The organism is Stenotrophomonas sp. YJH_SMC_69 (assembly GCF_059370495.1).
Genome location: NZ_JCAFTS010000001.1, coordinates 449,793 through 505,729 on the forward strand (window position 1 = coordinate 449,793; position 55,937 = coordinate 505,729).

The 55,937-nt window shown below is 67.8% G+C and carries 48 protein-coding genes and 3 tRNA genes (2 of these 51 cut by a window edge); 21 read left to right on the plus strand and 30 right to left on the minus strand.

The features are described 5' to 3' along the window. On the plus strand, nt 1–299 hold the 3' portion of the coding sequence (gene dapE / locus AC5P8F_RS02115; RefSeq protein WP_049403828.1) for a succinyl-diaminopimelate desuccinylase. 829 nt of this gene lie to the left of the window's left edge; 299 of the gene's 1,128 nt are visible here — the last part of the coding sequence; its start codon lies beyond the left edge, outside the window; its stop codon occupies nt 297–299. A gap of 120 nt (nt 300–419) precedes the next feature. On the opposite strand, the gene AC5P8F_RS02120 is transcribed toward dapE, so the two are convergent. Then, nucleotides 420–1,298 (minus strand): tetratricopeptide repeat protein, encoded by an 879-nt coding sequence (locus tag AC5P8F_RS02120; protein ID WP_495227580.1) that lies wholly within the window; start codon nt 1,296–1,298, stop codon nt 420–422. A 338-nt stretch (nt 1,299–1,636) separates the two neighbouring features. Here AC5P8F_RS02120 and asnB point away from each other — a divergent pair, with 338 nt between their 5' ends. Both asnB and AC5P8F_RS02130 read left to right on the plus strand, forming a co-directional pair. Further along, complete coding sequence (gene asnB / locus AC5P8F_RS02125) at nt 1,637–3,328, plus strand: asparagine synthase B (protein ID WP_049441563.1); 1,692 nt, start codon at nt 1,637–1,639, stop codon at nt 3,326–3,328. Between the two features lie 100 nt (nt 3,329–3,428). Beyond that, a complete protein-coding gene (locus AC5P8F_RS02130; RefSeq protein WP_014646517.1) occupies nt 3,429–4,817 on the plus strand; it encodes a cation:proton antiporter domain-containing protein in 1,389 nt (462 codons plus the stop codon). 82 nt (nt 4,818–4,899) lie between these two features. On the opposite strand, the gene AC5P8F_RS02135 is transcribed toward AC5P8F_RS02130, so the two are convergent. Then, a complete protein-coding gene (locus tag AC5P8F_RS02135; RefSeq protein WP_046429734.1) occupies nt 4,900–7,227 on the minus strand; it encodes a penicillin acylase family protein in 2,328 nt (775 codons plus the stop codon). 124 nt (nt 7,228–7,351) lie between these two features. Between AC5P8F_RS02135 and bfr the strand changes: the two genes are divergently transcribed. Next, entirely contained in the window at nt 7,352–7,840 is a 489-nt protein-coding gene (gene bfr / locus AC5P8F_RS02140) for a bacterioferritin (protein ID WP_005408763.1), read from the plus strand. A gap of 318 nt (nt 7,841–8,158) precedes the next feature. Here bfr and parC read toward each other — a convergent pair whose 3' ends face one another. Together parC and AC5P8F_RS02150 are read right to left on the minus strand one after the other, a co-directional pair. Then, nucleotides 8,159–10,402 (minus strand): DNA topoisomerase IV subunit A, encoded by a 2,244-nt coding sequence (gene parC, locus AC5P8F_RS02145; RefSeq protein ID WP_288494573.1) that lies wholly within the window; start codon nt 10,400–10,402, stop codon nt 8,159–8,161. A 60-nt stretch (nt 10,403–10,462) separates the two neighbouring features. Continuing rightward, the gene (locus tag AC5P8F_RS02150) at nt 10,463–11,344 is read right to left on the minus strand and encodes a helix-turn-helix domain-containing protein (protein WP_046429737.1); all 882 of its coding nucleotides are present in this window, start codon (nt 11,342–11,344) and stop codon (nt 10,463–10,465) included. A 172-nt stretch (nt 11,345–11,516) separates the two neighbouring features. On the opposite strand from AC5P8F_RS02150, the gene emrR reads away from it, so the two are divergent. The 4 genes from emrR to emrB are packed head-to-tail and all read left to right on the plus strand — an operon-like array spanning nt 11,517 to nt 16,237. Next, nucleotides 11,517–11,960 carry a multidrug efflux system transcriptional regulator EmrR gene (gene emrR / locus AC5P8F_RS02155; protein ID WP_014646521.1) on the plus strand — a complete coding sequence of 148 codons (444 nt, stop codon included), beginning with the start codon at nt 11,517–11,519 and terminating at the stop codon, nt 11,958–11,960. Beyond that, complete coding sequence (emrC, locus tag AC5P8F_RS02160) at nt 11,957–13,450, plus strand: multidrug efflux transporter outer membrane subunit EmrC (protein ID WP_329768034.1); 1,494 nt, start codon at nt 11,957–11,959, stop codon at nt 13,448–13,450. Before emrR ends, emrC begins: the two co-directional genes overlap by 4 nt. Nucleotides 13,451–13,461: 11 nt before the next feature. Then, nucleotides 13,462–14,643: a multidrug efflux MFS transporter periplasmic adaptor subunit EmrA gene (emrA, locus tag AC5P8F_RS02165; RefSeq protein ID WP_032956867.1), complete on the plus strand. Its 1,182-nt coding sequence runs from the start codon at nt 13,462–13,464 to the stop codon at nt 14,641–14,643. Nucleotides 14,644–14,650: 7 nt separating this feature from the next. Then, complete coding sequence (gene emrB / locus AC5P8F_RS02170) at nt 14,651–16,237, plus strand: multidrug efflux MFS transporter permease subunit EmrB (RefSeq protein WP_005408769.1); 1,587 nt, start codon at nt 14,651–14,653, stop codon at nt 16,235–16,237. 153 nt (nt 16,238–16,390) lie between these two features. On the opposite strand, the gene AC5P8F_RS02175 is transcribed toward emrB, so the two are convergent. Together AC5P8F_RS02175 and AC5P8F_RS02180 are read right to left on the minus strand one after the other, a co-directional pair. Beyond that, nucleotides 16,391–16,475, minus strand: a tRNA-Leu gene (locus tag AC5P8F_RS02175). A gap of 50 nt (nt 16,476–16,525) precedes the next feature. Then, on the minus strand, nt 16,526–17,425 hold the full coding sequence (locus AC5P8F_RS02180) for a LysR family transcriptional regulator (RefSeq protein ID WP_329768070.1): 900 nt from the start codon (nt 17,423–17,425) through the stop codon (nt 16,526–16,528). A gap of 98 nt (nt 17,426–17,523) precedes the next feature. On the opposite strand from AC5P8F_RS02180, the gene AC5P8F_RS02185 reads away from it, so the two are divergent. Then, a complete protein-coding gene (locus tag AC5P8F_RS02185) occupies nt 17,524–18,270 on the plus strand; it encodes a sulfite exporter TauE/SafE family protein (protein WP_014646526.1) in 747 nt (248 codons plus the stop codon). Between the two features lie 56 nt (nt 18,271–18,326). Here the strand turns inward: AC5P8F_RS02185 and AC5P8F_RS02190 are convergent. Beyond that, nucleotides 18,327–18,411, minus strand: a tRNA-Leu gene (locus AC5P8F_RS02190). 207 nt (nt 18,412–18,618) lie between these two features. Then, nucleotides 18,619–18,703, minus strand: a tRNA-Leu gene (locus AC5P8F_RS02195). 128 nt (nt 18,704–18,831) lie between these two features. Between AC5P8F_RS02195 and rnr the strand changes: the two genes are divergently transcribed. From rnr to rlmB, 3 genes are all read left to right on the plus strand, one after another. Continuing rightward, a complete protein-coding gene (rnr, locus tag AC5P8F_RS02200; protein WP_049442198.1) occupies nt 18,832–21,291 on the plus strand; it encodes a ribonuclease R in 2,460 nt (819 codons plus the stop codon). Between the two features lie 84 nt (nt 21,292–21,375). After that, nucleotides 21,376–21,858 (plus strand): GFA family protein, encoded by a 483-nt coding sequence (locus AC5P8F_RS02205; RefSeq protein WP_049442199.1) that lies wholly within the window; start codon nt 21,376–21,378, stop codon nt 21,856–21,858. Between the two features lie 77 nt (nt 21,859–21,935). After that, nucleotides 21,936–22,679, plus strand: a complete 744-nt coding sequence (gene rlmB, locus AC5P8F_RS02210) for a 23S rRNA (guanosine(2251)-2'-O)-methyltransferase RlmB (RefSeq protein WP_005408775.1) — start codon at nt 21,936–21,938, stop codon at nt 22,677–22,679. 77 nt (nt 22,680–22,756) lie between these two features. Here rlmB and AC5P8F_RS02215 read toward each other — a convergent pair whose 3' ends face one another. The 3 genes from AC5P8F_RS02215 to AC5P8F_RS02225 are packed head-to-tail and all read right to left on the minus strand — an operon-like array spanning nt 22,757 to nt 27,389. After that, complete coding sequence (locus AC5P8F_RS02215; protein ID WP_495227581.1) at nt 22,757–24,196, minus strand: efflux transporter outer membrane subunit; 1,440 nt, start codon at nt 24,194–24,196, stop codon at nt 22,757–22,759. Further along, the gene (locus tag AC5P8F_RS02220; protein WP_014646530.1) at nt 24,193–26,151 is read right to left on the minus strand and encodes a MacB family efflux pump subunit; all 1,959 of its coding nucleotides are present in this window, start codon (nt 26,149–26,151) and stop codon (nt 24,193–24,195) included. Before AC5P8F_RS02220 ends, AC5P8F_RS02215 begins: the two co-directional genes overlap by 4 nt. Next, complete coding sequence (locus AC5P8F_RS02225; protein WP_445391481.1) at nt 26,148–27,389, minus strand: efflux RND transporter periplasmic adaptor subunit; 1,242 nt, start codon at nt 27,387–27,389, stop codon at nt 26,148–26,150. The genes AC5P8F_RS02220 and AC5P8F_RS02225 overlap by 4 nt, the downstream gene beginning before the upstream one ends. Before the next feature lie 204 nt (nt 27,390–27,593). Here AC5P8F_RS02225 and AC5P8F_RS02230 point away from each other — a divergent pair, with 204 nt between their 5' ends. The 3 genes from AC5P8F_RS02230 (at nt 27,594) to AC5P8F_RS02240 (ending at nt 32,941) form a co-directional block, all read left to right on the plus strand. Then, nucleotides 27,594–28,322 carry a response regulator gene (locus AC5P8F_RS02230; RefSeq protein ID WP_041863210.1) on the plus strand — a complete coding sequence of 243 codons (729 nt, stop codon included), beginning with the start codon at nt 27,594–27,596 and terminating at the stop codon, nt 28,320–28,322. 6 nt (nt 28,323–28,328) lie between these two features. Next, on the plus strand, nt 28,329–29,738 hold the full coding sequence (locus AC5P8F_RS02235) for an ATP-binding protein (protein ID WP_032956880.1): 1,410 nt from the start codon (nt 28,329–28,331) through the stop codon (nt 29,736–29,738). 176 nt (nt 29,739–29,914) lie between these two features. After that, nucleotides 29,915–32,941: a ligand-binding sensor domain-containing diguanylate cyclase gene (locus tag AC5P8F_RS02240; protein ID WP_053495256.1), complete on the plus strand. Its 3,027-nt coding sequence runs from the start codon at nt 29,915–29,917 to the stop codon at nt 32,939–32,941. Between the two features lie 162 nt (nt 32,942–33,103). Here AC5P8F_RS02240 and rnt read toward each other — a convergent pair whose 3' ends face one another. The 11 genes from rnt to pstS (AC5P8F_RS02295) all read right to left on the minus strand — a co-directional run bounded on the left by rnt (nt 33,104) and on the right by pstS (AC5P8F_RS02295) (nt 42,699). Then, nucleotides 33,104–33,754, minus strand: a complete 651-nt coding sequence (gene rnt, locus AC5P8F_RS02245) for a ribonuclease T (RefSeq protein ID WP_032956522.1) — start codon at nt 33,752–33,754, stop codon at nt 33,104–33,106. 131 nt (nt 33,755–33,885) lie between these two features. After that, complete coding sequence (locus AC5P8F_RS02250) at nt 33,886–34,407, minus strand: HvfX family Cu-binding RiPP maturation protein (RefSeq protein WP_032956524.1); 522 nt, start codon at nt 34,405–34,407, stop codon at nt 33,886–33,888. 24 nt (nt 34,408–34,431) lie between these two features. Further along, entirely contained in the window at nt 34,432–35,187 is a 756-nt protein-coding gene (locus AC5P8F_RS02255) for an HvfC family RiPP maturation protein (protein WP_014646535.1), read from the minus strand. Then, the gene (locus AC5P8F_RS02260) at nt 35,180–36,055 is read right to left on the minus strand and encodes an HvfB family MNIO-type RiPP peptide maturase (protein ID WP_445391482.1); all 876 of its coding nucleotides are present in this window, start codon (nt 36,053–36,055) and stop codon (nt 35,180–35,182) included. Before AC5P8F_RS02260 ends, AC5P8F_RS02255 begins: the two co-directional genes overlap by 8 nt. Next, nucleotides 36,042–36,395, minus strand: coding sequence for an HvfA family oxazolone/thioamide-modified RiPP metallophore (locus AC5P8F_RS02265; protein ID WP_014646537.1), 354 nt, complete (start codon nt 36,393–36,395; stop codon nt 36,042–36,044). The genes AC5P8F_RS02260 and AC5P8F_RS02265 overlap by 14 nt, the downstream gene beginning before the upstream one ends. Before the next feature lie 237 nt (nt 36,396–36,632). Then, entirely contained in the window at nt 36,633–37,340 is a 708-nt protein-coding gene (phoU, locus tag AC5P8F_RS02270; RefSeq protein WP_005408787.1) for a phosphate signaling complex protein PhoU, read from the minus strand. A 76-nt stretch (nt 37,341–37,416) separates the two neighbouring features. After that, a complete protein-coding gene (gene pstB / locus AC5P8F_RS02275) occupies nt 37,417–38,247 on the minus strand; it encodes a phosphate ABC transporter ATP-binding protein PstB (RefSeq protein ID WP_005408788.1) in 831 nt (276 codons plus the stop codon). 19 nt (nt 38,248–38,266) lie between these two features. Then, nucleotides 38,267–39,130, minus strand: coding sequence for a phosphate ABC transporter permease PstA (gene pstA, locus AC5P8F_RS02280; protein WP_014646538.1), 864 nt, complete (start codon nt 39,128–39,130; stop codon nt 38,267–38,269). Beyond that, on the minus strand, nt 39,130–40,098 hold the full coding sequence (pstC, locus tag AC5P8F_RS02285; protein ID WP_005412771.1) for a phosphate ABC transporter permease subunit PstC: 969 nt from the start codon (nt 40,096–40,098) through the stop codon (nt 39,130–39,132). The genes pstA and pstC overlap by 1 nt, the downstream gene beginning before the upstream one ends. Nucleotides 40,099–40,177: 79 nt before the next feature. Continuing rightward, nucleotides 40,178–41,266, minus strand: a complete 1,089-nt coding sequence (gene pstS, locus AC5P8F_RS02290; RefSeq protein WP_049405775.1) for a phosphate ABC transporter substrate-binding protein PstS — start codon at nt 41,264–41,266, stop codon at nt 40,178–40,180. Nucleotides 41,267–41,682: 416 nt separating this feature from the next. Next, entirely contained in the window at nt 41,683–42,699 is a 1,017-nt protein-coding gene (gene pstS / locus AC5P8F_RS02295; RefSeq protein ID WP_241886645.1) for a phosphate ABC transporter substrate-binding protein PstS, read from the minus strand. 554 nt (nt 42,700–43,253) lie between these two features. Here pstS (AC5P8F_RS02295) and AC5P8F_RS02300 point away from each other — a divergent pair. Next, on the plus strand, nt 43,254–44,486 hold the full coding sequence (locus AC5P8F_RS02300) for a porin (protein ID WP_014646541.1): 1,233 nt from the start codon (nt 43,254–43,256) through the stop codon (nt 44,484–44,486). A gap of 81 nt (nt 44,487–44,567) precedes the next feature. Here the strand turns inward: AC5P8F_RS02300 and nth are convergent, their stop codons facing one another. From nth to AC5P8F_RS02315, 3 genes are read right to left on the minus strand one after another with little or no spacing between them, the layout of a single operon-like run. Next, nucleotides 44,568–45,260 carry an endonuclease III gene (nth, locus tag AC5P8F_RS02305; protein ID WP_014646542.1) on the minus strand — a complete coding sequence of 231 codons (693 nt, stop codon included), beginning with the start codon at nt 45,258–45,260 and terminating at the stop codon, nt 44,568–44,570. Then, nucleotides 45,260–45,613, minus strand: coding sequence for a hypothetical protein (locus AC5P8F_RS02310; protein WP_049442206.1), 354 nt, complete (start codon nt 45,611–45,613; stop codon nt 45,260–45,262). Before AC5P8F_RS02310 ends, nth begins: the two co-directional genes overlap by 1 nt. Before the next feature lie 4 nt (nt 45,614–45,617). After that, complete coding sequence (locus AC5P8F_RS02315; protein ID WP_049407492.1) at nt 45,618–46,400, minus strand: enoyl-CoA hydratase/isomerase family protein; 783 nt, start codon at nt 46,398–46,400, stop codon at nt 45,618–45,620. Nucleotides 46,401–46,567: 167 nt separating this feature from the next. Between AC5P8F_RS02315 and AC5P8F_RS02320 the strand changes: the two genes are divergently transcribed. The 3 genes from AC5P8F_RS02320 to AC5P8F_RS02330 all read left to right on the plus strand — a co-directional run bounded on the left by AC5P8F_RS02320 (nt 46,568) and on the right by AC5P8F_RS02330 (nt 49,149). Further along, nucleotides 46,568–47,269: an FKBP-type peptidyl-prolyl cis-trans isomerase gene (locus tag AC5P8F_RS02320; protein WP_014646545.1), complete on the plus strand. Its 702-nt coding sequence runs from the start codon at nt 46,568–46,570 to the stop codon at nt 47,267–47,269. Between the two features lie 177 nt (nt 47,270–47,446). Continuing rightward, on the plus strand, nt 47,447–48,250 hold the full coding sequence (locus AC5P8F_RS02325) for a CoA pyrophosphatase (RefSeq protein ID WP_032960242.1): 804 nt from the start codon (nt 47,447–47,449) through the stop codon (nt 48,248–48,250). Next, nucleotides 48,247–49,149 carry a sulfurtransferase gene (locus tag AC5P8F_RS02330; RefSeq protein ID WP_032960239.1) on the plus strand — a complete coding sequence of 301 codons (903 nt, stop codon included), beginning with the start codon at nt 48,247–48,249 and terminating at the stop codon, nt 49,147–49,149. Before AC5P8F_RS02325 ends, AC5P8F_RS02330 begins: the two co-directional genes overlap by 4 nt. Nucleotides 49,150–49,410: 261 nt before the next feature. Here the strand turns inward: AC5P8F_RS02330 and AC5P8F_RS02335 are convergent, their stop codons facing one another. Beyond that, nucleotides 49,411–49,977, minus strand: a complete 567-nt coding sequence (locus AC5P8F_RS02335) for an N-acetylmuramoyl-L-alanine amidase (RefSeq protein ID WP_142234470.1) — start codon at nt 49,975–49,977, stop codon at nt 49,411–49,413. A 72-nt stretch (nt 49,978–50,049) separates the two neighbouring features. Here AC5P8F_RS02335 and AC5P8F_RS02340 point away from each other — a divergent pair, with 72 nt between their 5' ends. After that, complete coding sequence (locus AC5P8F_RS02340; protein WP_032961606.1) at nt 50,050–50,577, plus strand: alpha/beta hydrolase; 528 nt, start codon at nt 50,050–50,052, stop codon at nt 50,575–50,577. Between the two features lie 145 nt (nt 50,578–50,722). Continuing rightward, the gene (gene rlmKL, locus AC5P8F_RS02345) at nt 50,723–52,861 is read left to right on the plus strand and encodes a bifunctional 23S rRNA (guanine(2069)-N(7))-methyltransferase RlmK/23S rRNA (guanine(2445)-N(2))-methyltransferase RlmL (RefSeq protein ID WP_481453857.1); all 2,139 of its coding nucleotides are present in this window, start codon (nt 50,723–50,725) and stop codon (nt 52,859–52,861) included. Nucleotides 52,862–52,981: 120 nt separating this feature from the next. On the opposite strand, the gene AC5P8F_RS02350 is transcribed toward rlmKL, so the two are convergent. The 4 genes from AC5P8F_RS02350 to AC5P8F_RS02365 form a co-directional block, all read right to left on the minus strand. Then, entirely contained in the window at nt 52,982–53,311 is a 330-nt protein-coding gene (locus tag AC5P8F_RS02350; RefSeq protein ID WP_046429772.1) for a DUF3325 domain-containing protein, read from the minus strand. Further along, a complete protein-coding gene (locus tag AC5P8F_RS02355; protein WP_227863808.1) occupies nt 53,308–54,945 on the minus strand; it encodes a PepSY-associated TM helix domain-containing protein in 1,638 nt (545 codons plus the stop codon). The genes AC5P8F_RS02350 and AC5P8F_RS02355 overlap by 4 nt, the downstream gene beginning before the upstream one ends. Further along, complete coding sequence (locus AC5P8F_RS02360) at nt 54,942–55,256, minus strand: DUF3649 domain-containing protein (protein WP_046429774.1); 315 nt, start codon at nt 55,254–55,256, stop codon at nt 54,942–54,944. Before AC5P8F_RS02360 ends, AC5P8F_RS02355 begins: the two co-directional genes overlap by 4 nt. A gap of 243 nt (nt 55,257–55,499) precedes the next feature. After that, on the minus strand, nt 55,500–55,937 hold the final stretch of the coding sequence (locus AC5P8F_RS02365; protein WP_049405926.1) for a DUF445 domain-containing protein. It continues 849 nt past the right edge of the window; only the last 438 of its 1,287 coding nucleotides appear in the window; its start codon lies off the right edge, out of view; the stop codon is at nt 55,500–55,502.

Sequence of the window (55,937 nt, forward strand, 5' to 3'; positions counted from 1 at the left end):
GGCATGGCCTGCAGTACACGCTGAAGTGGCACCGCAGCGGCGAGCCGTTCTACACCCCGGAGGGCACGCTGCGCGCCACCGCGCGTGCGGTGCTGGCCGAGCACATCGGCCGTGCACCGGAAGAAAGCACCGGCGGCGGCACCTCCGATGCACGCTTCATCGCGCCCTTGGGCGCGCAGTGCATCGAAGTGGGGCCGGTCAACGCCAGCATCCACCAGGTGGACGAGAACGTGCGCGTGGCCGATCTGGAGGCATTGCCGGGGCTGTACCAGCGGCTGGTGGAGCGGCTGCTGGCGTGAACCTGCGACGCTGGGTGCCGACCGTTGGTCGGCACGCCTTTCGCCGGCATTGCTTTCCTGTAGAGCCGAGCCATGCTCGGCTGCTTCTGCAGGGAATGCCCAGCCGAGCGTGGCTCGGCTCTACTCAGAAAAAATGAAGAACGGCGGCTCGACCGCTTTTTCCCAGTAGCTCGGCGCCGCCATGTAGAAGTGCTGCGCCTCGGCCCGGGCGAACCAGCGTGCGGCTGCGTCGGTGTCCTTCTCCACGCCCGGTGCACTGCGGCCCAGCAGCAGTCCGGCGAAGTACTGGCCGAACACATTGCCCTTCTCGCCGGCACGCTGGTACAGCTGCAGCGCACGTGCGGGATCGCGCGGTAGTCCCATGCCCTTTTCCAGCAGCGCGCCCAGGTCTACCTGCGCTTCGGCATCGCCACGCTCGGCGCGGCGCTGGATCTGCGCAACCAGTGGATGCACGGTGCCATCCTGTGCGGCCACCGCATCCGGTAGCCGTGACGATGAACTCGGGTAGCGCTCGTAGATCATTCCGCGCAGGTCCCAGCGCAGCGCCTGTTGCGCGTCGCCTGGCTGACGATAGGCCTTGGCGAGTTCGTAGAACGCATAGGGATTGCCGTGGTAGGCCGCCGCCAGGTAGGCGCGTTCTCCGCGTCGCCAGGACGCACGCAGCACCGGCGCCGGATTGATGTGGGGGCTGTCGGCATGCCGCAGCGTGCCGGAGATCCAGATCCTGCCCAGTGCTTCTTCCGCCTTGGTGTTGTGGAAGGTCCAGGGTGTGACCGCGGCGGCACGCTCGTAGTAGGCGATGGCGCGCGGATCGTTGAAGCGTTCGAAGGTTTGCGCGGTATCGAAGGCACCCTCGAAGCTGCCGTCGGTGCCGCGTTGTTCCAGGCCCTGCAGCTGGGCCGGCGGCAGGGGCGAGGGTGGGGCCAGGGTCTGGCAGGCGGCCAGGCCCAGGCAGAACAGGGCGGCCAGCGCCGCGTTGCGTCCAGTGCGGTGTTGCATTTCCATTACACGTTTCACGGCCGGCCATTATGCGCGCCTGGGAGTGGTTGCCAACGCAACGGTTGCACCATGCCGGAAACCGGGGTAGGGTCAATGCCATGTCGATCCGCCTGGCCACCGCCGTCAATAACAACAACCGCAATAATCTGCGCGCGAATAATCGTGCGCGGCCGATGCGGGACTGCGCCCTGGGTAGATAGACAGCAACACACGCCCGGACACCAGAAAACCCGCATCGGTCGATGCGGGTTTTTTTGTGCCCGGGCGTAGTCCCACCCGGGCCTGGATGGCCGGTCGAACACCCTCCCACCCGTGAAATCCCCAACAGGAGCTCCCCCATGTGTTCGATCTTCGGAATCTTCGGCCTGCAGGCCGGTGACGATCTTCCCGCCCTGCGCCGGCACGCGCTGGAACTGTCGCAACGCCAGCGCCACCGTGGCCCGGACTGGAGCGGCGTGTACCTCGACGAAGGTGCGCTGCTGGTCCATGAACGGCTGGCCATCGTCGATCCGGCCGGTGGTTCGCAGCCGCTGCTGTCGGCCGATGGCCAGCTGGCGCTGGCGGTGAACGGCGAGATCTACAACCACCAGGCGTTGAAGGCGGCGCTGACCACCACCTACGACTTCCAGACTGGCTCGGACTGCGAGGTGATCAACGCGCTCTACCGCCAGGGCGGCGCGCCGGCGCAGTGGCTGGAACAGCTCAACGGCATCTTCGCCTTCGCGCTGTGGGACCGTGACAGTGGACGCGTGCTGGTGGCGCGCGACCCGGTGGGCGTGGTGCCGCTGTACTGGGGCCACGATGCCCAGGGGCGCTTGCGCGTGGCCTCGGAAATGAAGGCGCTGGTCGATACCTGTGCCGATGTCGCGCAGTTCCCGCCGGGCCACTATTTCGACAGTGCCAGCGGTGAGCTGGTGCGCTACTACCAGCAACCGTGGCGCGACTACGCCGACGTGCAGGGCCGCCGGGCCGATCTGGCTGAACTGCGCCAGGCGTTCGAGCATGCGGTGGAGCGCCAGCTGATGAGCGATGTGCCTTATGGCGTGCTGCTGTCCGGTGGCCTGGACTCGTCGCTGGTGGCGGCGGTGGCCGCGCGCTATGCACGTCGTCGCATCGAGGATGGGGGACAGACCGAAGCCTGGTGGCCGCGCCTGCACTCGTTCGCGATCGGCTTGAAGGGCTCGCCCGATCTGGCCGCCGCAGCGATCGCCGCCGAAGCGCTGGGCACCGTGCATCACGGTTTCGAGTACACGTTCGAGGAAGGCCTCGATGCGCTGCCGGAGGTGATCCGCCACATCGAGACCTACGACGTCACCACCATCCGCGCATCGACGCCGATGTTCCTGCTGGCGCGGCGGATCAAGGCGATGGGCGTGAAAATGGTGCTCTCCGGCGAGGGCAGCGACGAGATCTTCGGTGGCTACCTGTACTTCCACAAGGCACCGGATGCGCGTGAATTCCACGACGAGCTGGTACGCAAGCTCGACGCCCTGCACAACTACGACTGCCTGCGCGCCAACAAGTCGATGATGGCCTGGGGCGTGGAGCCGCGCGTGCCGTTCCTCGACCGTGAGTTCCTCGATGTGGCGATGCGCTTCGATGCCGCACACAAGATGGTCGGTGCCGGTTTTGGCGGCCGCCGCATTGAGAAGGCCGTGTTGCGCGAGGCGTTCGACGGCTACCTGCCGGACAGCATCCTGTGGCGGCAGAAGGAACAGTTCAGCGATGGCGTGGGCTATGGCTGGATCGATGGGCTGAAGGCACATGCCGAGGCGCAGGTGAGCGACCGTGTACTGGCGGCCGCCGACAAGCGCTTCCCGCACAACCCGCCGCAGACCAAGGAGGCGTACTACTACCGCCACCTGTTCGAGCAGTTCTTCCCGAGCCGGGCAGCGGCCGAGACCGTGCCGGGAGGCAAGTCGATCGCCTGTTCGTCGCCCGCGGCCATCGCCTGGGACGCCAGCTTCGCCGCGGCGGCAGATCCCTCCGGTCGCGCGATCGCCGGCGTGCACGAGCAGGCACTGGCCTGAGCACCCCCAAAAGGGGACGGAGGGGATTAAGTCGTTTGTGGCACAAACGACTTAATCCCCTCCGTCCCCTTTTGTATGATCGCCCCCTGCGCATTGGGGAATGTTCATGGACGTACAGGCAGGCGGCAACGCGCCGCCCACGAAATGGGGATGGCGCTACCTGGCGTGGGCCGGGGTTCCGTTGCTGGCTGGCGTGCTGCTGGCGCGGTATGCCGGGCCGGCGGCGCCCGAGGCGGTTGCCCGTGCCTCCGTCGCCGCCGAAGGCGGCTGGGTGCAGCATCTGGCGTCTCCGCTGGGCCTGTTCCTGCTGCAGCTGCTGGTACTGCTGCTGGTGGCCAAGGGCGCGGGGGCGCTGCTCAAGCGCATGGGACAGCCGGCGGTGATCGGCGAAATGGCCGCTGGCCTGATGATGGGGCCGCTGGTGCTTGGCAGCCTGCTGCCGCAGCTGCATGGTGCGCTGTTCCCGGCCAGTTCGCTGGGCCCGCTGGGCATGCTCAGCCAGCTGGGCGTGCTGATGTTCCTGCTGGTGGCCGGTGCCGAACTGGACCTGGCGGCGCTGCGTGGCCGCCGGCGTTTCGCCTTTACCGTCAGCCATGCCGGCATTGCAGTGCCGTTCGTGCTCGGCGTCGCCTTGGCGATCTGGCTGTATCCGCAGCACGGCCCACAGGGTGTGGGCTTCACCGCATTCGCACTTTTCGTAGGCATCTCGATGAGCATCACGGCCTTCCCCGTGCTGCTGCGCATCCTGGCCGACCGCGGGATCACACAGACGCCGCTGGGGCAGACCGCGATCGCCTGCGCTGCCTTGGGCGATGCCACCGCGTGGTGCCTGCTGGCGCTGATCGTGGCTGCCGCCCAGGCCAGCGGCTGGTTGCCGGCCAGCCTCAACCTGGTGTGCGTGGTCGCGTTCGTGGCGCTGATGCTGGGGCTGGTGAAGCCGTGGTTCGCGCGCCGGCAGATTGCGCCGGGCCGTGAGGGGCGCTGGCTGCTCGGCATCCTGCTGCTGTCGCTGGGCAGTGCGCTGGTCACCGAGATGCTGGGCATCCACGCGCTGTTCGGCGCGTTCGCTGCGGGTGTCGCGGTATCGTCCAACGCGCAGCTGCGTGACCTGCTGATGGCACGTGTCGAGCCGTTCGCGGTCACGCTGCTGCTGCCGTTGTTCTTCGCCATGACCGGGCTGCGCATGCGCGCCGATGCGCTGCAGGCCAGCGACATCGTGCTGTGCGTGGTGGTGATCGCGGTGGCCACGACGGGCAAGCTGCTGGGCACCTTCAGTGCCGCGCGCAGTGCCGGCATGCCCACGCGCGAAGCGTGGCGGCTGGGCGCGCTGATGAACACCCGCGGCCTGATGGAGCTGATCGTGCTCAACCTGGGGTATGAGCTGGGCCTGCTCGGTGACCGCCTGTTCGCGGTGCTGGTGATCATGGCACTGGTGACCACGGCGATGACCGGGCCGCTGCTGAACCTGATCGAACGGCGCAGGGCCTGAGCGTTGAACGGTAGTGCCGGCCGCTGGCCGGCAACCTGATGATGCTGGACACACCTGCATGGATGCCGGCCAGCGGCCGGCACTACCGCGCTGGCACCAGTGTCATCACGTGCTGCGTCTTGCCCGGCAGGAACGGTGTCGGGCGCCCATGCACCCAGTCCTCGTGGCCGGCACCCCAGTACGGTGACAGCGGATGGCCGCTCTGGCCGCCGGGCATGTGCACGATGCCGTCGGCCTCGTGGCCGGGCGAGACCACCATGCGCTCGGAGGCGCCGAAGTTCGGCGTCTGCACGCGCGGCATGTCCCGGTCGCCGGGCAGGCGGTCGGCGGGCATGCACAGCCAGCGCTTGGCGATGTCCGGCAGCGCCCGTGCAATGGGGTGGCAGATCGCCGCGGTATTGCGTTCACCCCAGCTGCGCTTGGCCAGCGGCCCCTGCTTGGCCAGCTCACCCTCGGTACGGCGGGCGGCGTCGATCAGCAGCGCATCCCAGCTGTCGAAGGCCGGTGGCAGCAGGTTGGCCGGGCGCTGTTCCAGCATCGGCCAGGCCACGCCTTCCAGCTGTGCCAGGCGTGGGTCCAGGTAGGCATCGCCCAGCTGCGCGTTGGCCGGGGCCAGCAGTGCATCGGACAGCGTGGCCATGACCTGCGTGCGGAATTCACGCACCACCCGGTAGCTGACCGAACTGGCCGAGGCGCGCCCGCCCCATTGATGGCTGGCCTCCTTCAAACGCTTCAGCGCAGGGTCGTCACTGCGTTCGATGACGTCGTGCAGCAGAGCCCACCAGCGCTGCAGGAACACCGCGCGGTCGTCGAGCTGGATCGCCAGCAGGTCGTGCTCGTCGAAGCGCTCCTGGATTGCCAGCAGGTCGCGGATCTGCCGCGCCCGCGCACCCAGGTCATAGCCGCCGTTGCCGACGCTGGCGAGTGCCTCGCCGTCGAGTACGCGTCCATTGGCGGTCCACAGGCGATGGTTGGGGGGATCGATCAATGCCGGCGAGGCATCGCTGCGGATCGGCCACGGCGCGCAGCCCTGGTTGCTGGCGGCATTGAAGCCGGCCGGTGCACAGCCGGGGCCGCGGTCCGGGCGAGCGCCGATCAGGCGCCAGGCAATGCGCCCGCTGCGATCACCGACCACCAGGTTCTGTGCGGGGATGCCGGCACGGTCGGCGAAGTGCAGTGCACCGTCGAGGTCACCGGCGCGGGCCAGGTCAGCGAAATCCAGGCGTACGGCACCGGGCAGGTGTGCGACCCAGCGCAGGGCGTCGCCACTGCCATCGGCATGGGTATGCAGGATCGGCCCCCAGTCGGTTTCGCGCACCGCGAACAGCACGTCGGCCTGGCCGGCCACGGCGATGCGCTCTTCGTGCACGGTCACGGCGGCGTTGGCCGGTTCCGTGCGATAGTCCGCCGTGTCGATGTAGCTGTTGGTGAAGCCCCAGGCGACGTGCCCGTTGCTGCCGACGATCACCGCCGGCAGGCCCGGCAGGGAGAAGCCGGTGACATCGACCTGGCCGCCGGCGGCCTGTGGGTCGGGGTAGCGCAGGCGCACGCGGAACCACAGGCCGGGTGCACGCAGGCCCAGGTGCATGTCGTCGGCAACGATGGCGCGGCCGTCGGCGGTAAGCGCCCCGGCCACCGCGAAGTTGTTGCTGCCGATGACGTCGCCCTCTTCCTGCTCAGTGCCCGTTTTTCCCTTCAATGTGCGCAGGTCCAGCTGGCTGGCATCGGGCAGGGCGGCGTTGCCGGTGGGTTCGCCAAACAGCGGCGCATCCCATTCGGTGCCGTCGTGGGCGATCAGCGCGTACAGCGCCGGCGGCACCACTGCGCGGATGCGGCTGAGCGCAAGCTCGGTCTGGTTGCCGGGGTCCTGCAGGTCGGCATACATGGCCAGCCCGGTCAGCACGCTGTCGCTGGCCTGCCACGGTTGTGGTGATTGCCGCAGCAGCAGGTAGGCCCATGGGCGCACGGAGAGATCGGCCAGGCCTTCGTTGACGCCATCCACGTAGGCGCGCACGGCCGTGCCGTTGTCGCCCAGTGCGGCCTGCAGATTCGCCTCGGTGCGTGCACGCAGCCGGTGCACGCGCATGCGCTTGTCGGCGTCGATGGCCTTCGGCCCGAACAGCGCCGACAGCTCGCCAGCGGCACTGCGGCGCATCAGGTCCATCTCGAAGTAACGTTCCTGCGCGTGTACGCGGCCGAGCGCACGCATCGCGTCGGCCTGGCTGCCGGCAGTGATGGTGACCACGCCCAGCCCATCGCGCTCGATGGTGACCGGCTTGGCCAGCCCCGGCAGCGCATGCTCGCCGTCCAGGTCGGCCAGGCTGCCGCGCAGCAGCAGCCACAGCACCAGTGCGGTGACCAGCACGATGGCGATCAACACGCCCAGCACCCAACGCCATGTACGTCGCATCGCACGTCCTTTCCGAACTCGTGGGCCGATTGTAGCCGCAGGCGCAACTGCGACTGATTCCGATTAGATCACCGTATTTTGAAATGCGGCACCCTATGCCGCATCGATTCACAGGAGCCCCCCCATGAAAGGCAACCCGGACGTCATCGCCTGCCTGAAGGAACTGCTGCGCGGCGAGCTTGCTGCGCGCGACCAGTACTTCATCCATTCCCGCCGCTACGAGGACCAGGGCCTGTTCGCGCTGTACGAGCGCCTGAACCACGAGATGGAAGAGGAAACCCAGCATGCCGATGCGCTGCTCCGCCGGATCCTGTTCCTGGGTGGCGACCCGGACATGCGCCCGCATGCCACCGAGCCGGGCAAGACCGTGGAGGAGATGCTGCAGAAGGATCTCGATACTGAATACGCCGTTCGGAACAATCTCGCCGCCGGCATGAAGCTGTGCGAGGAGAAGGGCGATTACGTGAGCCGCGACATCCTGCTGGCGCAGCTGAAGGACACCGAGGAAGACCACGCCTGGTGGCTGGAGCAGCAGCTGGGCCTGATCAAGCGCATCGGCCTGGAGCTGTACCAGCTGAGCAAGATCGACGGCAACGGCGCCCCGGCGCACTGAGCGGGCATCGTTTTTGTAGAGCCGAGCCAATGCTCGGCTGCCTTCCGGTAGAGCCGACCGCTGGTCGGCTGCTCTGCAGAAAGCAGCCGACCAGCGGTCGGCTCTACCAGGAGCCAAAAGCAGCCGACCAGCGGTCGGCTCCACCAGCAGCACAGCGTTCTGTCGCCCGCCAGCACCGGAGCACCGCCAGCCAGCCTTCGCCCGCCAGCCGCTCCACCGCCCGCCAGCCGACAACGAAAAAGCCGGGGAATGCCCCGGCTTTTTCGTGCCTGGGGTCAGAGCCCTTTCCCATGGAAAGGGATCCGACCCCCGTACCTCTTATTCCACCGACAGCCCTTCCACCTTCTGCCAGCCGCGCGGCAGCAGGTGGCCGCGGGTGGCACGGGCGCCGAGGTAGGCGTCGAGCTCGTTGAACTTCAGGCCCATGGTGCGCTGGCCGCTGCGCACCTGCAGGGTCTGCCCCGGGCTGATCGCCACGATGGCGACCACGCGTTCAGTGGCGAGCTTGGCCTTCGGGATCTCGATGATCTTGTTGCCCTTGCCCTTGTCCAGTTCCGGCAGGTCGTTGGCGGCGATCGCCAGCAGGTTGCCGGAACTGGTCACCGCCACGATGCGGTCGGTGGCCACGTTGGCGACCATCGACGGGGTGAGCACCGACGAGCCGGACGACAGGTTCAGCATCGCCTTGCCGGCCTTGTTGCGACCGATCAGGTTCTCGAAGCGGGTGACGAAGCCGTAGCCGTGGCTGGAGGCCAGCACGAAGCGGGCATCCGGCTCGGCACTGGCCAGGGTCACGAAGCTGGTACCCGCTGCCGGCGAGAAGCGGCCGGTCAGCGGCTCACCATTGCCACGCGCGGAGGGCAGGGTGTGCACCGGCGTCGAGTAGGCGCGGCCCTCGCTGTCGAGGAACGCGACCTGCTGGGTGCTGCGCGCACGCACTGCGCCCTGCAGGGCGTCGCCATCGCGGTAGGACAGGGCGGACGCATCGACGTCGTGGCCCTTGGCCGCTCGGATCCAGCCCTTCTCCGACAGCACCACGGTCATCGGCTCGCTCGGCACCAGCTCGGTCTCGTCGATGGCCTGCGCGGCCTGGCGCTGCACCAGCGGCGAGCGGCGTGCGTCGCCGAACTTCCTGGCGTCGGCGGTCAGTTCGTCGCGGATCAGCTTCTTCAGCTTGGCCTTGCTGTCGAGGATGCCGAGGATCTTCTCGCGCTCCTTGGCCAGCTCGTCCTGCTCGCCGCGGATCTTCATCTCTTCCAGGCGGGCCAGCTGCTTCAGCTTGGTTTCCAGGATGTACTCGGCCTGTTCCTCGGACAGGCCGAAGCGCGCGATCAGCGCCGCCTTCGGTTCGTCCTCGGTACGGATGATGTGGATCACCTCGTCCAGGTTGAGGAAGGCGACCAGCAGGCCTTCCAGCAGGTGCAGGCGGCGCTCGACCTTCTGCAGGCGGTGCTGCAGGCGGCGGGTGACGGTGTTGCTGCGGAAGGTCAGCCATTCGCTGAGCAGCATCTTCAGGTTCTTCACCTGCGGACGGCCGTCCAGCCCGATCACGTTGAGGTTGACGCGGTAGCTGCGCTCCAGGTCCGTGGTCGCGAACAGGTGGCCCATCAGCTGGTCCGCGTCGACGCGGTTGGAACGCGGCACCAGCACCACGCGCACCGGGTTGGCGTGGTCGGATTCGTCGCGGATGTCCTCCAGCCACGGCAGCTTCTTGGCGCGCATCTGCGCGGCGATCTGCTCGATCACCTTCGACGGCGACACCTGGAACGGCAGCGCCGTCACCACGATGTTGCTGGCCTCCTTGGTGAAGGTCGCACGTGCACGCACGCTGCCGTTGCCGGTCTCGTAGATGTTCCGCAGGTCGTTGGCCGATGTGATGATCTCGGCGCTGGACGGATAGTCCGGGCCCTGCACGTGCTCGCACAGGTCGCGCACGCTGGCATCGGGGTTGTCCAGCAGGTGCAGCAGTGCGCTGACGATCTCGTTGAGATTATGCGGCGGCACGTCGGTGGCCATGCCCACGGCGATGCCGGTGGTGCCGTTGAGCAGCAGGTGCGGCAGCCGTGCCGGCATCCAGGTCGGCTCCTGCAGGGTGCCGTCGAAGTTCGGTGCCCAGTCGGTGGTGCCCTGGCCCAGTTCGCCCAGCAGCACTTCGGCGATCGGGGTCAGCTTGGATTCGGTGTAACGCATCGCCGCGAACGACTTCGGGTCGTCGCTGGAGCCGAAGTTGCCCTGGCCCTCGATCAGCGGGTAGCGGTACGAGAACGGCTGCGCCATCAGCACCAGCGCTTCGTAGCACGCGCTGTCGCCGTGCGGGTGGTACTTGCCGATGACGTCGCCGACGGTGCGCGCGGACTTCTTCGGCTTGGACGCGGCATTCAGGCCCAGCTCGCTCATCGAATAGATGATGCGGCGCTGCACCGGCTTCAGGCCGTCGCCGATGAACGGCAGGGCGCGGTCCAGGACCACATACATCGAGTAGTCGAGGTAGGCGCGTTCGGCGTACTCGCGCAGCGGCAGTTGTTCGAATCCGTGGAACACGGGGCGGGCAAGTTCGGTCATGCGGCGTTGTTACCTGTTGTCGGGAGGCGGCGACGGCGGTCGCCGCTCGCAATCCTGTGATTATCCGGATGCGGCGGGGGATGCCAAGCCGCGCGCAGGGTCCAGCCCGGTTTCCAGGCCGTGCCCGGCCCGTGCCAGGTAGCGCCCGGGCGGCAGCCCGAAGTGGCGGCGGAACACGGTAACGAACGCGCTGGCGCTGCTGAAGCCCAGCGCGTGGGCGATGTCGGCCACGCTGCGGCCGTCGGTCAGCTGGCGCAGGGCCTCTGACAGGCGCGCCTGCTGCCGCCACTGGGCGAAGCTGAGCGTGGTCTCGTCGCGGAAGTGACGGGTCAGGCTGCGCGGTGACAGGCCGGCCCAATGCGCCCATTCGGCCAGGCTGCGTTCGTCGGAGGGGTCGGCCAGCAACTGCGAGGCGATCTTCAGCAGGCGCCGGTCGTGCGGCATCGGCAGGTGCATGCGCTGGCGCGGCGCGGTGCGGATCTCGTCCAGCAGCACGTCGATGATGTGCTGGCGCTCGGGCGTGGTGTCATGGCCGAGCGGCCATTCGCAGATGCGGTCGGCCAGCGCCTGCGCCAGCTTGGACAGGCCCAGCACGCAGGGGTCGGCGGGCAGGGTGGCGCAGGCCGGTGCAGCCAATGCCATGCCCCAGCCGCGCAACGGGCCGTCGAGGGTGACGGTGTGCGGTTCCAGCGGCGGCATCCAGCCGGCCGAGCCCGGCGCCAGCGACCACGTGCCATGCGAGGTGCGGGTGGTCAGCAGGCCGCGTTCGACGCAGATCAACTGGGCACGCTGGTGGTGGTGCCAGTCGACCTCGCGGGCCAGGCCCTGCTGGCTGTCGAAGCGGAAGGCGATGACCGGCGGGCCGTCGTTGCGCTCGAACCAGTCCAGTGCCTCATCTCTGAGTAGGCGTTTGGGAACCTGAATTTCTGCCTTGTTCATCATGTCCGCTGGCTGAAATGTGACATCCATTGGCTGGATTGTACTACCGGGCCACCTGACCAGATCATTAAGGTAGGCGCCTTCACTGATCGAGCCCGCTGCTGCAACACAGCATTCGATGCCAGATCGAATATTTCCATTGAGAAGTATTTTTTTTGGAAGAGAATGCTCCCCCATGATCTGTCCTGCAACCACTCCCCCCAGCTTCGGCCTGCTGCTGCGCCAGGTGCGCGACGGCCTGGTGCGCCAACTCGACGCGTCCATGGCGGAAGAAGATCTGGGAATCGGCTTCACCCATTACATCGGGTTGAAGGTGCTTTCCCACATGGCGCCCTGCACCGCCAACGAACTGGCCCAGGCCATCGACCAGGTGCCCAGCGCGGTCACCCGCCTGCTGGACAAGCTGGAGGCGCTGGGCTGCGTCCGCCGCGAGGCGCATGCGCAGGACCGGCGGGCACTGCAGATCGTGCTGACCGACGAAGGCCGTGCGTTGTGGGCGCGGCTGAAGCTGCGCGGCGACGCGGTGATGGATTACGCGCTGCGTGATCTTTCCGCCGACGAGCGCACGCTGCTGCTGTCCCTCCTTACCCGAATCCGCGATTCACTGACGACCCCATGAACCCGATCCCGCATTCCACTCTCCGCCGGTCCGGGCGCGCGCTGCTGGTGTCAGCGCTGGCGCTGGCCCTGGCCGCCTGCGCCAGCAGTCGTGGCCTCAACCCGCAGGGCCACGTGCTTGACGTGGACAGCCTGCACAGCGAACGCACCCTGGCTGACACCGACCTGAGCGCCGCCGGCTTCCCGGCGCAGGACTGGTGGAAGGCACTGGGCGATGCGCAGCTGGACGCACTGGTCGCCGAGGGCCTGGCCGGCCACCCGAGCCTGGACGCCGCCGACGCGCGCCTGCGCCAGGCCCAGGCCCAGGTCGGTACCGCGCGCGCCGACGAGCTGCCCAGCCTGTCGGTGTCCGGCGGCTACACCGGCCTGCGCCTGCCCGAGTCGATGGTCGGCAGCGAGATGGGCGGCCGCTATGGCGGCAGCAGCCAGGTCGCCTTCGATTTCAGCTACGGCGTGGACCTGTGGGGCGGCAAGCGCGCCGCCTGGGAAGCGGCGGTGGATGGCGCGCATGCCGCCACCGTTGAAGCCCAGGCCGCACGCCTGAACCTGTCCACCGGCATTGCCCAGGCCTATGCCGACCTGGCCTACGCGTGGCAGCTCAACGACGTGGCCGAGGAAGAACTGACCCGCTCGCAGAAATCGCTGCAGCTGACCCGCCAGCGCCGCAGCGCCGGCATCGACAGCGATCTGCAGGTGCGCCAGGCCGAGGCCCGCGTGCCGGCCGCGCAGCAGCAGGTGCTGGCCGCGCAGCAGCGCATCGACGCCGCCCGCACCGCGCTGGCTGCACTGGTCGGCAAGGGGCCGGACCGTGGCCTGTCGATCCAGCGCCCGCAGCCGTTGAACCCGATGGCACTGCAGCTGCCGGGCGTACTGCCCAGCGAACTGCTCGGCCGTCGCCCCGACATCGTGGCTGCGCGCTGGCGCGTGGAAGCGGCCGACAAGCAGATCAAGGTCGCCAAGACCAAGTTCTACCCGAGCTTCAACCTGACCGCGCTGGCCGGCGTGGTCGCCCCGAACGTGGGTGACCTGCTGAAGAACAGCTCGACCTTCGCCTACATCGGCCCGGCGTTGAGCCTGCCGATCTTCGAAGGCGGCAAGCTGCGCGCCAACCTGGCCAACACCGACGCGCAGTACGACCTGGCGGTGGCCAACTACAACCAGGCCGTGCTCGATGCACTGCGCGACGTCGCCGACCAGGTCAACGCGGTGCGCTCGCTGGCGCAGCAGGCGCACGCGCAGCAGCAGGCAGTGGACACCGCACGCTCGGCCTTCGACCTGGCCCAGCAGCGCTACCGCGCCGGCATCGGCAGCTACCTGGACGTGCTGACCGCGCAGTCCACCCTGCTGCAGTCGCAGCAGCAGCTGGCCGGCCTGCAGTCGCAGCAGGTGCAGACCTCGGTGCGCCTGAGCAAGGCGCTGGGCGGTGGTTTCCAGCCCGCCGACACCGACCGCGCACCGATCGCCTCCCATTCCGATTCCTCGCATTCCTGAAGACGCCCGCCATGAGCCAGACCCAAGACACCGCGGCCCCGGCCGCCCCCAACCGCCGCGGCAACCTGCTGCGCGGCCTGTTCGTGATCGTCGTGCTGCTGCTTGCCGCCCTGGCGCTGTGGTACTTCATGTTCGGCCGTTGGTTCGAAGAGACCGACGATGCCTACGTGCAGGGCAACCAGGTGCAGATCACCCCGCTGGTGGCCGGTACCGTGGTCGCCATCAATGCCGATGACGGCATGCGCGTGGAGCGCGGCCAGCTGCTGGTGCAGCTGGACCCGTCCGACACTTCGGTGGCGCTGCAGCAGGCCGAAGCCAACCTGGCCAAGACCGTGCGCCAGACCCGTGGCCTGTACCGCAGCGTGGAAGGCGCGCAGGCGGACCTGAACGCCCGCCAGGTGACCCTGAAGCGCGTGCGCGAGGACTTCGCCCGCCGCAAGGATCTGGCCGCCACTGGCGCCATTTCCAACGAAGAACTGGCCCACGCCCGCGACGAGCTGGCGGCGGCCGAAGCGGCCGTGGCCGGTTCGCGCGAGACCGTCGAGCGCAACCGCGCGCTGGTCGACGACACCGTGATCGCCACCCAGCCGGACGTGCAGGCCGCCGCCGCGCAGCTGCGCCAGGCCTTCCTCAACAACGCCCGAGCCGGCATCGTCGCGCCGGTCACCGGCTACGTTGCCCGTCGTTCGGTGCAGGTGGGCCAGCGCGTGCAGCCGGGCAATGCCCTGATGGCCGTGGTGCCGACCGAGCAGATGTGGGTCGAGGCCAACTTCAAGGAAACCCAGCTGCGCCATATGCGCCTGGGCCAGGAAGTGGAGCTGAAGTCGGACCTGTATGCCGGTGACGTGAAGTACAAGGGCCGCATCCAGAGCCTGGGCCTGGGTACCGGCTCGGCGTTCTCGCTGTTGCCGGCGCAGAACGCCAGCGGCAACTGGATCAAGATCGTGCAGCGCGTGCCGGTGCGCATCGCCATCGATGCCAAGCAGCTGGCCGAACACCCGCTGCGCATCGGCCTGTCGATGAAGGCCGAAGTGAGCCTGCGCGACCAGAAGGGTGAAGTACTGCCGAGCACCCCGGCCAAGGGCACCGTGTTCGACACCGACGTATATGCCAAGCAGCTGCATGATGCCGACGAGGTGATCCACACGATCATCCAGGGCAACCTGCCGCAGCAACAGGCAAAGGTGGGCTGAGGTCGCCATGTCCGCACAAGCTCCAGCCGCACCCGGCGCTCCGGGTGCACCGGCGGCGCCGGGTGCGGCCTCCGGGTTCCTGCCACCCAGCGTCGCCCTGTGCACCGTGGGCCTGGCGATGGCGTCGTTCATGCAGGTGCTCGACACCACCATCGCCAACGTTTCACTGCCGACCATCGCCGGTAATCTCGGCGCCAGCTCGCAGCAGGCGACCTGGGTCATCACTTCGTTCGCGGTCAGCACGGCCATCGCGCTGCCGCTGACCGGCTGGCTCAGCCGTCGCTTCGGCGAGCGCAAGCTGTTCGTCTGGGCCACGCTGGCCTTCGTCATCACCTCGCTGCTGTGCGGCCTGGCGCAGAGCATGGGCATGCTGGTGCTGTCGCGTGCGCTGCAGGGTTTCGTGGCCGGCCCGATGTACCCGATCACGCAGTCGCTGCTGGTCTCGATCTATCCGCGCGAGAAACGCGGACAGGCATTGGCGCTGCTGGCGATGATCACGGTGGTGGCGCCCATCTGCGGTCCGATCCTCGGTGGTTGGATCACCGACAACTACAGCTGGGAATGGATCTTCCTGATCAACGTGCCACTGGGCATCTTCGCCGCGCTGGTGGTGGGCAACCAGCTGAAGGGACGCCCGGAGCAGATCGAGAAGCCGAAGATGGACTACGTCGGCCTGGTCACCCTGGTGATCGGTGTCGGTGCCCTGCAGCTGGTGCTCGACCTGGGCAACGACGAGGACTGGTTCTCGTCGATGAAGATCGTGGTGCTGGCCTGCGTGGCGGTGGTGACGCTGACGGTGTTCCTGATCTGGGAGCTGACCGACAAGGATCCGATCGTTGACCTGAAGCTGTTCCGGCACCGCAACTTCCGCGCCGGTACGCTGGCGATGGTGGTGGCCTACGCGGCGTTCTTCAGCGTGGCGCTGCTGATCCCGCAGTGGCTGCAGCGTGACATGGGCTACACCGCGATCTGGGCAGGCCTGGCGACCGCGCCGATCGGCATCCTGCCGGTGATCATGACGCCATTCGTCGGCAAGTACGCATCGCGCTTCGACATGCGCATGCTGGCCACGGTCGCCTTCATCGTGCTGTCGATGACCAGCTTCCTGCGTTCGAACTTCAACCTGCAGGTGGACTACATGCACGTGGCCGGCGTGCAGCTGATCATGGGCATCGGCGTCGCGCTGTTCTTCATGCCGGTGCTGCAGATCCTGCTGTCGGACCTGGATGGGCGCGAGATCGCGGCGGGCTCCGGCCTGGCCACGTTCCTGCGTACGCTGGGTGGCAGCTTCGCGGCGTCACTGACGACGTGGCTGTGGGCGCGGCGTACCCAGGTGCACCATGCCGACCTGACCGAGCACATCTCGGCCTATCAGCCCGGCATGCAGGACCAGGTGACGGCGATGGGGCAGGGCGACCTGCAACACGGTGCAGCGGTACTGAACAACATGATCAACCACCAGGCATCGCAGATGGGCTTCAACGACATCTTCTTCCTGCTGGGCTGGATCTTCCTGGCGATCATCACGTTCCTGTGGCTGGCCAAGCCGCCGTTCGGCGCGGGTGCGGGTGCTGCCGCCGGTGGCGGGCACTGATCGTTCATTGCTGTTGAAACGCAGAAACCCCGCCGCAAGGCGGGGTTTTTCTTTTGGTGGATCCACGCCACGCATGGGTGGATCTCGGGGCGTGAATTCCCAGACCCCGGAAACGAAAAAACCCGCTTTCGCGGGTTTGATCATCTTGAGTCGTGGTGCCCAGGAGAGGACTCGAACCTCCACGGTTTTACCCGCTAGTACCTGAAACTAGTGCGTCTACCAATTCCGCCACCTGGGCGACTCAGGAGATGAATTATGGGGAGCGACAGAAGATGTGTCAACAACATTTCACACTTTTTTCTGGGGCTGCACGCCCAGGTGATGCAGCAGGCTGCGCATCGCCGGTGACAGTCGTGTCCACTCGGCAAAGCAGGCGCACAGGCGTCGTTGCGCCCACGCATCGGCGAGCGGTACGGCGACGGTGTGCGTGCTGCGCCGATGCTGGCGCGCGATGGTCCGCGGCACGATGCCGACGCCGATGCCGTGGCCGACCATGATGCACACGCCTTCGAAGGTCTTCATGCGGATGCGTACATCCAGGCGGCGCCCGATGTCGTGCGCCTGGTCCTCGATGTAGGTCTGCAGTGCATTGCCATCGGCCAGGGCAACGAAGGTCTCGCCGGCAACCTCGACGAAGGTCACGCTGCGCCGCGAGGCGAGGCGGTGATCGGCCGGCAGCAGCATCACCAGCGGGTCTTCGGCAACCACATGCTGCTGCAGGCCGGCAGCGTCGACCGCATCACTGATGATGCCGGCCTCGGCCTGGCCCGCATTGATCGCACGCACGACCTCGGGGCTGGTGCGCTCCAGCAGTTCCACATGCAGGCGTGGCCGTTCGGCCAGCCACGGCGCGAGCCGCGAGGGCAGGTAGTTGGTCAGCGCGGCGGTGTTGGCATACAGGTGCAGGGTGCCGCGCGCACCCTGCGCGAACGCCTGCAGTTCGCCGCGCAGCTGTGCCTGCTGCTGCAGGATCAGGCGTGCGTGGTGGGCGAGGGCGGCGCCGGCCTCGGTCAGGCTGACGCCGCGTGGGTGCCGGTGCAACAGCGCGGTGCCGGCATCGGCTTCGATCGTGCGCAGGCGCTCGCTGGCTGAACCCAATGCCAGGTTTGCCTGTGCCGCGCCGGCGGTGATGCTGCCGGCTTCGGCGATTGCCAGGAACAGGCGCAGGTCGGCGATGTCCATCCGCATGTCGTGCCTCATTGCTGATCCGGCGCCTTCGGGTCAGCCGAAGGCTGGGCCGGGAAGACCGCATTGTGCGCCTGGCGAGGGCCCGGTCCAATGAAGCCATGCATGAATCGACGTACTTCTATTTGCTGCTGGTGGTGGTGTTCGTGCTGGCCGGCGTGGTCAAGGGCGTGACAGGGATGGGGTTGCCGACGGTGGCGATGGGCCTGCTGGGCAGCACCCTGTCACCGGTGGCGGCGGCGTCGATGCTGTTCATTCCAACCTTCGTCACCAATGCGTGGCAACTGCTGTCCGGGCCGTCGCTGGGCCACATCGTGCGGCGTTTGTGGCCGATGATGCTTGCCGTGGTGGTGGTGACGCTGGGTTCGGCCGCACTGCTGGTGCGGGTCGATCGCACCTGGTCGCGCGTTGCGCTGGGCGTGGCATTGGTGGTCTATGCCGCCTATGCGTTGCTCGCGCCGGTGTTCCGCGTGCCGCAGCGGCGCGAGCGCTGGCTGGGGCCGCTGGTGGGTGCGCTGTCCGGCGTGGTGACGGGGGCGACGGGTGTGTTCGTGATGCCGGCGGTGCCGTACCTGCAGTCGCTGGGATTGCAGCGCGAGGAGCTGGTGCAGGCGCTCGGGCTGGCGTTCACCGTGTCGACGATTTCGCTGACCACCGGTCTGGTGCTGCACGGTGCGTTCGGCATCCAGCAGCTGGGGCTGAGTGCGCTGGCGGTGCTGCCGGCGCTGCTGGGCATGTGGCTGGGCCAGGTGATCCGGCAGCGCATCAGTGCCCGCGTGTTCCGCGCCTGCTTCCTGGGGTTCCTGCTGCTGCTCGGGCTGGAACTGGTGCTGCGGCCGTTGTTCTGATGCCGGATCCGGGGCATGAAAAAACCCGCTTTCGCGGGTTTTTCTCATTCTCGACGTGGTGCCCAGGAGAGGACTCGAACCTCCACGGTTTTACCCGCTAGTACCTGAAACTAGTGCGTCTACCAATTCCGCCACCTGGGCGTCGAGGAGCGAGATTATGGGGTGCCGTGACGGGGGTGTCAACACTTTTTGCTGATCCCGGGTCGGTTGCCGTTGCGCATGCGAAACGGGCTCTGCCCCCCATCTCACTCGCTTGGGGCCAGAGCCCATTCCTCTGGAAAGGAATCCGACCCCGGCTGCCGGATCACAGGCAAAAAAAATCCCCGCCGAAGCGAGGAGTTTTTTCGTTGGTGCCCAGGAGAGGACTCGAACCTCCACGGTTTTACCCGCTAGTACCTGAAACTAGTGCGTCTACCAATTCCGCCACCTGGGCGTTCCAGAGGCGCAATTGTGAAGATGAATCCGCAGGCTGTCAACGACTTCCTGAATATTTTTGACGCGATCGCTTGAAGGCGACCGCTGACCCGTTCTGCACGCCGCCAGCGGCTACCATGTAGGGCGATGACTACCAAAAAACCAAGCAAGGGCGGGAGCAAGTCCCGCAGCCAGGCCCCGAACAAGGGCGCCAAGGCGGGTGCAGCCCGCACCACCAAGCCGGGCAAGCCGCTGCCGGGCTGGTTCCCCGAATTGAATGAAGGCGGTGCACCGCCACGCGGCCGCAAGGTCCGCAGTACCGATGCACCGGGCCCGGCCCCGGGCCGCAAGCTGCCGCCGGCCGGCAAGGTGATCGACGATCCCTATGCCGCCCGCGAAGCGGAGAAGTACGAACAGCCCATCGCCAGCCGCGAGGCCATCCTGGCCCTGCTGGAGCGCTGCGAAGGGCCGCAGACCGCCGAGGAACTGGGCGCGCGCCTGGGCCTGACCGCTCCGGACCGGGCCGAGGCGCTGTCGCGCCGGCTCGGTGCGATGGTCCGCGACGGCCAGTTGGTGCAGAACCGTCGCGGCGGTTTCGCCCCGATCCAGACCCTGAACCTGGTCACCGGTGTGGTGATCGCCAACCCGGAAGGGTTCGGCTTCCTGCGCCCGGTCGAGGGCGGCGACGACCTGTTCCTGCCGCCTTATGAAATGCGCAAGGTCATGCACGGCGACAAGGTGCTGGCCCGCGTGACCGGCATCGATCACCGTGGCCGTCGCGAAGGCAGCATCGCCCGCGTGCTGGAGCGCGGCATGACCCGCCTGATCGGCCGCTTCAGCATCGAGATGGGCATCAACTACGTGGTGCCCGACGACAAGCGCGTGCAGCGCAACGTGCAGGTGCCGCCGGACCAGACCGGTGGTGCGCGCGACGGCCAGCTGGTGGTCTGTGAACTGACCCAGGCGCCGGACAGCCGCCGCCCGCCGATCGGCCGCATCATCGCGGTGCTCGGCGACAAGCTGACCGCGTCGCTGGTGGTGGAGACCGCCATCCATGGCCACGAGCTGCCGTTCGAGTTCCCGCAGGAGGTGCTGGACGAAGCGGCCTCGGTGCCGCTGGTGGTCGAGCCGGCGATGATTGGCGACCGTGTCGACCTGCGCAGCACGCCGCTGGTCACCATCGATGGCGAGGATGCCAAGGACTTCGACGACGCGGTGTACTGCGAGCCGAATGCCGAGGGTTTCCGCCTGGTGGTGGCGATTGCCGACGTCTCGAATTACGTTCGCCCTGGTACGCCGCTGGATGAAGAGGCGCAGAAGCGTGCGACGTCGGTGTACTTCCCGGGCTTCGTGGTGCCGATGCTGCCGGAGACACTGTCCAACGGCATCTGCTCGCTGATGCCGAAGGTCGACCGCATGTGCTTTGTCTGCGACATGCAGATCGACCGCGATGGCCTGGTCACGCATTCGCGCTTCTACGAGGCGGTGATGAACTCGCATGCGCGCCTGACCTACACCCAGGTGTGGAAGGCGGTGGGCGAGGACGATGCCGATACCAAGGCCTGGATGGGCGACCTGCTGCCGCAGGTGCAGCGCCTGCACCAGCTGTACAAGGTGCTGTCCAAGGCACGCGCCAAGCGCGGTGCCATCGAATTCGAAAGCAGTGAAGTGCGTTTCGTGCTGGACAACCGTGGTGAAGTGACCCAGGCCGGCATGCTGGTGCGCAACGACGCGCACAAGCTGATCGAGGAGTGCATGATCGCGGCCAACGTCGAGGCCGCCAGGTACCTGCTGTCGCGCCATGTGCCGGCGCCGTACCGCATCCACGAGAAGCCGCCGGAAACCAAGTACGCCGACCTGCTGGAATTCCTCAAGGAGTTCAAGCTGAGCCTGCCGCCGTGGTCGAAGGTGCGCCCGGGCGATTACACCAAGCTGCTGAAGAAGATCCGCGACCGCCCCGATGCCACGCTGCTGGAATCGGTGTTGCTGCGCAGCCAGAGCCTGGCGATCTACAGCCCGGAGAATCACGGCCACTTCGGCCTGGCGCTGGAGGCGTACGCGCACTTCACCTCGCCGATCCGCCGTTACCCCGACCTGCTGGTGCACCGTGCGATCAAGCATGCGTTGTCCGGCAAGCCGCTGGACAAGTTCACCTACAACGCGCGCGAAATGGCGGCCCTGGCGCTGCAGTGTTCCGAGCGCGAGCGCCGTGCCGACGAAGCCGAGCGCGAGGTCGACGAGCGTTACCGCGCGGCGTGGATGGAAAAGCACGTGGGCGGCCAGTTCGACGGCGTGATCAGCGGCGTGACCAGCTTCGGCCTGTTCGTGGAACTGGACGAGTCCAAGGTGCAGGGCCTGGTGCATGTGACCCAGCTGCCGCAGGACTATTACAAGTTCGACGCCACCCGCAAAACGCTGACCGGCGAACGCCGCGGCAGCAGCTACCGGCTGGGTGACCGCGTGCGGATCCTGGTGCTGAAGGCCAGCATGGAAGAGCGCAAGATCGACTTCCGCCTGGTCGAGCACAAGGGCGAGGACGAGGGCGATGGCCTGCCGCCGCCGCCCGAGCGGGGCAAGCCGGCCAAGCGCACCAAGAAGAAGTATTGAAAGGTGTGCCGACCAACGGTCGGCACCTACCGCAACTGGTAGGTGCCAACCTTGGTTGGCACGACGTTCCGGAGGAACCCCAGCATGCAAGGCCAACCCGAATACAGTGGCGGCTGCCAGTGCGGCGCGGTCCGCTTCCAGGCGCGTGGCGAGCTCACCGACAGCTCGATCTGCCATTGCCGGATGTGCCAGAAGGCGTTCGGTGCCTATTACGCGCCGCTGGTATCCGTGCGCGGCGTGCAGTTCAGCTGGACCCGCGGCCAGCCGCGCTATTTCCAGTCGTCCAACGTGGTGCGGCGTGGTTTCTGCGCCGACTGCGGTACACCCCTGACCTATGAAGCCCTGGATGGCGTGGCCGTGGCTGCCGGCGCCTTCGATGAGCCGGAACGCCTGCCACCGACGATCCAGTACGGGGTGGAGCGCAAGCTGCCGTTCGTCGACAGCCTGTCCGGCCTGCCGGCGCGGCGCACCGAGGACGACGTCGCCGCGCTGGAGTTCCTGGCCACCATCGTCTCCCACCAGCACCCCGACCACGACACCCCGCACTGGCCGCCGCGCAGTCGGTAACGCCCCTCTGCGGCCGGTCGCAGCGCCCGGCCTGCCGATGCTCTACCATAGCCACCCCCTTTCCGGTCCCCGCCCGCATGAGCAAGAACAGCCAGTGGATTGTCGGCGTCAACGCCGTCGCCTCCTCCATCGAGAACGACGCCGAGAACGTCCGCGAAGTGCTGGTCGAGGCCGGTGCGAAGAACCCGCGCCTGACCGAGATCGAAGAGAACGCCCGCCGCAAGGGCATCGATGTGCGCAAGGTGAACAGCCAGGCGCTGGACGGTGTTGGCGGTTCGGTGCGCCACCAGGGCGTGGCCGCGCGCTACGCCGCCGCCCGTACCTACAGCGAGAACGAGCTGGAAGGGCTGGTCACCGCGGCCGAGGGCAAGGCCCTGCTGCTGGTGCTCGACGAGGTGCAGGACCCGCACAACCTCGGCGCCTGCCTGCGCTCGGCCGCTGCCGCCGGGGCGACCGCGGTGATCATCCCGAAGGACAAGTCGGCCACGGTCAATGCCACTGTGCGCAAGACTTCGGCCGGTGCCGCCGACCTGATCCCGGTGGTGGCGGTGACCAACCTCTCGCGCTGCCTGAAGGACCTGCAGAAGCAGGGCGTGTGGATCTACGGCCTGGCCGGTGAAGCCACGGCCTCGCTGTACCAGCTGGACCTGAAGGGCAACATCGCGCTGGTGCTGGGCGGCGAAGCCGATGGCCTGCGCCGCCTGACCCGCGAGAACTGCGATGGCCTGGTCAAGATCCCGATGCCGGGCGAGATCGAGAGCCTGAACGTCTCCGTCGCCGCCGGCGTCAGCCTGTTCGAGGCCGTGCGCCAGCGCGGTTGATCGGCCAGCGCGATGTGATCGGGGTCAGATCCCTTTTCCAATGGGAAAAGGGATCTGACCCCGTTTCATGTCCCGCCTCACCCCGCGCTGCCGCCCAACGCCTTGAACAGCGTCACGTCGTTGTTGAGCTGGCCCTGGCGCGCGCGTGCCAGCGACAGTTCGGCATCACGCCGGGTCTGCTGCGCTTCCAGCCAGGTGCGCAGATCGGTGGCACCCACGCGGTAACGCACTTCCTGCGCGCGTTCCACTTCCACCGCTTCGTCGTATGAAGCCTGCGAGGCCGCCACCTGGCGCGCCAGCTGCTCGCGCGCCGACAGTGCGTTGTCCACTTCCGAGAGCGCGGTATACAGCGTCTTGCGGAAGTTGCTGGCGGCGATCTGGTAGGTGGTGCCGGCGATATCGGCATCCAGCTGCGCACGCTGCAGGTTGAGGAACGGCAGCGACAGGCCGGCGCCCAGCGTGGCCACCGGGTTGCGCAGCACATCGCCCAGCGAGGTCGCGCTGGAACCGAGGCTGCCGGTCAGGCTCAGCGCAGGGTAGTACTGGGTGGCGGTGACCTTGATGGTCTTCAGGGTGTTGCGCAGGCGAAGTTCGGCCGCGCGCAGATCGGGGCGGCGGCCGAGCAGATCGGTCGGCAGGCCTTCGCTGATGGCTGGGCTGCGTGGGCCCAGCAGGTCCTGTGGTTCGTCCTGCTGGGGCCAGGGCGTGCCGTCCAGCAGCACGGTCAGCGCGTTGCGCACCTCCACCCGCTGCTGTTCCAGCGCGCTCTGCGAGGACCGCTGCGACTGCAGGTTCTGCAGTGCCTGGCGCACTTCCAGGCGCGATACCGCACCGGCGTCGAAGCGGGCCTGCACCAGTTCGCGGGTGCGTTCCAGGCGCTCCAGGTTGGCCTGGCCGGTGGCGATCGACTGGTTGAGGTAGGCCAGGTTCCAGTACTGGGTGATGGTGTCGCTGATCACCAGCAGCGCGGTGTTCTGCCGATCTTCCTCGCTGGCCTCGGCTTCCCAGCGGGCGATGTCGCGCTGGGTGCGCAGGCGGCCCCACAGGTCCACTTCCCAACCCAGCGAGACGCCGGTGGAATAGCTGCGGCGCCAATCATCAGACTGGTCGGTGGCGCGGCTGGCGCTGCCGCTCACGCCGGATGACGAGGGCTGCGGCCACAGTGCGTTGCTGGCCAGGCCGGCCTGCAGGCGCGAACGCTGCACGGCCAGGCCGGCGGCGGCCAGATCGCTGTTGGCGGCCAGCGCCTGCGCCACCAGGCGGTCCAGGCGTTCATCGCCGAAGCCGGTCCACCAGGTGTCCTGGCGGATGTCGCGGCCCGGTGTATCCAGGCTGCTGCGCGGGTCATCGGCTGGCGCGTTGAGGGTGGCATCGCCACGTCCGTACTGCGCCGCCACGGCCGGGTCGTGCACCGGGTAGCGGCCGACCGACGCGCAGCCGGACAGGGCGAGTAGAACGGCACCGGCCAGCAGCAGGTGCCGGGGAGCGGGGAAGGGCAGTCGGGTCATCATCTTCATTCGCGGGCCAGGGCCTCCACCGGGTCGAGCTGCGCGGCGTTGCGCGCTGGCAGGAAGCCGAACGCAACGCCGATCAGGGTCGAGCAGGCAAACGCGGCGACGATCGAGGCGGTGGAGAACAGCACCTGGAAGTCGCTGGCGAAGCGGCCGATCATCGAGCCCAGCAGCAGGGCCAGGCCGATACCGAGCACGCCGCCGAGCAGGCAGACCAGCACCGCTTCGATCAGGAACTGCTGGCGGATATCACTCTGCCGTGCGCCGACGGCCATGCGCACCCCGATCTCGCGGGTGCGCTCGGTCACCGATACCAGCATGATGTTCATCACGCCGATGCCACCGACCAGCAACGCGATGGCGGCGATGGCACCGATCAGCAGGGTCATCGTGCGCGTGGTCTGCTCGATGGTCTCGCGGATCTCGGCGCTGTTGCTGAGGAAGAAATCCTCGGTGCCATGGCGCAGGGTCAGCAGGCGGGTGATCGCTTCCTGCGCGGCGTCCATCGGCGTGTCATCGTCCACGCGCACGGTGATGCTGGACACGTGGCTCTGGCCGAGCATGCGCGACATCACCGTGGTGTACGGCACCCACACGCTGAGGCTGGTGCTGCCGCCGAAGCCGAAACTCTGCCGCTTGGCCACGCCGACCACGCGCGCCGGCACGTTGCCGAGCAGGATCACCTGGCCGACCGGGTCGACATCGGGAAAGAACTGGGACTGGGTGTTCTCGTCGATCACCGCCACCTGGCCCAGGCCCTTGACCGCATCGGCATCGAAGAAGCTGCCGCTGAGCAGGGTCACGCCCTTGACCCGGAAGAACTGCTCGCCAACGCCGCTGACCTGGGCGGTGGACGACTGGTTGCGGTAACGCGCGGTGACCGAAGTCGATACGCTGGGGGTGGCGCTGTCCACGTAGCTCTGCCTTGCCAGTGCATCGGCATCGCTGGCCTTGAGCGTCTGTACGCGCGCCGAGCGCATGTCGCCGAAACCGCGGCCGGGATAGACGTCGATGGTATTGGTGCCGAGCGCGCTGATGTTCTGCAGGATCTGCTGCTGGGAGCCATTGCCCAGCGCCACCACCGAGACCACCGAGGCGATGCCGATGATGATGCCGAGCATGGTCAGGAAGGTTCGCAGCCGATGTGCGTTCATCGCCAGCAGCGCCATGCGGAACGCTTCGGTGAAGCGGTCGCGCGCGGCCCGCCAGCTGTTGCCGCGGGCGACGCCGGTACTGGCCTCGCGCTGCGCACGGTAGGTCGGCGCATTCGGGTTGGCGCGGTCGGCGATGATCTCGCCATCGCGGATTTCGATGATGCGCTGCGCGTGCTCGGCCACGCTCATGTCGTGGGTGACGATGATGATGGTGTGGCCTTCGGCATGCAGTTCGCCGAGGATCGCCATCACTTCCTCGCCGGATTTCGTGTCCAGCGCGCCGGTCGGTTCGTCGGCCAGGATCACCTCGCCGCCGTTCATCAGGGCGCGTGCGATCGACACGCGCTGCTGCTGGCCACCGGACAGCTGGCCCGGCTTGTGATGCATGCGGTCGCTCAGGCCCAGCCGCTGCAGCAGTTGCTCGGCACGCGCGTTGCGCACCGGGCCGGGGCTGCCGGCGTACACCGCCGGCACTTCCACGTTGCCGCGCGCATCCAGGTCGCCGAGCAGGTGGTAGCGCTGGAAGATGAAACCGAAATGCTCGCGGCGCAGTTCGGCCAGTTCGTCCGGTTGCATCTTCCCGGTTTCGCGGCTGGCCACCTGGTAGCTGCCACGGGTGGGACGATCGAGGCAGCCGAGGATGTTCATCAGCGTCGACTTGCCCGAGCCGGACTGGCCGACGATGGCCACCATCTCACCGGCGTGGATGTCGAGATTGACGTCGCGCAGCACGGCGATCACATCATCGCCGGCCGGGAATTCACGTCGCAGGTCGCGCAGGCGCAGCAGCGGCGCCGTCGTGCTCATCGGCGCCCCATGCCCGGGCCGCCAACCCGCATCTGCATGCCGCCGCGGTTGCCGCCGCCGGCGCTGGCACCGGCCGCACCCGCTTCGCCGACCACCACGCGCTCGCCTTCCTTCAGCCCGGACAGGATCTCGGCCGAGGCGCCATTGTTGATGCCCACCGTGACCTTGCGCGGCTGCGGCTGGCCCTTGTCGTCCAGCACCCGCACCATGCGCTCGTCGCCACGGCGCTTCGGCTCCAGCGCCACTGCCGGCACCATCAGCACGCCCTTGGCCTGCTTGAGCAGCACCGAGACCTGCGCGGTCATGTCGATGCGCAGCGTGCCGTCCGGGTTCTCCACGTCGAACAGCGCGTTGTAGTAGACCGCGCTGCTGGAACTGGAACTGGAGGAGCTGCTGGAGCTGGATGAATTCTCGTTGGCGATCGAGGCTGGCGCCGGATTGATCTGGCGCAGCGTGGCGTGGTACTTGCGGTCCGGGTCGCCGAGCGTGGTGAAGTACACCGGCATGCCGGCCTTGATCTTGACCACGTCGGCCTCGGAGATCTCCGCATTGACGGTGACCACGTCCAGCCGCGCCAGCATGACGATGGTCGGCGCGGTCTGGTTGGCGTTCACCGTGCGGCCTTCCTCGGCCACCACCGCCACCACGGTGCCGTCCATCGGCGCGGTGATGCGGGTGTAGGCCAGGTTGGCGCGGGCGGTGCCCAGCTCGGTTTCGCGGCCCTTGATCTGCGCCTCGTAGGACTGCAGCTGGGCACGGGCGGTCTTCAGCTGCGCCTCGGCGGCATCGTATTCCTGGCGCGAGGTGGCCTCGGCGGCCAGCATCTGCTGCTGGCGCGCGAATTCCAGTTCGGCCTGGCGCAGGGTGGCCTGCTGGACGGCGCGCTGGGCGGTGACCTGGTCCAGCGAGGCCTGCGCGTTGAGCACCTGGTTCTGCTGGGTGGTGGCGTCGATCTCGGCAATCAGGTCGCCTTCCTTCACGGTGTCGCCCAGCTGCACCTTCAGCGACTTGATCTGGCCCGAGGCCTGCGCACCGACGCTGACCAGCTTGTAGGCATCGATCACGCCGGTGGCGTCCACCGTCTGCTCGATGTCACCGCGGCTGACCGGCGAGGTGGCCACCGCCGGCGCGGCGGGCTTGCGCAGCAGCCACCAGGCGGTGGCGGCGACGATCAGGGCAAGCAGGGCGATCAGTATCAGGCGACTCCGGCGTGTCGCGGGCAGCAGGCGGAACGTCACGTCGTGGCTTCACTCTCGGGGCCGCGCGTGCGGCGTTGGCGGGCATTGTGAAGACCGGGCGATGGACGGCTCAATCCTCGGGGTATGTCTGTATGTAACACTGTCGGTGAATACGCGTAACCACAGGTATCCCGCCCGTGGGTGGATACACTGGTACGCATTGCCCCGGATGCGGTTCAGCTGCCGACACGGGATGATCGCGACATGGAGACTGAAAACCCGATGCATCGACTGCTGATCGTCGACGACGACAACGACATCCGCACGCTGCTGGCCGAGCAGCTCGGCCGCGCCGGTTACCTGGTGAGCACGGCGGCCGATGGCACCGCCATGCGCCAGCTGCTGGACCGCGAGCACGTGGACCTGATCGTGCTCGACCTCAACCTGCCGCGCGAGGATGGCCTGACCCTGTGCCGTGACCTGCGTGCGCGTTCGAACACGCCGGTGATCATGCTGACCGCACGCGCCGAGCCGATCGATCGCGTGCTGGGCCTGGAAATGGGCGCCGATGACTACCTGGCCAAGCCGTTCGAACCGCGCGAGCTGCTGGCACGCATCCGCAACGTGCTGCGCCGGACCGAGGCGCTGCCGGCCAACCTGGAGCCGCTGGCGGTGCGCCGTGCGCGCTTCTCGCGCTGGGTGTTCGACCTGGAACATCGCCACCTGGTCGATCCGGATGACCGCGTGGTGGTGCTGTCCGGCGCCGAGTTCCGCCTGCTGCGGGTGTTCATCGCGCACGCCAACAAGGTGCTGTCGCGCGAGCAGCTGGTCGCGCTCAGCAGTGGCCGCAACTACGAGGCACAGGACCGCGCGATCGACCTGCAGGTCAGCCGCCTGCGCAACAAGCTGGGCGACGACGGTGGCCCGGACGGACTGATCAAGACCGTGCGCAACGAGGGCTACGTGCTGGCCTCCGCGGTCAACCTGGAATAAGCCGCGATGAAGCGCCTGCGCCATTTCCTGTCCTCGATGGTCGGGCGGTTGTTCGTGATCCTGTTGCTGGGCATGGCGGTGGCTGCGATCGGCGCGACCATGCTGGCCACTTCCAAGCGCCAGCAGGAGTTCGAGCGGCAGAACCTGAACCGCATCGCCGACCGCCTGCAGGGCTACGTCAACCTGCTGGACGGCAATCCGGAGCTGCGCGAGCGCCTGCTGGCGATCGGCGGGCCGAGCGTGCGCGCGCTGCAGCCCGGAGCCCGCCTCGGGCGTGCCGACACGGCGCTGATGGAAGTGCTGGAAGACCGCCCCGGACCGGTGTCGCGCGCGCATGTGCACTTCGCTTCGTTCCGCTCCTGCATTCCCAAGCTGCAGGACCTGCTGCCGCCGCCACCGCCGGGTCACCGGCGGCCGCCGCGCGAACGCGACCCGGCGTTCATCCCGCCCAAGTGCCGCGCGGTGGACGTGACCCTCAACGACGGCACGCTGCTGAAACTGGCGCTGGACTCGCCGGCGGTGGCGCACAACGGCATCCTCGCCGTGGACCCGTGGTTCCTGACCCTGCTGGTGCTGGCGATTGCCGTGCTGGCCTATATCGTTGCGCGCATGGCCAGTGCGCCACTGCAGGAACTGGCCGCCGCTGCCGAGGATCTCGGCGACGATCTGCAGCGCGACCCGTTGCCATTGCGCGGGCCGCGTGAAGTGCAGCGCGCCGCCGAAGCCTTCAACGCCATGCAGCACCGCCTGCAGCGGCACCTGGCCGAACGCACGCAGATGCTGGCGGCGATCACCCATGACCTGCAGACGCCGCTGACCCGGTTGCGCCTGCGCCTGGAGAATGTCAGCGACGAAGCCCTGCGCGAGCGCCTGATCGGTGACCTGGCGGCGATGCAGGCGCTGGTGCGCGAGGGCCTGGAACTGGCCCGTAGTGCCGAGAGTGCCGAGCAGCGCGCCGCACTCGACCTGGATTCACTGCTGGAGAGCATCGTCGAGGACACCGCCGAAGGCGGCGCCGACGTGGTCTTCGAGGGGGGCAGTGGTTCGGTGCTGATGCTGCGTCCGCTGGCCATGCACCGCCTGTTCTCCAACCTGGTGGACAACGCGGTGATGTACGCGCAACGGGCGCGGGTACGGGTCGAGCGCAGCGGCGGTGCGATCACCGTAGTGGTGGCCGATGACGGCCCCGGCCTGGCCGAAGAGCAGCTGGAGGCGGTGTTCGATCCGTTCGTGCGGGTGGAAACCTCGCGTTCGCGCCAGACCGGCGGGGCCGGCCTGGGCCTGACCATCGCCCGCGCCCTGGCCGAGAAGGACGGCGCGCGGCTGTGGCTGCGCAACCGGGCCGAAGGTGGCCTGGAGGCGGTGGTGCAGTGGCCGGCCAGTGCCCAGGTGGTGGCGCCCGGCCGCGCCGGCTGAGCCGGCGGGCCGCGGACGGTGACGCCGGGGCCGGGGTTTGGCCTATCATCTGCCCATCTCCCCAGTCTCCCCTCGATGAGCCAGCCCGTTCCCGCCGGCATGCCAGTGCGCGCTGCCCGGCTGTTCCCGCACGCTGCCGCGCCCTGCAGCCGCACCTGGCCGCCGCTGCTGCGGTGATGGGCGGGCAGGGGGACGAGGGGCGCTGGGTGGAGCGCCGCGCATCAGGATTCAGGCGGGCACTGCGGCAGGGCCTGCTGTGGTTGCTGCTGGCCCTCGCGCTGCCGCTGGCGGCACAGGAGGGCGCGCCCCCGCTGCGCGACTACGCCATCGATGTATGGACCTCGCGCAACGGCCTGCCGCACAACTCGCTGCGCGACATCGCACAGACGCCGGAGGGCCATCTGTGGTTCGCCACCTGGGAAGGGCTGGTGCGCTACAACGGACTGGACTTCACCGTGTTCGACCGCAGTACGCGCCCGGGCCTGCGCGACAACGGCATCGGCGCACTGTTCGTCGACCGCCAGGGCGGGCTGTGGATCAGCGATTCGCGCGGCAACGTCAGCCACCGCGGCAGCGACGGCCAATGGCGGGTCTGGGAGCACCAGGCCGGTACACCGCAGGTGCTGATCCAGTCCATGCAGATGGACAGCCAGGGCCGGCTGTGGCTGCTGTACGAAGGCAAGGGCATCGGCTACCTGACGCCGGATGCCGGCATCGTCTACCAGGCACCGGCGGCGGACCTGCCGATGGCGATGAGCTTCACCAAGCTGGTGGTCGATGCACAGGACCGGGTATGGGTCGGCACGCTCGACGGGCTGGTGCTGCGCGACAACGACGGCGTGCTCAAGCGCGCGCCCGCCGCGTGGGGGCTGGGCGCCGGCAGCGGCCTGTCGTGGCCGTACCGGGCACCGGATGGCGCGCTGTGGATCGTCGCCGGCGAGCGCCTGTACCGGGTGGAGGACGACGAGCTGGTGCTGGTGCACCGCCTGCCGGGCCAGCTGCACATGACCTCGATGCTGCAGGACCGGCATGGCGATCTGTGGCTGGGTACCGAGAACCAGGGCCTGCTGCGCATTTCCGCCCATGGCCTGGAGCGGCTGCCGGCCGGCCTGAACCTGCCGGGCGGACGCGTGGTCAGCCTGCGCGAGGATGCCGAAGGCAGCATCTGGGTGGGAGCCAATGGGGGCCTGTACCGCCTGCGCGAAACACTGTTCAGCAGCTTCACCGAGCGCGATGGGCTCAGTGGCGACTACGTGCGCACGGTGTTCGAGGATCGCGACCGCCAGCTGTGGGTCGGCAGCGCCAGCGGCCTTGACCTCCAGACCCGCGACGGTCGTTTCCGCGCGGTGCCGCTGCACAACCGCGGCGGCAAGGCGCCCTCGGTACTGAGCCTGGCACAGGGGCCGGACGGTGACCTGTGGGTGGGAACCTTCGGCGACGGCGTTTACCGGCTGGGTCGCGATGGGGGCCTGCGCCACAACTATGCGGCGGCTGACGGCATGCCGGGCGGCAACATCCGTGCGATCACCGTTGACCCGCAGGGCGTGGTCTGGGCCGGCACGCAGAAGGGCGTGGTGCGCATCGACGGCGACCGGGTGCAGGTCTCGAACGTGCCGGGCATGCCCGGCGGCCTGATCACCGCGCTCGAGCATGACCACCAGGGCAACCTGTGGATCGGCACCATCGAAGGCATCCGCGTGCTGCGTGGCGACCACGTGCAGTCGATCGACCTGGCCCCGCTGGGGGGCGGCCGCAGCGTGTTCGGTTTCCACCAGCTGGGCGATGCGATGTGGATCAGCAGTGATCGTGGCCTGTACCGCTGGCGCAACGGTGCGCTGGCGCGGGTCGGCCTGGAGCAGGGCATGCCGGTGGACGCGGTGTTCCAGCTGGTGCCGGACCGCCTCGGCAATGTCTGGATCAGCAGCAACCGTGGTGTGCTGCGCACCGACATGGCCACCCTCAATGCGGTGGCCGATGGCCGCACGCCGCGGGTGGTGCTGGAGCGCTACAACGAGATCGACGGCATGGCCAATGCACAGGCCAATGGCAGCTCCAGTCCATCGGCGATCCTGCGCCAGGATGGCACGTTCTGGGTGGTCACCGCCGGTGGCCTGAGCACGGTCGACCCGCAACGCCTGCAGCGTTTCCGCGAGCGGCCATCGCCGCCGGCGGCGATCGAGAGCGTGCAGGTGGATGGTGCGCCGGTGCACTGGGAGGGACCGGATCGCAATTACATTCCCGGTGGCCGCCGGTTGGCGGTGAGCTATGTCGGCCTGAGCTACCTGATGTCCGACCGGATCCGCTACCGCACGCGGCTGGATGGCCTCGATGCCGGCTGGGTCGAGCGTGGCCCGCAGCGCAGCGTCGAGTTCGTTGGCCTGCCGCCGGGCGACTACACCCTGCATGTGGCTGCGGCGCATCCGGGCGGCAGCTGGGGCCAACAGGAGGCGGTGTGGAGCTTCAGCGTCGAGCCGTTCTGGTGGCAGCGGCGCAGCGTGCAGGCGCTGGGCGGGCTGTTGCTGCTGGCCGGCCTGGTGGCACTGTACCGCCTGCTGCTGCAGCAGCTGAAGGCCAGCAACCTGCGCCTGGCGCGGCGGGTGGACGACGCGACCTTCGACCTGCAGGCCAAGACCGTGCACCTGCAGGCGCTGAACCAGGAAAAGACCGAGCTGGCCGAACGCCTGGCGCGCCAGGCCGAAGCCTTCGAGCGCCAGGCCCGCGAGGATGCGCTGACCGGGCTGGCCAACCGCCGCGGCTTCGACGAGACGCTGGCGCGTGACTTCGCCCGTTCGCAGCGCAGTGGTCATCCACTGTGCCTGGTGGTGCTGGACATCGACCATTTCAAGGACGTCAACGACCGCCACAGCCACAGCATCGGCGATGCCGTGCTGGTGCAGGTGGCGACGCTGATCGCAGCCGCCAGCCGCGACTCCGACCTGCCGGCGCGAACCGGCGGCGAAGAGTTCGCGCTGCTGCTCAACGACACCCGCCTGGAGGAAGCCGCGCAGCTGTGCGCGCGCCTGCGCGGCCTGTTCCATGACCACCCCGACTGGGCCGGTGTGGAAGGCCTGCGCGTGACCTTCAGTGCGGGGCTGGTGGAGCTGGATGCCGACGACCGCACCCCGGCGCTGCTGTACCAGCGCGCCGACCGCGCGCTGTACCGCGCCAAGAGCGACGGCCGCGATCGCACGAGCATTGGTTGATCGCATCCACGCATGGCGTGGATCTACTGTGCGGCGATTGATTCGCCACCATGCATCGATGGAACGACGTCGGCCTGTAGAGTCGAGCCGTGCTCGACCACCGCGCGGCAGCGCGGAAAAAGGTGCAGCCGAGCATGGCTCGGCTCTACAGAAAGCGCTTTCTTACCGCGGCCAGGCGTTGGCGATGGTGCAGAACAGCCGCGCGGTCTGCTCGGTGTCATATACCGCGCTGTGCGCTTCATTCGCATCCCAACCCAGCCCGGCGGCAGTGGCCGCACGCGCCAGCACGGTCTGGCCGTAGGCGATACCGGCCAGGGTGACCGTGTCGAACACGCTGAACGGATGGAACGGGTTGCGCTTGTGGCCGGTCCGCGCCACGGCCGCGTTGACGAAGCCGAGGTCGAAATGGGCATTGTGGCCAACCAGGATCGCGCGCTGGCAGCCGTACTTCTTCATCGCCGCACGCACCGGAGTGAAGATGTGGTCCAACGCCGCTTTTTCTTCCTTGGCCAGCCGGAACGGATGGTCGAGGATGATGCCGGTCACTTCCAGCGACTTCGGGTCGATCTCCAGGCCCTCGGCCGGGACCACGTGGGCACTGGCGGTCTGGCCGGGGTAGAGCAGGCCGTTCTCGTCCATCTCGATCGGCACCGCAGCGATTTCCAGCAGCGCGTTGCGCTGGCTGTCGAAGCCGCCGGTTTCGACATCCACCACCACCGGCAGGAAGCCGCGGAAGCGTTGTGACATCGCGCGCTGCGCCTGGGGAAGTGCGGAATCGGGAACGGCGGCAGGTGCGGGGATGGGGTCAGTCATGCGTGAATTCTATCAGAGCGGCCCTGAGCGCCCGGCCACGCAGCCCATGCCAGCCACCGTGGTGGCACGAACGCAGAACCCGGTAGGTGCCAACCTTGGTTGGCACATGACGCGCCGACCAAGGTCGGCATCTACCGAACCGCTGGCCGCGCAGGTGTGGCCGAGGGAGACCACCGCGCCAACCAGGCGTCCACGCTCAGCTTGCCGGCGCCGGTGAAGATCAGCGGCAGCAGCATGGCCATGAACAGCACCGGCAGCTTGAAGTTGCCGAAGCCCTGGTCGCTGATCGCATAGCCCATGGCCAGGTCGGCCAGCGAGTTCCACTCCATCGGCCAATGCACCGCATAGGTGGCCACCACGGTCAGCACCAGCAGGCTCGCGGCGGCGAAACGGGTGCCGAAACCGAACAGCAGGCAGGCCGCCCCGAGCAGTTCGAACCAGGTCGCCAGTTGCCAGTTCAGGGTGGCCGGCAACTGGTCGAACGGGAATGGAAAGGCGTCCTGCAGGTCGGCGAACCAGTTCTGGCCGCGCAGCTTCTCGCGGCCGGATTCGAAGAATTCCCAGGCCAGCAGCAGGCGCAGGCCGAGCGGGGCCAACCAGGGGGCGAGACGGTCCAGCTGGTCACGCGCGGCGGCCAGGGTCGGAAGGTTCATCAGGGGATCTCCGCAAATGGGGTGTCAGGGCGGGGCGGTGAGCGGGCCGATCACGCCGGCCTGCAGGAACTGCCGCAGCAGCGCGGCACCGGGGCCGGCCAGCGCGTCTTCGGCCAGCCCATGCGTGGTGGCGAGGCGTTGCAGGTACGTACGGCCTTCCAGCCCAGGCTGTTCACCGATGCTGGACAGCAGGTGCACCGCCAAGGGGCTGAGCGCGGCGAATCGCACTTCACCGTCGGCTTCGCGGCGGACCAGCAGGCCGGTGGGTTCTGGGAGGGGCTGGGTCGGCGCATCCTCTGCACCGAGACGGTGCACCGGCCACTGGTACAGCAGCGGCCACGCCAGCGGCGAACGCTGCAGCGGCACCCGCAGCGGATCGACATCGCCAGGCGCAGGAAGTGGCTCGGCCTGCAACTGGTACAGCGCGGTTTCCACCCACTCGTAGTGGGCCAGTTCGGCCAGCGCCGGGTGCGGCAGCTGCGGCTGTGCCTGCAGCCACTGCACGAACTCGGCGGCCAGCTCGGTGAACAGGGGGGTCTGGCAGCGATGGGTGGCGAAGTAGTGGCGCACCAGCGCGCTCCATGCCGGTTCGCCGAGCAGGCGGACGCAGACCGGGAAACCGTTGCTCAGGAGCCCGAGCAGGTTGTTGAACAGCAGGTGCTGGTACACCGCCAACCGGCGTGCATCCAGGCCGGCCGGTGCCGGCACCGCCTGTGGATCGCGCAGGTGCGCGGTGAACGCGTGCTGCTGCGCGCGCAGGGTGTCGATAGCGTCAGCCATGTGCAGCCCCGACGTGTGCGGCCTGCAGGCGGCGGATGGTCTGCAGTTCGCCCTGCAGTTCCGCATAGGGCGGGAAATTGAAATCGCGTTCGAGCAGGGTGGGGCGTGGGCCGATGCGAGCATAGGTACGCGCCAGCAACTCCCAGACCGGATCAATCACCGCGCTGCCATGGGTATCGATCTTCAGGTCGGGTGCCTCGTCCAGGTGCCCGGCCACGTGCAGGCAGACGATACGCTGCGCGGGCAGGCCGGCGATGAAGCCATCGGCATCGTAGCCGTGGTTGCAGGCGTTGACGTAGACGTTGTTGACGTCCAGCAGCAGGTCGCAGTCGGCTTCGGCGAGCACCGCATTGGTGAACGCCAGCTCGTCCATCGCCGGTTCCGGCGCCAGGTAGTAGGACACGTTCTCCACCGCGATGCGGCGGCCGAGCAGGTCCTGCACGCGGCGGATGCGCTGCGCGGTATGGCGCACGGCTTCGTCGGTGAAGGGGATCGGCAGCAGGTCGTACAGGTGGCCGTCGTCGCTGCAGTAGCTCAGGTGCTCGCTGTACAGCGGCACGCGGTGCTTTTCGAGGAACCGGCCGACCTGCTCCAGCAGCGGGGTGTCCAGGGCGGCACTGCCGCCCAGCGACAGCGACAGGCCGTGGCAGCTCAGCGGATGGCGGTGTGCCAGTTCGGCCAGGGCATCACCGGCCGGGCCGCCGACATGGATCCAGTTCTCCGGCGCGCATTCCAGGAAGTCGAAGTCGCCTGCCGGAGCGTCACGCAGATCCTGCAGCAGCGCCCGGCGCAGGCCCAACCCTGCAGCCGCCGCGCGAAGCGGCGACTGCGGGTGGACGAGGCTGGCGCGGACGTCAGTGCTTGCCACCGCACTTGCCTTCGCCGCACTTGCCTTCAGCCGACTTCGTGTCGCCGGTCTTGGCCTTGGCGCCCGCTGCGCCGGCAGCCTTGCCCTTGTCGGCACCGCACTTGCCTTCGCCGGTCTTGCCGTCGGCACCACACTTGCCTTCGGCGTGCTTGGTCGCGTCGGCTGCCATCTTGGTATCGGCGGCCTTGGCATCGGTGCTGGCCTTGGCTGCCTGGCCGGCCACCAGGTAGCCCTGGGCGAGGTCGCTCATGCTCAGCGCCGAGGCGCTGGCGGTCATGCCCAGGCCGGCGGCCAGGGCGGTAGCGGTCAGCAGGGACAGGGTCTTGTTGGAACTGCTCATCGGTCTTACTCCTGGGTGGTGGGCAGGTGCCCGGGGTGAATCGATGGTGCAGCGATCCTACTCAACGAATCCTCGCCAAGAACTCAAATTTTCGTGAGATCTGTTACAGAAGCATCCGGCAGGTCCGCACCGGGCACGCATGGCGCCCACAATGCGGATGAAACACCCCAAAAAAGAAGGCCGCTGTCACCAGGACAGCGGCCACCTTGGAGTCGACTCCGGTGTTGCAGTGCAGCGTCAGGGCTGGCCGGTGCTGGAGGTCTCGTCGCGCTTTTCACGCGGTGGCAGCGGCTGCTCGCCATGCACCAGGAACCATACGTTCTCGGCGATGTTGGTGGCGTGGTCGCCCACGCGCTCCAGGTTCTTGGCCATGAACAGCAGGTGCGTGCACGGGGTGATGTTGCGCGGGTCTTCCATCATGTAGGTCAGCAGCTCGCGGAACAGCGCGGTGTACTGCGCGTCCAGGCGGGCGTCGTCCTCACGCAGTTCCAGCGCGGCATCAGCATCGTTGTCGCGGTAGGCGGCAATGGCACGCCGGACCTGCTGCGCGGCCAGGCGGCCCAGTGCACGCAGGCCCTGGATCTGCGGCAGCGGCGGCACCTTGCCCAGCGCGATCGAGCGCTTGGCGACGTTGGCAGCGTAGTCACCGATGCGCTCGATGTCGGCCGGAATGCGCAGGCCGGCAAGGATCTCGCGCAGGTCGCGCGCCATCGGGCCACGCAGCGCCAGGCGCATCACGTCGTGGCTGATCTGCTGTTCCAGCGCATCGATCGCCTCGTCGTTGGCGATGATGCGATGGGCAGCGTTCTCGTCGCGCTTCTCGATCACGTCCATCGACGCTTCGAGCTGGGCGACGGCCATCTCGCCCATGCGCACGATCTCGGCCACCAGGCGCTGCTGCTCTTCGTCGTAGCTCTTGACGATGTGGTCGTTGGGAAGGTTCATGGTTGTTCCACTCTGTAGAGTCGAGCCACGCTCGACTGATGGTGTCTGCAGGGTCGAGCCGTGCTCGACTGACGTTTCAGCCGAAGCGGCCGGTGATGTAGTCCTCGGTCTGCCGCTGCGACGGCTGCGAGAAGATCACTTCGGTGCGGTCGTGCTCGATCAGGTCGCCCAGGTACATGAAGGCGGTGTAGTCGGACACGCGAGCGGCCTGCTGCATGTTGTGGGTGACGATCACGATGGTGTACTCGTGTTTGAGTTCTTCCACCAGCTGCTCGATGCGGCTGGTCGAGATCGGATCCAGCGCCGAGGTCGGCTCGTCCAGCAGCAGCACCGACGGGCGCAGGGCCACGGCACGGGCGATGCACAGGCGCTGCTGCTGGCCGCCGGACAGGCCCAGTGCGCTCTGCCCCAGCTTGTCCTTCACTTCGTCCCACAGCGCGCCCTGGCGCAGCGCCTGCTCGACGCGGTCGGCCATGTCGGCCTTGCTCAGCTTCTCGTGGTGGCGGATGCCGTAGGCCACGTTCTCGAAGATGGTCATCGGGAACGGCACCGGCTTCTGGAACACCATGCCGACCTTGCTGCGCAGGCGGTTCATCGGGTACTTCGGCGACAGGATGTTCTCGCCGTCCAGCAGCACTTCACCGCGCGCTTCCAGCTTCGGGTACAGCGCGTAGATGCGGTTGAAGATGCGCAGCAGGGTCGACTTGCCGCAACCGGAAGGACCGATCAGCGCGGTCACGCGCTTTTCCGGGATTTCCAGGTTGATGCCCTTCAGGGCGTGGAACTTGTCGTAGTAGAAGTCCAGTCCACGCGCAGCCAGCTTCACCGGCGACGGCGTGTGCAGGCTCTCGTGCGAGGACGGCACGGCGATGCGCTGCATCGGCACGGCGTTGGAAAGGTCGTTCATGGCGTTATCCACGGAAAGGTCAGTCATGGGAGATACGGTTGCGCAGCAGGATGCCGCGGGCGGCAAGGCTGACCAGCAACACGAAGACAGTCAGCACCAGGGCACCGGCCCAGGCCAGCACCTGCCAGGATTCATACGGGCTGCCGGCGAACTGGTTCATCACCACCGGCACCGAGGCCATCGGCTGGAAGATGTTGTTGTTCCAGTACTGGTTGCCGAAGGCGGTGAACAGCAGCGGTGCGGTCTCGCCGGAGATGCGGGCCAGTGCCAGCAGGATGCCGGTGATGATGCCGGCCGAGGCACTGCGGTACAGCACCTGCACGATCACCTTCCACTGCGGGATGCCCAGCGACAGGGCCGCTTCGCGCATCTGCGAGGGCACCAGGCGCAGCATCTCGTCGGTGGTGCGTACCACCACCGGCAGCACGATGAAGGCCAGCGACAGCGCACCGGCGAACGCCGAGAAGTTGCCGCCGGTCTGCATCACGTACAGGGTGTAGACGAACAGGCCGAGCACGATGGACGGGGCCGACAGCAGGATGTCGTTGACGAAGCGGACCACGGTGCCGGCCTTGCGGGCGTTGCCGTACTCGGCCAGCCAGGTGCCCGCCAATACGCCCAGCGGGGTGCCGATGCCGATGGCCAGCGCACACATCACGGCGCTGCCGAAGAACGCGTTGGCGAGGCCGCCTTCCTGCATCGGCGGCGGCGTCATCTTGGTGAACAGATCCAGGTTGATGCCGGCCAGGCCCTTGGAGGCCAGGGTGAACAGGATCCAGCCCAGGAAGAACAAACCGAACAGCGCGGTGGCGCAGGAGGCGGTGATCGCAACGACATTGCCGATGCGGCGGCGCAGGTACAGGGAGTCAGCGGTGCTGGACATCAGTTGCCCTCCTTGCGGGACAGGCGCATCAGCATCAGGCGGGCGATGGCGAGCACCACGAAGGTGACGATGAAGAGGACGAAGCCGAGCAGCAGCAGGGCCGAACGGTAGGTTTCAGTGGCTTCACCGAAATCGTTGGCGATCAGCGCAGCAATGGTGGTGCCCGGTTCCAGCAGCGACGGCGACAGGCGCACGCTGTTGCCGATCACGAAGGCCACCGCCATCGTCTCGCCGAGGGCGCGGCCGAGGCCGAGGAAGATGCCGCCGATCACCGCCGAGCGGGTGTAGGGCAGCACGATGTCCCAGCTCACTTCCCACTTGGTGGAGCCCAGCGCATAGGCCGATTCCTTCAGGCGGGTCGGCACGGTCAGGAACACTTCGCGCATCACCGAGGAGATGAACGGAATGACCATGATCGCCAGCACGAAACCGGCGGTGAGCATGCCGATGCCCAGCGGCGGGCCCTGGAACATCGGGCCGATGATCGGCCATTCGCCCAGGGTCTCGTTGAGGAACGGCGTGACGTACTCGGTCATCACCGGCACCAGCACGAACAGGCCCCACATGCCGTAGATGATCGAGGGAATGCCGGCCAGCAGTTCGATGGCTGTGCCGACCGGGCCACGCAGCCAGCGTGGTGCGACTTCGGTGAGGAAGAAGGCGATGCCGAAGCTGACCGGCACGGCGATGACCATCGCAATGACGGCGGTGACCAGGGTGCCGTAGATCGGGGCGAGCGCGCCGAACTTGTTTTCGACCGGATTCCAGTCGGCGGAGAAGAAGAAGCTCAGGCCCTGCATCTGCAGGGCATGGCGGCCGCCCCACAGCATCGACAGCGCGGCGCAGGCCAGGGCGATCAGGACGAAGATGACGGTGCCGACCAGCACCCATCGGAACAGTTTGTCGTTGCGGGCATCACGCGCATCACGCGTGGACGGGGCGGCTACAGGCTGGGCGATGGCATTCATGGGGACGGCAGGGCCAGGAAGGGGCGGGGCGGCACGGCGTGGAAGCGGTGCCCGCGCGGGGCGGGCACCGTCGAGTCCGTCACTTCAGGTCGGTCGCCCAGTAGGCCTCGATCTGCTTGACCAGTTCGGCCGGCAGCGGCACGTAGTGCAGCTCGTTGGCCTGGGCCTGGCCGTTCTCGAAGGCCCACTTGAAGAAGGCCAGGGTGTCCTGGTTGCGCTTGGCGTCCTTCGGCTGCTTCTGCATCAGCATGAAGTTGGTGGCGGTGATCGGCCACGCCTGCTCGCCCGCAGCGTTGGTGATGACCAGGTTGAAGTCCTTGGCGCTGGCCCAGTCGGCGCTGGCGGCCGCCGCGGCGAAGGTTTCCGCGCTGGGCTCGACCCAGTTGCCGGCGGCGTTCTGCATGGCGGTGTACGGCATGCCGTTCTGCAGCGCGTAGGCCAGCTCGACGTAGCCGATGGAGCCCTTGATCTGCTTCACGTACGAAGCGACGCCTTCATTGCCCTTGCCACCGACGCCGTCCGGCCACTGCACCGAGGTGCCTTCGCCGACCTTGCTCTTCCACTCCGGGCTGACTTTGGACAGGTAGTTGGAGAAGTTGAAGGTGGTGCCCGAACCGTCCGAACGGTGGACCAGGGTGATCTTGCCGTCCGGCAGCTTCACGCCCGGGTTGGCGGCGACGATGGCCGGATCGTTCCAGGTCTTGACCTTGCCCAGGAAGATGTCGGCCAGCAGGGCGCCGCTCAGGCGCAGCTTGCCGGCTTCCAGGCCTTCGATGTTGACCACCGGCACCACGCCGCCGATGGCCGACGGGAACTGGGCCAGGCCGGCCTGTGCCAGCTCTTCGCTGCTCAGCGGCTTGTCGGAGGAGCCGAAGTCGACGGTGCCGGCCTTGATCTGGGCGATGCCGCCGCCGGAGCCGATCGACTGGTAGTTGATCTTGGCCCCGGTGGTGGCGTTGTAGTCGGCCGACCACTTGGAGACCAGCGGGAAGATGAAGGACGCGCCCGCGCCGGACACTTCGGCGGTCACCTTGGCACCGGCAGCGGCCGGGGCAGCGGCACCGTCGGCCGCCGGCTGCTGCGCGGCCTGCTTGTCGCCACCGCAGGCCGACAGGCCCAGGGCGATGGCCAGGGAAAGGGCGGCAAGGCCGGCCGAGTGCAGTTTCATGGTCACTCCATAGCGGGGAAGAGCCGACGTGGTCGGCGGATGCGGCTATGAAATGATGTTTTTGTTACAGCCGTATTACGACCATGACAGAGGTGTCCTGGATCACGTTCTGACAAGGGTTTCACCGGGTTGGCCCCCATCCGGCAGAGCCCCGGAGACCCCGGATCTGCGCACCGGTATGGCGGCCGGTTGGCCCGTGTGGAGTCAAGCCATGTTCGACGGCTCCCTGCCCTCGGTAGGTGCGGACCGTCGGTCCGCACGCTCCAGCACCCAGCCGAGCGTGGGCTCGGCGCTGCAGAGGCAGATGCATGCATCCCCGAAAACAAGAAGAGCGCGAGATCTCGAGGATCTCGCGCCCGGTTGGGGCCGGCGGGGGAGAGAGGACCCGCCGGCCCCGTTCCTGCGGGGGAACGTGCTTACTTCAGGTTCTGCGACCAGTAGGTCTCGATCTGGCGGACCAGGCTGTCCGGCAGCGGCACGTAGTCCAGCTGGCGGGCCTGGGCGTCGCCGCTCTTGTAGACCCAGCGGAAGAACTCCTGGGTGGCCTTGCCGTTGGCAGCGTTCTTCGGCTTCTTGTGCACCAGGATGAAGTTGGTGGCGGTGATCGGCCAGGACTCGGCGCCCGGGGCGTTGGTCATCACCAGGTAGAAGTCCTTGGCGCTGGCCCAGTCGGCGCTGGCGGCAGCGGCGGCGAACGATGCATCGCTCGGCTGGACGAACCTGCCGGCAGCGTTCTTCATCGCCGTGTACGACAGCTTGTTCTGCAGTGCGTAGGACAGTTCGACGTAGCCGATGCCGCCCTTGATCTGCTTCACGTAGGCAGCAACGCCTTCGTTGCCCTTGCCGCCGATGCCGGCCGGCCACTGGACCGAGGTGCCTTCACCGACCGAGCTCTTCCACTCCGGGCTGACCTTGGACAGGTAGTTGACGAAGTTGAAGGTGGTGCCCGAACCATCCGAGCGGTGCACGACGGTGATCTTGGCGTTCGGCAGGGTCACGCCCGGGTTCAGCGCGGCGATGGCCGGGTCGTTCCAGGTCTTGATCTTGCCCAGGAAGATGTTGGCCAGCACGGTGCCGTCCAGCTTGAGTGCGCCCGGGGCGATGCCGGCCACGTTGACCACCGGCACCACGCCGCCGATCACCGACGGGAACTGGGCCAGGCCCGAGGCGGCCAGTTCTTCCGGCTTCAGCGGTGCATCGGAAGAGCCGAAATCAACGGTCTTGGCCTTGATCTGCGCAATGCCGCCGCCGGAACCGATCGACTGGTAGTTGACCTTGTTGCTGGTGGCAGCGTTGTAGTCGGCCGACCACTTCGACATCACCGGGTAGATGAACGAGGCGCCCGCGCCGGTGATTTCAGCGGCGTTGGCGGCGAACACGGACGACGCTGCGAAGACGGCAACGGCAACGCGCGACTTGAAGGCGTGGATCACGGGGTGGCTCCTGGGTTGATTGGAATGCGGGGTTACCCGCCCGGCGCACATTCCATAACGGTTCGATGACAGCGCGGGGACCGTTGTATGACGCATCCGTTACAGCGCTGGCTGACGCTTGCGCAGCGCGGGCCGTGAAGGTTTCGCGCAGCGGCTGAGGCGGTCGTGCGGGCACAAGGGAGGTGCGCCGGCGCCGGCTGCGGTCACCTTGCATAGGTGGCCGATGAGGTGACGGCTGCCTCCCTTCGCGCGGTCTGCGCCTGGCGTTGCGCAGGGATTCCGCGTCATCCGCGCGAAGCCGGGCGGTGCGGACCAGGGTGACCCGGCGGCTTGCCCGCGTGTCGGTGCCGATACACCACGCCATGGGGCGCAACGGATCGATAAGCATGTGCGCGCAAATGAGTCGTACGCATGACCGCACGAAGAAATCTGGGGTTGGTGCTCAATCTGTCATTCGGCTGTCATGGTTTTAACGGAACGTTCGCAAAACGCTTGACCGGCCTGCCGGCGTGGCGTTCTGCCCAAGCCATTCCAACCCTCTGGAGAAATCCAAAATGCGTTCCCATTTGCTCGCCGCCGCGGTCGTTGCAAGCCTCGGTCTGGTTTCCGCCGACGCCTTCGCAGCCCCCGCCAGCTCGGGCGTGTCCCAGGCACAGTTGCAGCAGCTGCAGGCACAGATCGCTGCGCTGCAGGCCCAGGTCCAGCAGTTGCAGAACGATTCGCAGGCGCTGCAGGCGCAGTCCGACGCGCAGTCCGAAGTGAACATCACCCAGGCGCAGGCCCTGGAAGGTGCGCAGAAGACCCAGACCAGCGTCGACAAGCTGGCCAAGCTGGTCAATGACAACAAGATTGGCGGTCGCATGTTCTTCGACCTGACCAACATCGACAAGACCAGCAACGGCAAGGACACCGCCGCCAGCGGCACCGGCCTGGACGTCAAGCGCTTCTACCTGACCGTCGACCACAAGTTCAACGACATCTGGTCGGCCAACCTGACCACCGACTTCCAGTACAGCTCGGCCATCGGCAACACCGAACTGTTCGTCAAGAAGGCCTACGTGCAGGGCAGCTTCGACCCGGCCTTCAACCTGCGCGTCGGTGCCGCCGACATGCCGTGGATCCCGTACGTCGAGAAGTTCTACGGCATGCGCTATGTCGAGAACACCCTGACCGACCGCCTGAAGTACGGCAACTCGTCCGACTGGGGCCTGCATGGCTTCGGCAACCTGGGCAACAACTTCAACTACGCCGTCTCGGTCGTGTCCGGCGCCGGCTACAAGAACCCGACCCGCAGCAAGGGCATGGACGTGGAAGGCCGCGTGGCCTACACCCCGAACGAGAACTTCGTGGTCGCCGTCGGCGGCTACAGCGGCAAGCTGGGCAAGGAAACCGACATCCAGAGCGCCGAGAACACCTACACCCGCGCCAACGCGATGGTGGCCTACGCCGACAGCAACTTCCGCGTCGGCGGCGAGTACTTCCAGGCCAAGAACCTCAACAACGTGCTGACCGTTGCCACCGACAAGACCAGTGGCTGGTCGGTGTGGGGCAGCGTGCGCGTGACCGACGGCGGCATCAACGTGTTCGGTCGTTACGATGACACCGACGTCAGCAAGACCCTGGACCCGACCCTGAGCGACAAGTACTGGAACGTCGGCGTCGAGTTCCCGGTCATGAAGAACCTCAAGCTGTCGACCGTGTACAAGTACACGCACCTGGCCAACGCCAGCGACAAGAAGAACGACAAGACCAAGGAATTCGGCGTCTGGGGCGACCTGTCGTTCTGATCTCCTGAAGCACCCTTGTCCATACACGCGGACGGCGGGCCTGGTGCCCGCCGTCTTCGTTTCGTCACAACACGATCCGCGTCACGTCTCGGCTGTGGTCTTTTCCTTGAACCGGCACAGGTCGGCGATCACGCAGCCCGGGCAATCCGGCTTGCGCGCCTTGCACACGTAGCGGCCATGCAGGATCAGCCAATGGTGCGCGTCGAGCAGGAACTCGGCCGGAATCACCTTCACCAGCGTGTCCTCCACTTCGCGCACGTTCTTGCCGGGGGCCAGGCCGGTACGGTTGGAGACGCGGAAGATATGCGTATCCACCGCCATCACCGGCTCGCCGAAGGCGGTGTTGAGCACCACGTTGGCGGTCTTGCGGCCCACACCGGGCAGCGCTTCCAGCGCTTCGCGGTCGCGCGGCACTTCGCCGCCGTACTTCTGCAGCAGGATCGCGCAGGTGGCGATCACGTTCTTCGCCTTGGCGTTGAACAGCCCGATGGTGGCGATGTACGGCTTCAGGCCATCCTCACCGAGCGCGAGGATCTTCGCCGGCGTGTTGGCGACCGGGAACAGGCGGCGGGTGGCCTTGTTGACGCCGACGTCGGTGGCCTGGGCGGACAGCGCCACGGCCACCAGCAGTTCGAACGGCGAGCTGTACTCAAGCTCGGTCTTCGGGTGCGGATTGAGCTCGCGCAGGCGGGTGAACATTTCCACCACGTCGGCGCGCGGCATGCGGCCGCCGCGCCGCGCCGGTGCGCGGGCAGTCTTCTTCGCGGTGGCCATTACGGCTCCTTGCCGGTGACGCGGGCCTTGGCCCGGGCGAGAATCGCGGCCGCCGCGGCGGGCAGGGGGGGCTTCACGTCCGGCGCCGGGGGCGGGGTGCGACGTGCATCGCGCTCGGCTTCGCGGCGGGCCAGGCGCACCGCGCGGGCGCGATAGCGTTCGCGTGCGGCCCAGGCCGTACGCAGTTGCTGCTGGGCCTGCTGCAGCCGCTGCGGAAGGTCCGGGTGGCCAGGCAGCAGCTGTTCGTCGCCGGCTCGGGCGACGTAGTCCATCAGCCCCGCCTGCAGGGCGCCATCGAGATCGTCTGCCTGGACCCGGGCGAACAACTGCGCGGGGTTGGGTCGGGATGCCATGGCGTCAGCGGTTCTGGAAGGCCGGCGGGCGGCGCTGCAGGAAGGCACTGGTGCCTTCACGCATGTCCTCGGTGGCGAACAGCAGGCCGAACTGCGCACTTTCGTATTCCAGCCCGGCCTCCAGGCTGCACTCGCCGCCCACGTGCACCGCGTCGAGCAGGCCACGCAGGGCCAGCGGCGCTGAGCGTGCCAGCTGGCGGGCGACGTCCTGTACACGGTTGTCCAGCGCGTCGGCCGGCACGACTTCGTTGACGATGCCCAGTTCCAGCGCACGCGCGGCGTTGATCGGCGCCCCCAGCAGGCACAGCTCCAGGGTGGCGGCGCGGCCACACAGGCGCAGCAGGCGCTGGCTGCCGCCGAAGCCGGGAATCAGGCCGAGATTGATTTCCGGTTGGCCGACCTTGGCGGTATCGGCGGCGATGCGCAGGTGGCACGCCATCGCCAGCTCAAGCCCGCCGCCCAGCGCGAAACCGTTCACGCGCGCGATGACCGGCTTGGGCATGCGTTCGATCTGGCGCATCAGGGCCTGGCCCAGCAGCGAGAAATCACGTCCCTGAACGGCGCTGAGGGTGTTCATTTCCGCGATGTCGGCACCGGCTACGAAGGCCTTCGGGCCCGCCCCGGTCAACACCACCACGCGCACCTCCGGATCGGCAGCGGCGTCCCTGAAGGCATCGGCCAGCGCCTGCAGGGTCGCGGCGTTCAGGGCATTGAGCTTGTCCGGGCGCTGGACGGTCACGGTGCGGATGGCGCCTTCGTCGGCAACAGCGATCAGGGCATCGGCCACGGGGAAACTCCTGGAACGTTAAAAAAAAGTGATATTGAACTCTGCAAACGCAGACGGGTCATAGCCTGCATCGTGAGTAGCGGTTACACGTTGCGCCCGTTATCCTAACCCGTCGCCTCAGGGCGGCGAAGAACGTCCCTGAGTTACCACCCCTGGAGAACTGTTTGATGAAGTTGCGTTCTATCGCGGTCGCCGTCGCGGCCCTGGCCCTGACGGGCAATGCCTTCGCCCAGGACATCGCGTCCGAGAAGGGCAAGCTGAGTTATTACTTCGGTTACGACTACGGCAACAACCTGGCGGAGCTGACCGGTCGCGGTGAGCAGCTGGACATCAACTCGGTGGTGAAGGGCCTGCAGGATGCCTACGCCAAGAAGCAGCCGGCGATCACCGCCGAGCAGCTGAAGCCGGCCGTTGAAGCGTTCCAGAAGCGCGAGCAGGGCCGTGCCCAGGCTGCCAAGGCCGAGTACGAAAAGGCGGCTGCCGAAAACAAGACCAAGAGCGATCAGTTCATCGCGGCGAACAAGGCCAAGGCCGGCGTGCAGTCCCTGCCGAGCGGCGTCCAGTACCGCGTGATCGAAGCCGGCAAGGGCGCCAAGCCGACCCAGGCCAGCACCGTGCAGCTGGAAGTGGCCGGTCCGTTCCCGTACGGCCAGCGCCCGACCGAAGCCCGCCCGGCCCAGCAGATCCCGTCGATCAAGGTCAGCGAAGTTGAAATGAAGGCCATGCGCGAGACCCTGCTGCAGATGCCGGCCGGCTCGAAGTGGGAAGTCACCCTGCCGCCGGACCAGGCCTACGGTGCCGACCCGCGCACCCCGTTCCCGCCGAACGTGGCTGTGCAGTTCGAGATCAAGCTGGTCAGCGTCAAGTAAATCGAAACAGCAAACGAAACGCGCCGGTGATCCCACCGGCGCGTTTCTGTTTGTGCAGCCCCTGGCGGTGAAACGCCCGCGCTGCGCGCGAGCGTCGACTGACAGTCGACTCTACCGTTGGGCCGGGCCACCCGCGCAAATTCAGCCCGATCGCGCTACTGTTGCCGGGTGCAAACAATGGAAGAAACGGCGCGTGTTGTCGCAAGTCCCTGCATCGGAGTGTGCACGCTGGATCCGTACCGGCAATGCACCGGCTGCGCGCGGCATATCGATGAGATCGCGCGGTGGTCGTCGATGAGCAACGAGGAACGCAGCCGCATCCTGCACCGCGTGCAGCCCCTGCGCGAACAACTGCAGCAATCGCTGCGTGGCTCGCTGGCCGACCACGAGCGACTGATGCGCGCGCTGCACCCCTTGGCCCAACCGCCGGCCGGCGACGGCTGGAACCGCAGTGAGCTGATCGACCTGCTGCCGCCCGGGCCTCCGGTGGAGGCTGCGGTGCTGGCCGGCATCGTCCCGCGCGCCAACGGCGCACAGGTGATCCTGACCCGCCGCACCGAAACCCTGCGCACGCACGGGGGCCAGGTCGGATTCCCCGGCGGCCGCACCGAGCCCGATGACCGTGACGCATTGGCGGCCGCGCTGCGCGAGAGCCAGGAAGAAATCGCATTGGCGCCCGGCCAGGTGCAGGCGCTGGGGTATCTCGATCCCTTCGTCACCATCACCGGCTACCGGGTCACGCCGGTGGTGGCGGTGGTGGATCCGGATTTCGTGCCGGTGCCGCAGCCCAGCGAAGTGGCCGAAGTGTTCGAGGTGCCGCTGGATTATCTGATGGCGCCCGACAGCCTGCGCCAGGTCGAAATCACTCATCGCGGCCGGGTCCGCCACGTCCTGGAGTATGGCTGGCCGGGGCAGCGCATCTGGGGCGCGACCGCCGCCATTCTCTACAACCTGCGTCGTCGCCTGGAGCAAGTGAAATGAAGCCGATCGATCCGCCGTGGACCACCCTGGTCGATGTCACCACCCTTGCCGCTGCGCTGGGCGCAGGCGTGCGCGTCGTCGACGCGCGTGCCACCGCCAGCACCGCCGTGCGCGTGGTCGATGCGCGTGCTTCGCTGGCCGATCCGCAGGCTGCGGGCGGCCAGTATCTGGCAGGGCACATACCGACTGCGGTGCATGCCGATCTCAACCGTGATCTGTCGGATCTGACCCGAAGCGGCCACGGCCGGCACCCGCTGCCGGACAGCGATGCGTTCGCCGCGAAGCTCGGCACGTGGGGCATCGGTCCCGAAACCCAGGTGGTGGTCTACGACGGCAGCGACGGCAGCATGGCCGCCTCGCGCCTGTGGTGGCTGCTGCGGCTGATCGGGCACACCCGGGTGGCCGTGCTCGACGGCGGTATTGCCGCCTGGCAGGCCGCCGGTCACGCGCTGGCGAGCGGGCCGACTGAAGTGACGGTGTTACCTGCCTACCCGGGCCGTTTCGACACCACCCAGATCGCCAACGCCGATGAAATCAGCGCACGGCTGAAGCACGCGCCGGGCTGGTTGGTCGACGCGCGCGCGGGTGAGCGCTTCCGCGGTGACGTCGAGCCGCTGGACCCGGTCGCCGGCCATGTGCCGGGCGCGGTCAACCGCCCGTTCGCCTTGAACGTACTCGATGGCCACCTGCGCGACCCACAGGCGCTGCGCGCCGAACTGCAGGGCGTGATCGGCAACCGCGATCCGCAGCAGGTGGTGCTGATGTGCGGCTCCGGCGTGACCGCCTGCCATCTGCTGCTGGCGATGGAAACGGCGGGCCTGTCCGGCGCGCGCATCTACGCCGACTCCTGGAGCGGGTGGGTCAGCGACAGCAGCCGCCCGGTGGCGACCGGCGCCTGAGCCGCGCGGGGTCGGATCCGTTTTCCAACGGAGAACGGTTCTGACCCCATCAACCGAAAATCGGGTCAGAGCCCGTTGCGTAGCAACGGGATCCGACCCCGTGTCGATTCGAAGGATCGCGGAGAACTGTCGAAGGCGGGGTGGGGCCGGTTGCGGGGGTGTCCGCAACCGGACCCACCCCGCCATCCCACGGAATGCCAGCGTTTGACGTTGACGTTACGTTGCCGTTGCCTCTGCGGGTGCAGGGCGCAGCCCTGCCGCTTACCCAACCGGCTGCAACGGCACCTTCGCCAGCACCCGCGCCCACGGGAACAGCGGCCCCGGATCGCGCTTGCGCGCCACCGTCAACGTCGAATCGTCGCTGGCCGGCACCCGTTCCAGGTCCAGCTGGTCATGCCCGGCAATCCGTCGCAGCGACGGGTAGTGCGCCACCAGCGCCAGCAGCAGCTGTTCCAGCGCCTGCAGCTGTGCCTCGGTGTACGCCTCGTCCATCGCCTGGTGGCGGCTGTCGAACCAGTCCGGATAGCGCCCGGTATTGACCAGCTCGATGCCCAGCGTATGCGCGTTCATGCCGCGCACGTGATGGGCCACGCGTTCCGGTGCCACGTACTGCACCACGCTGCCATCGCGGTCGATGTAGAAGTGCCCGCTGTTGCCGGCGCCGCTGTCGTACAGCACGCGCTCGCCGTACTCGCGGGCCGTCGCCAGATCGGGCAGCTCGGTGCAGTGGATCACCACCATCTCCAGCGTGGCCGGGTCGCGCAGCGGCAGTCGGTCTTCGTAGGGCAGGGGCTGCAGCTGCAGGCCGGGCAGGAGCGGGTTGGGCATCCGGCGATGCTAGCATTGCGGCATGAACCTGCCTTCTCTTTCCTCGTTGGCCCGCTCGCACGGAGCACGTGCATGAGCCGCGGCCACTGCATCCTGTCGCATGGCTTCGAGAGCGGCCCGGAAGCGACCAAGGTCACCGCGCTGGCCGACGTGGCGCAGCGCCTGGGCTGGACCCATGAGCGCCCGGACTACACCGACCTGGACGCGATGAGCGAGGTCAGCCGGGTAGGCGACGTGCCGACCCGCCTGCGCCGCCTGGTCGAGCGCGCCGCCATCGCGGCCCGGCAAGGGCCGGTGGTGCTGGCCGGCTCCAGCCTGGGCGCCTACATTTCCGCCATCGCCTCGTTGCAGGTACCGGTGGCCGGCCTGTTCCTGATGGTGCCGCCGACCACGATGGGCCCGATGCCGGCGCTGGACGCCGCCGCCGTGCCGACCACCGTGGTCCAGGCCTGGCATGACGACGTGGTGCCAGCAGCGGGAGTGATCGCGTGGGCGCAGGCGCGCTCGGCGCAGCTGCTGCTGGTCGACGACGGCCACCGCCTCGAGCGCCACGTGGAGGCGTCCGCGCAGGCCTTCGAACGCTTGCTGCGGCAACTGTGAAGCCCGGGCGCACGGCGCGCCCGCCCGCATTGACTACAATGGCAGCCCCGCCGCCCCCGGCGCGGGCCTGCCGGCCGTGCCTACGGCCCTCCTTTCCGACCGGCCCGGCCCCTGTGCCGCGCCCGACCACCTGCGAACCGATCCCGTGAAATTCTTCGTCTCCTGCGCCAAGGGCCTGGAATACCTGCTTGCCGATGAACTGTCGGCCCTGGGCCTTGGCAAGGCCACTGCCACCATTGCCGGCGTCAACGCCGAGGGCGAACTGGCGCAGGCGCTGCGGATCGTGATGTGGTCGCGCCTGGCCAGCCGCGTGCTGTGGCCCATCGACGAGTTCGAGTGCCCGGATGAGCAGGCCCTGTATGACGGCGTGCGTGCGCTGCCGTGGCACGAGCACATCACGCCGGAGATGACCCTGGCGGTGGACGCGCACGTGTCCGGCGACAAGATCACCCACGCCCGCTTCGCCACGCAGCGGATCAAGGACGCCATCGTCGACCGCATGCGCGATGAAGGCCTGGAACGCCCCTCGGTCAACACCGATCTGCCCGACGTGCGCGTCAACCTGTCGCTGCGCAAGGGCCGTGCCTCGTTGTCGATCGATCTCGGCGGCGGCCCGCTGCATCGCCGTGGCTGGCGTGGTGCTGCCCACGAGGCACCGCTGAAGGAAAACCTGGCCGCCGCGCTGCTGCTGCGCGCGCAATGGCCGCGCCTGCACGCTGCCGGTGGTGGCCTGCTGGATCCGATGTGCGGCAGCGGTACCCTGCTGATCGAAGGTGCGCTGATGGCCGCCGACGTCGCTCCCGGCCTGATGCGTCATGGCAGCCTGCCGCCGAGCCGCTGGCTGGGCTTCGACAAGGCCGCCTGGAAGTCCATCCAGAGCGAAGCGCGTGACCGTGAGGCCGCTGGCCTGGCCGCGCTGAAGCCGGTCATCCACGGCAGCGACATCGATCCGACCGCGATCCAGGCGGCACGCGAGAACGCCGAGGTCGCGGGCGTCGCCCACGCGATCCGCTTCACCCGCGCCGATGTGGCCGACCTGGCCGCGCCCGAACAGGAGATCGGCGCGGTGGTCTGCAACCCGCCGTACGACGAACGCCTGGCCGCCGATCCGGCGCTGTACCGCGCGCTGGGCAACGCCCTGCAGAAGGCGGTGCCGCAGTGGCGCGCCAGCCTGCTGTGCGGCAACGACGAACTGGCCTTCGCCACCGGCCTGCGCGCCGGCAAGAAGTACCAGATGTTCAATGGTGCCTTGGAATGTGCGCTGATCGTCTGCGACCCGATCGCCGTGCCGGGCCGTGACCCGGCGCAGCCGCGCGAGCTGAGCGAAGGCGCGCAGATGGTGGCCAACCGCCTGCGCAAGAACCTGAAGAAGTTCAAGAGCTGGCGTGCCCGCGAAGACATCACCTGCTTCCGCGCCTATGACGCCGACCTGCCGGAGTACGCGGCCGCCATCGACGTCTACGAGGAAGACGGCGGCAAGCGCCGTACCTTCCTGCACGTGCAGGAATACGCCGCACCGGCTGCCATTCCCGAGAACGACGTGCGCCGCCGCCGCAACGAGCTGCTGGCCGCTGCGCGCGAAGTGTTCGGCGTGCCGCCCGAGCAGGTCTCGATGAAGTCGCGCGAGCGCGGCAAGGGCGGCAGCAAGTACGGCCGCTTCGAGCAGCGTGACGAATTCATCGTGGTGCGCGAGAACAATGCACTGCTGCAGGTGAATCTGTTCGACTACCTGGACACCGGCCTGTTCCTCGACCACCGCCCGCTGCGCCGGATGATGGCCGAGCAGGTACGTGGCAAGCGCTTCCTCAACCTGTTCTGCTACACCGGCGTGGCCAGTGTGCAGGCGGCGGTGGCCGGTGCCGCCAGCACCACCAGCGTCGATCTGTCGGCGACCTACCTGCAGTGGTGCTACGACAACCTGGCGTTGAACGGGCAGGGCGGCAACCAGCACCTGCTGGTGCAGGCCGACGCGATGGCGTGGCTGGAGGGCGACCGTGGCCAGTACGACGTGATCTTCTGTGACCCGCCGACCTTCTCCAACTCCGCGCGCGCCGATGACTTCGACGTGCAGCGCGAGCAGATCAAGCTGCTGCGTGCAGCCGTGGCGCGGCTGGCGCCGGGCGGCGTGCTGTACTTCTCCAACAATTTCCGCCGCTTCAAGCTGGAAGAGAACGCCATCGCCGAATTCGCCCAGTGCCGCGAGATCACCGCGCGCACCATCGGCCCGGACTTCGAGCGCAACGCGCGCATCCACCGCGCGTGGGAATTGAAGCGGTTGGGGTAACGCGACGCCCGGGGTCGGATCCCCTGCGCGAAGCGCAGGGGCTCTGACCCCATCCGGATCTACGCACCAGGGGTCAGAGCCCTTGCGCTTCGCGAAAGGGATCCGACCCCGGTGGCCCGGCTACAGCACCGCCACCACCAGCCCCAGCACCGGCAGCACGATCGCCAACGCCGCGATCCACTTCGGCCGGTACGGGTACAGCCCGAACGACAGCGCCAGACCGCCCAGTGTCATCGTGCCCAGCCACAGCACCGGGCCCATCGCCCAGCCGTGGTCGATCACGCACAGCGCGAACGCCACCGTCAGCAGGGCCCAGCCCAGCACGCGCCACTGGGTGCGCCGTGCGGGCGTGGCTGCGGCGCTGCCGTGCAGGTCGTGCTGGTGCTTTTCCATCGCCAGCGACAACGCGGTGAACGCGGAGAACGACAGGGCCAGTGCCAGCAGCATCATGCGCTGGCCTCCGCTTCGGCGGTTTCCGCAGCGTCCACCGGGGCCCTGGGTGCTGCTGCGGCGGCGGCGCGCTTCTTCTTCTCGGCCGCGCTCAGCGGTGGCGTCCAGCGCTGCATGCGCCAGCCGCACAGCGCCAGCATCGCACCGAACGCGATCATCGACAGATCGACGCCAGCCAGTACCCAGTCACCGCTGCGCAATGTGACGCCAAGATGCGCGTGCGTGGTCAGCGCGTTGACCACCGGTACCAGCGCGAACGCAGCCGCACCCAGGTACAGCTGCCACGCCCACATCATCCGCTTCGGCCAGATGAAGGCGGCCAGCAGCGCGCCGCCCCAGGCGTAGAAGAACACGTTGGCTTCCGCACTCGCGCGCCCGGCGATGTCCAGCGGCAGCAGGCGGTTGCCCCAGAAGTAGGCCGCAAAGGCGATCGGCAGGCCGGCCACGGTGCCGATGTTCAGCGCATCGACCAGGCGCAGGCCGAAGCCGGTGCGGCCGCTCTTGGCATGCCTGGGCCGTTCCTTCACCGCCCACAGCACCACGCCGCTGGCGACCATCAGGCAGCCGACCAGGCCGGACAGGAAGAACAGTGCACGCAGGCCCCAATCGGCGAAGCGCGCCAGGTGCAGGCCGTACAGCACGCCACGGGTGGCGGTGGCACCGCCGGACGGCGGCGTCTCTTCCAGCAGCGCGCCGTTGACCATGTCGTAGCGAACGGCGGGAGTGTCGGTGGACAGGCGCTTGCCGTCGCGTTGGCGGATGTCGATCACCGCATTGGCCGCCCCCGGGTTGGACACGGTGAAGCCGGCCACTTCCACGCCGTGCCAGTGCGCACGTGCGCTGTCCAGCAGCTGCGCGATCGGCAGCGGCGTGGCGCGGCCTTCGGCCGGCGCGGTCACCTCCGGCATGCCACCGAAGGCTTCGCTGAAGAACTTGTCTTCGTCCTGCGGGTAGGCGACTTTCACCCCCCACGGCAGGTACATGACCATCAGGGTGACGATGCCGGTGTAGGTGATCATCGCGTGGTAGGGCAGGGCCATCACCGCGCTGACGTTGTGGAAATCGAGCCAGGACCGCAGGCCCTTGTCCTTGCGGAAGGTGAAGAAGTCCTTGAAGATTTTCTTGTGGGTGATGACGCCGGTGATGATCGCCACCAGCATGAACATCGCGCAGAAGCCGACCAGGTAGCGCGCCCACAGCACCGGGATGTAGTGCAGGTCGAAATGCAGGCGGTAGAAGAAATCACCGCCCCGCGTTTCGCGTGCCTTCAGTGCCTGGCCGGTATTCGGGTCCAGCGTGGCTTCGCCGAAGCCACCGCGACGGCCGCGACTGGGATCGGCCAGCTCCGGTGGCAACCGCCAGAACATCTGCATGGCCGGGTTGCGCGGCTGCGGCAGGGTGACGAACCAGTTCCCGGCCTGCGCCGCATTGGCCTGCAGGTAATCCACGGCGCGCTGCGCGGCGACATCGATGCTGACCTGGCTGGACGGAAGTTCCGGTCGCATCCAGCGGCTGATTTCCTCGCGATAGTAGCTGGCGGTGCCCGCCATGAAGATCAGCAGCAGCAACCAGCCGACCAGCAGGCCGGTCCAGGTATGTAGCCAGGCCATCGACTGGCGGAACCCGTTCTTCATGCCCAGGCCCCCAGCAGGCGCGCAATGGCGGCCATCAGCAGCGCGGGCGCGAGGATGCCCACCCAGGCGCGCAGCGCGCTGCGGGTCGCGAACGCCCACAGCGCTGCGCAGGCGGCCACCAGGATGGCCAGCAGCATGCCGGTCAGCACGGCCTGGCCGCGCGCACCGGGCAGCGCCACCGCGCAGAACACGCTGGTGGCCGAAGCCAGCGCGTAGCCGCCGAAGATCGCGGCCAGCGAGCGTGACAGCACGCCCCAGCGTGGATTGGAGAAGAAGGTGCGGGGGCTGGCGGTTGCGGGCGAGCGGTCCACGGTGTTCCTGCAGGTAGGGGAGGGGATGGAACGCGTCCGCGGCCCCCTTGCGCCCTGCGCATGTCGCCCAGCGTGTCCCATCGACGAAGCACTGCCCGCGCAGGCGGGCAATCCAGAGGTCGGGGATGTACACGGGCGATGGGCGCGTCTTCCGCGCCCGCTTGGCTAAGCGTACAACCGATCAGTAAATGATAGGCATTCGCATTTTATGAATCAAGCATGATGATCCGGGCGCACCGAGGCCTAGAACCTGAACACCACTGTCGCCGCATGCAGCAACAGGCCGATCAGCCCACCCACCAGCGTGCCGTTGAAGCGGATGAACTGCAGGTCGCGGCCCACGCTCAGTTCCAGCTGTTCGACCAGATGGCGCTCGTCCCAGCCCTTCACGGTCTGCGCGATATGCGTGGTCACACCCTCGCGCAGGCGGCCGGTCAGGCGTTGCGCACCTTCCAGCAGGTGCTGGTTGAGGGCCTCGCGCAGGGCCGGGTCGGCCTGCAGGCTGGCGCCCAGCGAGGCGAGGCTGCGCTGCAGGTGTCCGACCAGCGCCGAGTCCTCGCGCTGCAGGTCGTCGCGCAGGCTGGCGTGGATGCGCGCCCACAGCCCTTGCACGTAGTCCTGCAGGGCCGGATGGTCGATCATTTCCTGCTTGAGCTGTTCGATGCGCTCGGCCAGGGCCGG

Bases quoted from the DNA above. Each gene is read 5' to 3' on its own strand.
- AC5P8F_RS02120 (WP_495227580.1), bottom strand. From the start codon at position 1,298: ATGCAACACCGCACTGGACGCAACGCGGCGCTGGCCGCCCTGTTCTGC.
- asnB (WP_049441563.1), top strand. From the start codon at position 1,637: ATGTGTTCGATCTTCGGAATCTTCGGCCTGCAGGCCGGTGACGATCTT.
- AC5P8F_RS02130 (WP_014646517.1), top strand. From the start codon at position 3,429: ATGTTCATGGACGTACAGGCAGGCGGCAACGCGCCGCCCACGAAATGG.
- AC5P8F_RS02135 (WP_046429734.1), bottom strand. From the start codon at position 7,227: ATGCGACGTACATGGCGTTGGGTGCTGGGCGTGTTGATCGCCATCGTG.
- bfr (WP_005408763.1), top strand. From the start codon at position 7,352: ATGAAAGGCAACCCGGACGTCATCGCCTGCCTGAAGGAACTGCTGCGC.
- parC (WP_288494573.1), bottom strand. From the start codon at position 10,402: ATGACCGAACTTGCCCGCCCCGTGTTCCACGGATTCGAACAACTGCCG.
- AC5P8F_RS02150 (WP_046429737.1), bottom strand. From the start codon at position 11,344: ATGATGAACAAGGCAGAAATTCAGGTTCCCAAACGCCTACTCAGAGAT.
- emrR (WP_014646521.1), top strand. From the start codon at position 11,517: ATGATCTGTCCTGCAACCACTCCCCCCAGCTTCGGCCTGCTGCTGCGC.
- emrC (WP_329768034.1), top strand. From the start codon at position 11,957: ATGAACCCGATCCCGCATTCCACTCTCCGCCGGTCCGGGCGCGCGCTG.
- emrA (WP_032956867.1), top strand. From the start codon at position 13,462: ATGAGCCAGACCCAAGACACCGCGGCCCCGGCCGCCCCCAACCGCCGC.
- emrB (WP_005408769.1), top strand. From the start codon at position 14,651: ATGTCCGCACAAGCTCCAGCCGCACCCGGCGCTCCGGGTGCACCGGCG.
- AC5P8F_RS02180 (WP_329768070.1), bottom strand. From the start codon at position 17,425: ATGCGGATGGACATCGCCGACCTGCGCCTGTTCCTGGCAATCGCCGAA.
- AC5P8F_RS02185 (WP_014646526.1), top strand. From the start codon at position 17,524: ATGCATGAATCGACGTACTTCTATTTGCTGCTGGTGGTGGTGTTCGTG.
- rnr (WP_049442198.1), top strand. From the start codon at position 18,832: ATGACTACCAAAAAACCAAGCAAGGGCGGGAGCAAGTCCCGCAGCCAG.
- AC5P8F_RS02205 (WP_049442199.1), top strand. From the start codon at position 21,376: ATGCAAGGCCAACCCGAATACAGTGGCGGCTGCCAGTGCGGCGCGGTC.
- rlmB (WP_005408775.1), top strand. From the start codon at position 21,936: ATGAGCAAGAACAGCCAGTGGATTGTCGGCGTCAACGCCGTCGCCTCC.
- AC5P8F_RS02215 (WP_495227581.1), bottom strand. From the start codon at position 24,196: ATGAAGATGATGACCCGACTGCCCTTCCCCGCTCCCCGGCACCTGCTG.
- AC5P8F_RS02220 (WP_014646530.1), bottom strand. From the start codon at position 26,151: ATGAGCACGACGGCGCCGCTGCTGCGCCTGCGCGACCTGCGACGTGAA.
- AC5P8F_RS02230 (WP_041863210.1), top strand. From the start codon at position 27,594: ATGGAGACTGAAAACCCGATGCATCGACTGCTGATCGTCGACGACGAC.
- AC5P8F_RS02235 (WP_032956880.1), top strand. From the start codon at position 28,329: ATGAAGCGCCTGCGCCATTTCCTGTCCTCGATGGTCGGGCGGTTGTTC.
- AC5P8F_RS02240 (WP_053495256.1), top strand. From the start codon at position 29,915: ATGGGCGGGCAGGGGGACGAGGGGCGCTGGGTGGAGCGCCGCGCATCA.
- rnt (WP_032956522.1), bottom strand. From the start codon at position 33,754: ATGACTGACCCCATCCCCGCACCTGCCGCCGTTCCCGATTCCGCACTT.
- AC5P8F_RS02250 (WP_032956524.1), bottom strand. From the start codon at position 34,407: ATGAACCTTCCGACCCTGGCCGCCGCGCGTGACCAGCTGGACCGTCTC.
- AC5P8F_RS02255 (WP_014646535.1), bottom strand. From the start codon at position 35,187: ATGGCTGACGCTATCGACACCCTGCGCGCGCAGCAGCACGCGTTCACC.
- AC5P8F_RS02265 (WP_014646537.1), bottom strand. From the start codon at position 36,395: ATGAGCAGTTCCAACAAGACCCTGTCCCTGCTGACCGCTACCGCCCTG.
- phoU (WP_005408787.1), bottom strand. From the start codon at position 37,340: ATGAACCTTCCCAACGACCACATCGTCAAGAGCTACGACGAAGAGCAG.
- pstB (WP_005408788.1), bottom strand. From the start codon at position 38,247: ATGAACGACCTTTCCAACGCCGTGCCGATGCAGCGCATCGCCGTGCCG.
- pstA (WP_014646538.1), bottom strand. From the start codon at position 39,130: ATGTCCAGCACCGCTGACTCCCTGTACCTGCGCCGCCGCATCGGCAAT.
- pstC (WP_005412771.1), bottom strand. From the start codon at position 40,098: ATGAATGCCATCGCCCAGCCTGTAGCCGCCCCGTCCACGCGTGATGCG.
- pstS (WP_049405775.1), bottom strand. From the start codon at position 41,266: ATGAAACTGCACTCGGCCGGCCTTGCCGCCCTTTCCCTGGCCATCGCC.
- AC5P8F_RS02300 (WP_014646541.1), top strand. From the start codon at position 43,254: ATGCGTTCCCATTTGCTCGCCGCCGCGGTCGTTGCAAGCCTCGGTCTG.
- nth (WP_014646542.1), bottom strand. From the start codon at position 45,260: ATGGCCACCGCGAAGAAGACTGCCCGCGCACCGGCGCGGCGCGGCGGC.
- AC5P8F_RS02310 (WP_049442206.1), bottom strand. From the start codon at position 45,613: ATGGCATCCCGACCCAACCCCGCGCAGTTGTTCGCCCGGGTCCAGGCA.
- AC5P8F_RS02320 (WP_014646545.1), top strand. From the start codon at position 46,568: ATGAAGTTGCGTTCTATCGCGGTCGCCGTCGCGGCCCTGGCCCTGACG.
- AC5P8F_RS02325 (WP_032960242.1), top strand. From the start codon at position 47,447: ATGGAAGAAACGGCGCGTGTTGTCGCAAGTCCCTGCATCGGAGTGTGC.
- AC5P8F_RS02330 (WP_032960239.1), top strand. From the start codon at position 48,247: ATGAAGCCGATCGATCCGCCGTGGACCACCCTGGTCGATGTCACCACC.
- AC5P8F_RS02335 (WP_142234470.1), bottom strand. From the start codon at position 49,977: ATGCCCAACCCGCTCCTGCCCGGCCTGCAGCTGCAGCCCCTGCCCTAC.
- AC5P8F_RS02340 (WP_032961606.1), top strand. From the start codon at position 50,050: ATGAGCCGCGGCCACTGCATCCTGTCGCATGGCTTCGAGAGCGGCCCG.
- AC5P8F_RS02350 (WP_046429772.1), bottom strand. From the start codon at position 53,311: ATGATGCTGCTGGCACTGGCCCTGTCGTTCTCCGCGTTCACCGCGTTG.
- AC5P8F_RS02355 (WP_227863808.1), bottom strand. From the start codon at position 54,945: ATGAAGAACGGGTTCCGCCAGTCGATGGCCTGGCTACATACCTGGACC.